At 30.9% G+C, this 55,753-nt stretch carries 69 protein-coding genes and 1 tRNA gene (2 of these 70 cut by a window edge); 38 read left to right on the plus strand and 32 right to left on the minus strand.

Annotation, left to right across the window (positions count from 1 at the left end; all coding sequences use genetic code 11):
- Both EV01_RS00320 and EV01_RS00315 read right to left on the minus strand, forming a co-directional pair.
- Window positions 1–84: the 5' end (the start) of a type III pantothenate kinase gene (locus tag EV01_RS00320; RefSeq protein ID WP_032516832.1), read on the minus strand. 612 nt of this gene lie to the left of the window's left edge; only the first 84 of its 696 coding nucleotides appear in the window; the start codon lies at window positions 82–84; the stop codon falls past the left edge of the window.
- Window positions 85–99: 15 nt separating this feature from the next.
- Window positions 100–822: a phosphoadenylyl-sulfate reductase gene (locus tag EV01_RS00315; protein ID WP_032516831.1), complete on the minus strand. Its 723-nt coding sequence runs from the start codon at window positions 820–822 to the stop codon at window positions 100–102.
- Between the two features lie 95 nt (window positions 823–917).
- Here EV01_RS00315 and EV01_RS00310 point away from each other — a divergent pair, with 95 nt between their 5' ends.
- Genes EV01_RS00310 through EV01_RS00295 form a run of 4 tightly spaced genes read left to right on the plus strand, consistent with a single transcriptional unit; the run spans window position 918 to window position 6,101 of the window.
- Entirely contained in the window at window positions 918–2,111 is a 1,194-nt protein-coding gene (locus EV01_RS00310; protein WP_032518526.1) for an NAD(P)/FAD-dependent oxidoreductase, read from the plus strand.
- Window positions 2,112–2,160: 49 nt separating this feature from the next.
- A complete protein-coding gene (locus EV01_RS00305) occupies window positions 2,161–3,969 on the plus strand; it encodes an SLC13 family permease (protein WP_032516829.1) in 1,809 nt (602 codons plus the stop codon).
- A gap of 5 nt (window positions 3,970–3,974) precedes the next feature.
- Complete coding sequence (locus EV01_RS00300) at window positions 3,975–5,378, plus strand: potassium transporter TrkG (RefSeq protein WP_032516828.1); 1,404 nt, start codon at window positions 3,975–3,977, stop codon at window positions 5,376–5,378.
- 18 nt (window positions 5,379–5,396) lie between these two features.
- Window positions 5,397–6,101, plus strand: coding sequence for a potassium channel family protein (locus EV01_RS00295; protein WP_032516827.1), 705 nt, complete (start codon window positions 5,397–5,399; stop codon window positions 6,099–6,101).
- 6 nt (window positions 6,102–6,107) lie between these two features.
- On the opposite strand, the gene EV01_RS0109235 is transcribed toward EV01_RS00295, so the two are convergent.
- Entirely contained in the window at window positions 6,108–6,410 is a 303-nt protein-coding gene (locus tag EV01_RS0109235) for a ribbon-helix-helix domain-containing protein (RefSeq protein ID WP_032516826.1), read from the minus strand.
- Between the two features lie 118 nt (window positions 6,411–6,528).
- On the opposite strand from EV01_RS0109235, the gene EV01_RS00290 reads away from it, so the two are divergent.
- Both EV01_RS00290 and EV01_RS00285 read left to right on the plus strand, forming a co-directional pair.
- Window positions 6,529–6,867, plus strand: coding sequence for a hypothetical protein (locus EV01_RS00290; RefSeq protein WP_032516824.1), 339 nt, complete (start codon window positions 6,529–6,531; stop codon window positions 6,865–6,867).
- Window positions 6,868–6,902: 35 nt separating this feature from the next.
- Window positions 6,903–7,133, plus strand: coding sequence for a hypothetical protein (locus EV01_RS00285; RefSeq protein ID WP_032518527.1), 231 nt, complete (start codon window positions 6,903–6,905; stop codon window positions 7,131–7,133).
- On the opposite strand, the gene EV01_RS09940 is transcribed toward EV01_RS00285, so the two are convergent.
- Entirely contained in the window at window positions 7,111–7,287 is a 177-nt protein-coding gene (locus EV01_RS09940) for a hypothetical protein (protein WP_193741392.1), read from the minus strand. The two genes, EV01_RS00285 and EV01_RS09940, sit on opposite strands and share 23 nt — an antisense overlap.
- Window positions 7,288–7,359: 72 nt before the next feature.
- Here EV01_RS09940 and EV01_RS00280 point away from each other — a divergent pair, with 72 nt between their 5' ends.
- Window positions 7,360–8,973, plus strand: coding sequence for an ABC-F family ATP-binding cassette domain-containing protein (locus EV01_RS00280; RefSeq protein WP_032516822.1), 1,614 nt, complete (start codon window positions 7,360–7,362; stop codon window positions 8,971–8,973).
- 154 nt (window positions 8,974–9,127) lie between these two features.
- Window positions 9,128–9,271, plus strand: a complete 144-nt coding sequence (locus EV01_RS09945) for a hypothetical protein (RefSeq protein ID WP_193741393.1) — start codon at window positions 9,128–9,130, stop codon at window positions 9,269–9,271.
- An 8-nt stretch (window positions 9,272–9,279) separates the two neighbouring features.
- Here EV01_RS09945 and EV01_RS00275 read toward each other — a convergent pair whose 3' ends face one another.
- Window positions 9,280–10,395 carry a trypsin-like peptidase domain-containing protein gene (locus EV01_RS00275; protein WP_032516821.1) on the minus strand — a complete coding sequence of 372 codons (1,116 nt, stop codon included), beginning with the start codon at window positions 10,393–10,395 and terminating at the stop codon, window positions 9,280–9,282.
- Between the two features lie 172 nt (window positions 10,396–10,567).
- Here EV01_RS00275 and EV01_RS00270 point away from each other — a divergent pair, with 172 nt between their 5' ends.
- From EV01_RS00270 to EV01_RS00260, 3 genes are all read left to right on the plus strand, one after another.
- Window positions 10,568–10,831, plus strand: a complete 264-nt coding sequence (locus EV01_RS00270) for a DUF2973 domain-containing protein (RefSeq protein WP_032516820.1) — start codon at window positions 10,568–10,570, stop codon at window positions 10,829–10,831.
- A gap of 22 nt (window positions 10,832–10,853) precedes the next feature.
- Window positions 10,854–11,237 carry a hypothetical protein gene (locus EV01_RS00265; protein ID WP_032516819.1) on the plus strand — a complete coding sequence of 128 codons (384 nt, stop codon included), beginning with the start codon at window positions 10,854–10,856 and terminating at the stop codon, window positions 11,235–11,237.
- Between the two features lie 68 nt (window positions 11,238–11,305).
- Complete coding sequence (locus EV01_RS00260; RefSeq protein ID WP_012006908.1) at window positions 11,306–11,452, plus strand: high light inducible protein; 147 nt, start codon at window positions 11,306–11,308, stop codon at window positions 11,450–11,452.
- A 3-nt stretch (window positions 11,453–11,455) separates the two neighbouring features.
- On the opposite strand, the gene EV01_RS00255 is transcribed toward EV01_RS00260, so the two are convergent.
- The 5 genes from EV01_RS00255 to EV01_RS00235 all read right to left on the minus strand — a co-directional run bounded on the left by EV01_RS00255 (window position 11,456) and on the right by EV01_RS00235 (window position 16,445).
- On the minus strand, window positions 11,456–11,797 hold the full coding sequence (locus EV01_RS00255) for a hypothetical protein (protein ID WP_032516818.1): 342 nt from the start codon (window positions 11,795–11,797) through the stop codon (window positions 11,456–11,458).
- A 1-nt stretch (window position 11,798) separates the two neighbouring features.
- Window positions 11,799–12,719, minus strand: a complete 921-nt coding sequence (locus tag EV01_RS00250) for a YihY/virulence factor BrkB family protein (protein WP_032516817.1) — start codon at window positions 12,717–12,719, stop codon at window positions 11,799–11,801.
- Between the two features lie 90 nt (window positions 12,720–12,809).
- On the minus strand, window positions 12,810–13,610 hold the full coding sequence (locus EV01_RS00245) for an inositol monophosphatase family protein (RefSeq protein WP_032516816.1): 801 nt from the start codon (window positions 13,608–13,610) through the stop codon (window positions 12,810–12,812).
- Window positions 13,611–13,612: 2 nt separating this feature from the next.
- Entirely contained in the window at window positions 13,613–15,040 is a 1,428-nt protein-coding gene (locus tag EV01_RS00240; RefSeq protein ID WP_032516815.1) for a TolC family protein, read from the minus strand.
- Window positions 15,041–15,065: 25 nt separating this feature from the next.
- Window positions 15,066–16,445: a TIGR03279 family radical SAM protein gene (locus EV01_RS00235; protein ID WP_032516814.1), complete on the minus strand. Its 1,380-nt coding sequence runs from the start codon at window positions 16,443–16,445 to the stop codon at window positions 15,066–15,068.
- A gap of 178 nt (window positions 16,446–16,623) precedes the next feature.
- On the opposite strand from EV01_RS00235, the gene EV01_RS00230 reads away from it, so the two are divergent.
- Together EV01_RS00230 and nadB are read left to right on the plus strand one after the other, a co-directional pair.
- Entirely contained in the window at window positions 16,624–17,391 is a 768-nt protein-coding gene (locus EV01_RS00230) for a DUF3120 domain-containing protein (protein WP_032516812.1), read from the plus strand.
- On the plus strand, window positions 17,391–19,058 hold the full coding sequence (gene nadB / locus EV01_RS00225) for an L-aspartate oxidase (RefSeq protein WP_032516811.1): 1,668 nt from the start codon (window positions 17,391–17,393) through the stop codon (window positions 19,056–19,058). The genes EV01_RS00230 and nadB overlap by 1 nt, the downstream gene beginning before the upstream one ends.
- Here nadB and EV01_RS00220 read toward each other — a convergent pair.
- Window positions 19,048–19,983, minus strand: a complete 936-nt coding sequence (locus EV01_RS00220; protein WP_032516809.1) for a vitamin K epoxide reductase family protein — start codon at window positions 19,981–19,983, stop codon at window positions 19,048–19,050. The two genes, nadB and EV01_RS00220, sit on opposite strands and share 11 nt — an antisense overlap.
- Before the next feature lie 105 nt (window positions 19,984–20,088).
- On the opposite strand from EV01_RS00220, the gene rimO reads away from it, so the two are divergent.
- The gene (gene rimO / locus EV01_RS00215) at window positions 20,089–21,453 is read left to right on the plus strand and encodes a 30S ribosomal protein S12 methylthiotransferase RimO (protein ID WP_032516808.1); all 1,365 of its coding nucleotides are present in this window, start codon (window positions 20,089–20,091) and stop codon (window positions 21,451–21,453) included.
- A 5-nt stretch (window positions 21,454–21,458) separates the two neighbouring features.
- Here rimO and petL read toward each other — a convergent pair whose 3' ends face one another.
- The 5 genes from petL to EV01_RS00195 form a co-directional block, all read right to left on the minus strand.
- A complete protein-coding gene (gene petL, locus EV01_RS09445) occupies window positions 21,459–21,551 on the minus strand; it encodes a cytochrome b6-f complex subunit PetL (RefSeq protein ID WP_072013454.1) in 93 nt (30 codons plus the stop codon).
- Window positions 21,552–21,615: 64 nt separating this feature from the next.
- Window positions 21,616–22,002 carry a DUF4346 domain-containing protein gene (locus EV01_RS00210; RefSeq protein ID WP_032516807.1) on the minus strand — a complete coding sequence of 129 codons (387 nt, stop codon included), beginning with the start codon at window positions 22,000–22,002 and terminating at the stop codon, window positions 21,616–21,618.
- Between the two features lie 60 nt (window positions 22,003–22,062).
- Window positions 22,063–23,217, minus strand: coding sequence for a peptidogalycan biosysnthesis protein (locus EV01_RS00205; RefSeq protein WP_032516806.1), 1,155 nt, complete (start codon window positions 23,215–23,217; stop codon window positions 22,063–22,065).
- A gap of 17 nt (window positions 23,218–23,234) precedes the next feature.
- Complete coding sequence (locus EV01_RS00200) at window positions 23,235–23,885, minus strand: dihydrofolate reductase family protein (RefSeq protein ID WP_032516805.1); 651 nt, start codon at window positions 23,883–23,885, stop codon at window positions 23,235–23,237.
- Window positions 23,882–24,808, minus strand: a complete 927-nt coding sequence (locus tag EV01_RS00195) for a 6-pyruvoyl trahydropterin synthase family protein (protein WP_032516804.1) — start codon at window positions 24,806–24,808, stop codon at window positions 23,882–23,884. Before EV01_RS00195 ends, EV01_RS00200 begins: the two co-directional genes overlap by 4 nt.
- A gap of 50 nt (window positions 24,809–24,858) precedes the next feature.
- Here EV01_RS00195 and EV01_RS00190 point away from each other — a divergent pair, with 50 nt between their 5' ends.
- Complete coding sequence (locus tag EV01_RS00190) at window positions 24,859–25,416, plus strand: shikimate kinase (RefSeq protein ID WP_032516803.1); 558 nt, start codon at window positions 24,859–24,861, stop codon at window positions 25,414–25,416.
- On the opposite strand, the gene EV01_RS00185 is transcribed toward EV01_RS00190, so the two are convergent.
- On the minus strand, window positions 25,413–25,670 hold the full coding sequence (locus EV01_RS00185) for a chlororespiratory reduction protein 7 (protein ID WP_032516802.1): 258 nt from the start codon (window positions 25,668–25,670) through the stop codon (window positions 25,413–25,415). The genes EV01_RS00190 and EV01_RS00185 overlap by 4 nt on opposite strands.
- Before the next feature lies 1 nt (window position 25,671).
- On the opposite strand from EV01_RS00185, the gene EV01_RS00180 reads away from it, so the two are divergent.
- Entirely contained in the window at window positions 25,672–26,379 is a 708-nt protein-coding gene (locus tag EV01_RS00180) for a DUF6816 family protein (RefSeq protein WP_080725737.1), read from the plus strand.
- Here the strand turns inward: EV01_RS00180 and EV01_RS00175 are convergent.
- Window positions 26,366–27,091, minus strand: coding sequence for a glutathione S-transferase family protein (locus tag EV01_RS00175; RefSeq protein WP_032516800.1), 726 nt, complete (start codon window positions 27,089–27,091; stop codon window positions 26,366–26,368). The two genes, EV01_RS00180 and EV01_RS00175, sit on opposite strands and share 14 nt — an antisense overlap.
- Before the next feature lie 54 nt (window positions 27,092–27,145).
- Here EV01_RS00175 and EV01_RS09450 point away from each other — a divergent pair, with 54 nt between their 5' ends.
- Genes EV01_RS09450 through EV01_RS00165 form a run of 3 tightly spaced genes read left to right on the plus strand, consistent with a single transcriptional unit; the run spans window position 27,146 to window position 28,531 of the window.
- Window positions 27,146–27,355 carry a DUF751 family protein gene (locus EV01_RS09450; RefSeq protein WP_032516799.1) on the plus strand — a complete coding sequence of 70 codons (210 nt, stop codon included), beginning with the start codon at window positions 27,146–27,148 and terminating at the stop codon, window positions 27,353–27,355.
- On the plus strand, window positions 27,355–27,747 hold the full coding sequence (gene rbfA, locus EV01_RS00170) for a 30S ribosome-binding factor RbfA (RefSeq protein WP_032516798.1): 393 nt from the start codon (window positions 27,355–27,357) through the stop codon (window positions 27,745–27,747). The genes EV01_RS09450 and rbfA overlap by 1 nt, the downstream gene beginning before the upstream one ends.
- A complete protein-coding gene (locus EV01_RS00165) occupies window positions 27,734–28,531 on the plus strand; it encodes a uroporphyrinogen-III synthase (RefSeq protein ID WP_032516796.1) in 798 nt (265 codons plus the stop codon). The genes rbfA and EV01_RS00165 overlap by 14 nt, the downstream gene beginning before the upstream one ends.
- Here the strand turns inward: EV01_RS00165 and EV01_RS00160 are convergent.
- Both EV01_RS00160 and zds read right to left on the minus strand, forming a co-directional pair.
- Window positions 28,524–28,994 (minus strand): SRPBCC family protein, encoded by a 471-nt coding sequence (locus tag EV01_RS00160; protein ID WP_032516795.1) that lies wholly within the window; start codon window positions 28,992–28,994, stop codon window positions 28,524–28,526. The two genes, EV01_RS00165 and EV01_RS00160, sit on opposite strands and share 8 nt — an antisense overlap.
- A gap of 3 nt (window positions 28,995–28,997) precedes the next feature.
- Window positions 28,998–30,452, minus strand: coding sequence for a 9,9'-di-cis-zeta-carotene desaturase (gene zds, locus EV01_RS00155; RefSeq protein WP_032516794.1), 1,455 nt, complete (start codon window positions 30,450–30,452; stop codon window positions 28,998–29,000).
- Between the two features lie 99 nt (window positions 30,453–30,551).
- On the opposite strand from zds, the gene EV01_RS00150 reads away from it, so the two are divergent.
- The 4 genes from EV01_RS00150 to EV01_RS0109245 are packed head-to-tail and all read left to right on the plus strand — an operon-like array spanning window position 30,552 to window position 32,845.
- Entirely contained in the window at window positions 30,552–30,944 is a 393-nt protein-coding gene (locus EV01_RS00150) for a HesB/IscA family protein (protein ID WP_032516793.1), read from the plus strand.
- A gap of 6 nt (window positions 30,945–30,950) precedes the next feature.
- Entirely contained in the window at window positions 30,951–31,379 is a 429-nt protein-coding gene (locus EV01_RS00145; protein ID WP_032516792.1) for a tetratricopeptide repeat protein, read from the plus strand.
- Window position 31,380: 1 nt separating this feature from the next.
- A complete protein-coding gene (locus tag EV01_RS00140) occupies window positions 31,381–32,583 on the plus strand; it encodes a lipid-A-disaccharide synthase-related protein (RefSeq protein ID WP_032518528.1) in 1,203 nt (400 codons plus the stop codon).
- On the plus strand, window positions 32,576–32,845 hold the full coding sequence (locus EV01_RS0109245; protein WP_032516790.1) for a hypothetical protein: 270 nt from the start codon (window positions 32,576–32,578) through the stop codon (window positions 32,843–32,845). Before EV01_RS00140 ends, EV01_RS0109245 begins: the two co-directional genes overlap by 8 nt.
- Here the strand turns inward: EV01_RS0109245 and EV01_RS0109250 are convergent.
- Window positions 32,796–33,722, minus strand: a complete 927-nt coding sequence (locus EV01_RS0109250) for a TIGR01777 family oxidoreductase (protein WP_032516789.1) — start codon at window positions 33,720–33,722, stop codon at window positions 32,796–32,798. The genes EV01_RS0109245 and EV01_RS0109250 overlap by 50 nt on opposite strands.
- A 137-nt stretch (window positions 33,723–33,859) precedes the next feature.
- Between EV01_RS0109250 and EV01_RS00135 the strand changes: the two genes are divergently transcribed.
- Entirely contained in the window at window positions 33,860–34,096 is a 237-nt protein-coding gene (locus EV01_RS00135) for an NAD(P)H-quinone oxidoreductase subunit O (RefSeq protein WP_032516787.1), read from the plus strand.
- A 10-nt stretch (window positions 34,097–34,106) separates the two neighbouring features.
- Here EV01_RS00135 and EV01_RS00130 read toward each other — a convergent pair whose 3' ends face one another.
- Window positions 34,107–34,784 (minus strand): J domain-containing protein, encoded by a 678-nt coding sequence (locus EV01_RS00130; protein ID WP_032516786.1) that lies wholly within the window; start codon window positions 34,782–34,784, stop codon window positions 34,107–34,109.
- A 16-nt stretch (window positions 34,785–34,800) separates the two neighbouring features.
- A complete protein-coding gene (gene cysK / locus EV01_RS00125) occupies window positions 34,801–35,769 on the minus strand; it encodes a cysteine synthase A (RefSeq protein ID WP_032516785.1) in 969 nt (322 codons plus the stop codon).
- A gap of 153 nt (window positions 35,770–35,922) precedes the next feature.
- Here cysK and EV01_RS0109255 point away from each other — a divergent pair, with 153 nt between their 5' ends.
- The 3 genes from EV01_RS0109255 to EV01_RS00115 all read left to right on the plus strand — a co-directional run bounded on the left by EV01_RS0109255 (window position 35,923) and on the right by EV01_RS00115 (window position 36,998).
- Complete coding sequence (locus tag EV01_RS0109255) at window positions 35,923–36,189, plus strand: hypothetical protein (RefSeq protein ID WP_032516784.1); 267 nt, start codon at window positions 35,923–35,925, stop codon at window positions 36,187–36,189.
- Window positions 36,190–36,202: 13 nt separating this feature from the next.
- The gene (locus tag EV01_RS00120; protein ID WP_032516783.1) at window positions 36,203–36,877 is read left to right on the plus strand and encodes an ABC transporter ATP-binding protein; all 675 of its coding nucleotides are present in this window, start codon (window positions 36,203–36,205) and stop codon (window positions 36,875–36,877) included.
- 49 nt (window positions 36,878–36,926) lie between these two features.
- Window positions 36,927–36,998 (plus strand) — tRNA-Asn (locus EV01_RS00115).
- Window positions 36,999–38,022: 1,024 nt separating this feature from the next.
- Here the strand turns inward: EV01_RS00115 and EV01_RS00110 are convergent.
- On the minus strand, window positions 38,023–38,382 hold the full coding sequence (locus EV01_RS00110; protein WP_032516782.1) for a DUF7326 family protein: 360 nt from the start codon (window positions 38,380–38,382) through the stop codon (window positions 38,023–38,025).
- A 392-nt stretch (window positions 38,383–38,774) separates the two neighbouring features.
- On the opposite strand from EV01_RS00110, the gene EV01_RS00105 reads away from it, so the two are divergent.
- Window positions 38,775–39,557: a response regulator transcription factor gene (locus tag EV01_RS00105; RefSeq protein WP_032516781.1), complete on the plus strand. Its 783-nt coding sequence runs from the start codon at window positions 38,775–38,777 to the stop codon at window positions 39,555–39,557.
- A gap of 3 nt (window positions 39,558–39,560) precedes the next feature.
- On the opposite strand, the gene EV01_RS00100 is transcribed toward EV01_RS00105, so the two are convergent.
- From EV01_RS00100 to EV01_RS00090, 3 genes are read right to left on the minus strand one after another with little or no spacing between them, the layout of a single operon-like run.
- Window positions 39,561–40,523: a DNA polymerase III subunit delta' gene (locus EV01_RS00100; protein WP_032516780.1), complete on the minus strand. Its 963-nt coding sequence runs from the start codon at window positions 40,521–40,523 to the stop codon at window positions 39,561–39,563.
- Entirely contained in the window at window positions 40,520–41,158 is a 639-nt protein-coding gene (gene tmk, locus EV01_RS00095; RefSeq protein ID WP_032516779.1) for a dTMP kinase, read from the minus strand. Before tmk ends, EV01_RS00100 begins: the two co-directional genes overlap by 4 nt.
- Window positions 41,159–43,453: a heavy metal translocating P-type ATPase gene (locus EV01_RS00090; protein WP_032516778.1), complete on the minus strand. Its 2,295-nt coding sequence runs from the start codon at window positions 43,451–43,453 to the stop codon at window positions 41,159–41,161.
- A 120-nt stretch (window positions 43,454–43,573) separates the two neighbouring features.
- On the opposite strand from EV01_RS00090, the gene EV01_RS00085 reads away from it, so the two are divergent.
- Entirely contained in the window at window positions 43,574–44,095 is a 522-nt protein-coding gene (locus EV01_RS00085) for a photosystem I assembly protein Ycf3 (protein ID WP_002805833.1), read from the plus strand.
- 4 nt (window positions 44,096–44,099) lie between these two features.
- On the opposite strand, the gene radA is transcribed toward EV01_RS00085, so the two are convergent.
- Complete coding sequence (radA, locus tag EV01_RS00080) at window positions 44,100–45,461, minus strand: DNA repair protein RadA (protein WP_032516777.1); 1,362 nt, start codon at window positions 45,459–45,461, stop codon at window positions 44,100–44,102.
- A gap of 107 nt (window positions 45,462–45,568) precedes the next feature.
- Here radA and rpaB point away from each other — a divergent pair, with 107 nt between their 5' ends.
- Genes rpaB through EV01_RS00055 form a run of 5 tightly spaced genes read left to right on the plus strand, consistent with a single transcriptional unit; the run spans window position 45,569 to window position 50,333 of the window.
- Window positions 45,569–46,315 (plus strand): response regulator transcription factor RpaB, encoded by a 747-nt coding sequence (gene rpaB / locus EV01_RS00075; protein ID WP_032516776.1) that lies wholly within the window; start codon window positions 45,569–45,571, stop codon window positions 46,313–46,315.
- Complete coding sequence (gene plsX / locus EV01_RS00070; RefSeq protein ID WP_032516775.1) at window positions 46,316–47,734, plus strand: phosphate acyltransferase PlsX; 1,419 nt, start codon at window positions 46,316–46,318, stop codon at window positions 47,732–47,734. It begins immediately after the preceding gene.
- 53 nt (window positions 47,735–47,787) lie between these two features.
- Window positions 47,788–48,795, plus strand: coding sequence for a beta-ketoacyl-ACP synthase III (locus tag EV01_RS00065; RefSeq protein ID WP_032516774.1), 1,008 nt, complete (start codon window positions 47,788–47,790; stop codon window positions 48,793–48,795).
- 15 nt (window positions 48,796–48,810) lie between these two features.
- Window positions 48,811–49,707 carry an ACP S-malonyltransferase gene (fabD, locus tag EV01_RS00060; RefSeq protein WP_032518529.1) on the plus strand — a complete coding sequence of 299 codons (897 nt, stop codon included), beginning with the start codon at window positions 48,811–48,813 and terminating at the stop codon, window positions 49,705–49,707.
- A 5-nt stretch (window positions 49,708–49,712) separates the two neighbouring features.
- Window positions 49,713–50,333 carry a lysophospholipid acyltransferase family protein gene (locus EV01_RS00055; protein ID WP_032517242.1) on the plus strand — a complete coding sequence of 207 codons (621 nt, stop codon included), beginning with the start codon at window positions 49,713–49,715 and terminating at the stop codon, window positions 50,331–50,333.
- Between the two features lie 4 nt (window positions 50,334–50,337).
- Here EV01_RS00055 and EV01_RS00050 read toward each other — a convergent pair whose 3' ends face one another.
- Window positions 50,338–50,991, minus strand: a complete 654-nt coding sequence (locus EV01_RS00050) for a molecular chaperone (RefSeq protein WP_032517244.1) — start codon at window positions 50,989–50,991, stop codon at window positions 50,338–50,340.
- A gap of 8 nt (window positions 50,992–50,999) precedes the next feature.
- Window positions 51,000–51,248, minus strand: coding sequence for a Ycf34 family protein (locus tag EV01_RS00045; RefSeq protein ID WP_032517245.1), 249 nt, complete (start codon window positions 51,246–51,248; stop codon window positions 51,000–51,002).
- Window positions 51,249–51,262: 14 nt separating this feature from the next.
- Between EV01_RS00045 and EV01_RS00040 the strand changes: the two genes are divergently transcribed.
- Together EV01_RS00040 and EV01_RS00035 are read left to right on the plus strand one after the other, a co-directional pair.
- On the plus strand, window positions 51,263–52,480 hold the full coding sequence (locus EV01_RS00040) for a CCA tRNA nucleotidyltransferase (RefSeq protein ID WP_193741394.1): 1,218 nt from the start codon (window positions 51,263–51,265) through the stop codon (window positions 52,478–52,480).
- A 58-nt stretch (window positions 52,481–52,538) separates the two neighbouring features.
- Entirely contained in the window at window positions 52,539–52,955 is a 417-nt protein-coding gene (locus EV01_RS00035) for an RNA recognition motif domain-containing protein (protein WP_032517246.1), read from the plus strand.
- On the opposite strand, the gene EV01_RS00030 is transcribed toward EV01_RS00035, so the two are convergent.
- Window positions 52,956–53,864, minus strand: coding sequence for a phytoene synthase (locus tag EV01_RS00030; protein WP_032517247.1), 909 nt, complete (start codon window positions 53,862–53,864; stop codon window positions 52,956–52,958). It abuts the gene before it with no gap.
- A gap of 38 nt (window positions 53,865–53,902) precedes the next feature.
- Window positions 53,903–55,300, minus strand: coding sequence for a 15-cis-phytoene desaturase (gene pds, locus EV01_RS00025; RefSeq protein WP_032517248.1), 1,398 nt, complete (start codon window positions 55,298–55,300; stop codon window positions 53,903–53,905).
- Window positions 55,301–55,390: 90 nt separating this feature from the next.
- Between pds and ndhM the strand changes: the two genes are divergently transcribed.
- Complete coding sequence (gene ndhM / locus EV01_RS00020; protein WP_032517249.1) at window positions 55,391–55,738, plus strand: NAD(P)H-quinone oxidoreductase subunit M; 348 nt, start codon at window positions 55,391–55,393, stop codon at window positions 55,736–55,738.
- Window positions 55,735–55,753: the 5' portion of a DUF3172 domain-containing protein gene (locus EV01_RS00015; RefSeq protein WP_032517250.1), read on the plus strand. Its footprint extends 608 nt past the window's final position; the window shows 19 of its 627 coding nt (coding positions 1–19); its start codon is at window positions 55,735–55,737; the stop codon falls past the right edge of the window. The genes ndhM and EV01_RS00015 overlap by 4 nt, the downstream gene beginning before the upstream one ends.

The raw sequence follows: 55,753 nt of genomic DNA on the forward strand, positions 1-55,753 counted from the left end.
GAAGAATTTAGATTGATATTTAGAATATTTAGCCCAATGAAGCCTACTATTGCCTACTAATAGAAAATTTATATCTGAGACCATTATTCTATGATCAATTTAATTATTAGTATGTATTCCACATTCTTGTTTAATCCCCCCAAATCTTGTATCTCTGCCTTTTGTTTCAGTACCATCGGGACTGCTTGAATGCCAATCTCCTACGGAAGAATAACCTTTGATAAAAAGTGGATGGGCAGGTAAATTATTCTCTTCCATATAATAAAAAATATCTTTATTTGTCCAATTTAATAAAGGTCTTAAAGATAGTCTTTGACGAATTAGGTCTATGAATTTCATTTTGTTTCTATTTTCTGTTTGACTAGATCTAACACCGCTTGCCCAGCAGAAAATATCATATTTTTCTAGACCATTTTCTAAAGGTTTTATCTTTCTCAATTCATGATACTTATCTAAATCACTCTCTTTTTTTGTTTCCCATAGTTTTCCGTATTTGGCCTCCATTCTTGCTGGAGATAATTCACTTTGCAGAACTTCAACTTCTAAAGATAAATTATCGATAAGCTTTTCAGCGTAATGGTATGTTTCTGGAGGAAGGTAACCTGTATCTATCCAAAATATTTTGATTTTTTTTTGTAGAGATAATTTACTGACCATATCTAAGAGGACTGATGACTGTATGCCAAAACTTGTTGTAATAGCAAATTGATTATCAAACTTTTCATAACCCCAAGTAAGCATCCCTTGAGGTTTCATATCTACAAGCTCTTGATTATATTTCTTCAAGTTAGTTTGAATATCTTTGTGGATCTTTTCAATCATTCTTCAGTTTATTTAGGAGTTTAATTTTATTTCGCTCAATTTAAAAATTATTCGTATAGTTTAATAATACATTTACGCATAACAATATCTCTCTAATGAAATCGATACAAAAACCAATAGTAATAGTTGGAGCAGGTTTTGCAGGTATGACATTTGCTTTGAATTTAAAGGATCTTAATCCTTCTTTACCCATTCTTGTGGTTGATTCTGAAACTAACTTTATTTTTAAACCTTTAATGTACGAAGTTTTAAGTAAAGAAATAAGAAGTTGGGAAGCCGCCCCAAAATTTGCAAATATTTTTTCTGATGCCGGTATAACTTTTTTAAGAAATTGTTTAACCAAGATTTCCTTTAAAGAAAATATTCTTGAATTTAGTGACGAATTAAAATTAAGCTATCAGTATCTCGTTCTTTGTACAGGATCTATTCCAAATAGTTTTTTTATAAAAGGTGTACATGAAAATTGTTATTTTTTTAATGATTTGAATGATTTAAATAAATTAAATTCTTTTTTAAAAAAATCACAAGATACTGCGTTGCATAAAAAGTTATTCATAGTTGGAGGTGGTCCCTCTGGCATCGAGTTAGCATGCAAAATTAAAGATATATTTACAGACCAATTTGAAATTAATGTAATAGAAAAATCAAACGAAATCTTAAATAAAAACAAAATTTTCAATAGAGAACAAGCAGAGAAGGCGTTAGAAAAAAGAAAAATCAACGTTCTTTTGAATTCCACAGTTAAAGAAGTCTCAGAAACTAAGATTAGTATTTCTAGCGAGGTTGGAATAACTTCCTTGGATAAGGATATTGTTATTTGGACAGCAGGTGTTAAACCTAATTTGTCCTATTTGGAAACTGATGAAATAACAAAAAAATTTGGAAGAATTTTAGTTGATAATAATTTTCAAATAGAAAACTATAAAAACTGTTTTGCTATTGGCGATATTTCACTTATTGAAGGAATGGAAGATTTACCTATAACAGCTCAAGTTGCTATGCAGGAAGGGAATCATCTGGCTAAAAATCTAGAACTATTAATTCAAGGAAAGGATCCTTTACCTTTTGAATTCCAAGACAATGGTGAAATGATTAGCTTAGGAATAGGCGAAGCTTCAATTTCTGGGCTTGGTATTACGTTATGTGGAAAATTAGCTTTTGAGACAAGAAGACTTATATATAATTCCAAGTTGCCTGATATTTCAGAACGCTTAAAATCTGCATCTTCATGGATATTCCAAAAAAAATCTATTTTTAAAAGGTTTCTTAAAAAAGATAATTCAATTTAAACTTTTTTGAGATATTGTTTTTGGGTATATTGAGCTAAATAAGTTTCATATGAATTTAATTGCATTAGTTAGTAATAATTTTGATGCGTTTATAACGGTAGTTGTTTTAATAATGTCAATAATTTTGTTTATCAAAAATACTATTGCTCCAGAATTGACTGGCTTGTTATGTGTTGGAATATTTATAGCCACAGGGGTTCTTTCTCCTGAAAAAGCTTTAGCCGGATTTGGTAGCCCATCTTTAATTACCCTTATGGGTTTATTTGCAGTTTCTTCTGCATTATTTAAAAGTGGTGCGTTAGATAGAGTAAGAGAATTGATTTCTTCTGAAAGTATTAGAACGCCAAGGAAATTAATTTCTTTAATAGCTTTTTTGATTGCTCCAATATCTGGAATTGTTCCTAATACTCCTGTAGTGGCATCTTTGTTACCTTTGATTGAAGGTTGGTGCGAGCGTAGAAATATATCACCATCGAAAGTTTTATTACCTCTTTCTTTTGCTACTTTACTAGGTGGAACTCTGACATTATTAGGCAGCTCAGTAAATCTTCTTGTAAGTGATATTAGTCAACAGTTAGGTTATGGAGCTTTGGAATTATTTAGTTTAACTTCAATTGGAATTCCTGTATGGCTTATAGGTACAACTTACATGATTCTAGTTTCTGATATGCTTTTGCCAGATAGAGGGCGAGATAAAGAGTTTATTAAAAATGGGGATATGAATATATACTTTACTGAAGTTACTATTCCCTCTACTTCAGAATTAGTTGGGCAATCTGTCAGAAACAGTAGATTACAAAGACGATTTGACGTTGATGTTTTGGAATTGCAACGAAATGGAAAAGTTATTCTTCCTCCTTTGGCAGATAGAAAGATTGAACCAGACGATAGATTAATAATACGCGTTACAAGGGCAGACTTATTTAGGTTACAGCAGGAACATACCATTCTTTTAGGAGAAAATAAAACATCTTTCGACGGAGCTAATGTGTTCTCAGATGATGAAGGTACCAAAACCTTTGAAGCTTTGTTACCAGCAGGCTCAACTTTAGCTGGTGCAAGTTTGAGAGAATTAAGATTCAGGCAACGTCATAATGCAACAGTTTTAGCACTGAGAAGAGGTCAACAAACTGTTCAGGAGAGATTAGGCCAAGCTGTTTTAAGAGCAGGCGATGTCTTATTATTGCAAGCGCCTTTGGATTCAATAAGAGGTTTACAGGCTAGTAACGATTTGCTTATTTTAGATCAATTTGAAGATGATTTACCTGTCTTGATAAAAAAACCAATCTCGATTGCAATTGCAATAGGAATGGTGGTTTTGCCTTCGGTTACTAATATTCCACTTGTAGGGTCAGTTCTTTTGGCAGTGATTGCAATGGTTGCGTTTGGATGTTTAAGACCCGCAGAAATACAAAAATCTATCAGGTTAGACGTTATTTTATTGCTGGGATCTTTATCGTGTTTTAGTGTTGCTATGCAGGCAACAGGATTAGCAGATTTAATTGCAGTTAATCTTAATTTTGCTCTTGATGGGCTGCCTTTGTATTTTTCATTAGTCGTAATTTTTGTATCGACCGTTATTCTTACACAATTTATTAGTAATGCTGCTTCAGTTGCTTTAATATTACCCGTCGCTATTGAATTTTCAAATGTTTTAGGGATTTCACCAAATGCTTTAATAATGCTTGTTTTATTTGGAGCAAGTCAATCTTTCCTTACTCCAATGGGTTATCAAACAAATTTAATGGTCTACGGGCCTGGTAGATATAGATTTTTTGATATCGCAAAATACGGAGCCGGATTAACACTTATAATGTCACTAATAGTTCCAGCATTGATAATTTTAGATTTCAAATAAATAAAGTGAAATTCACAAGTAATGTTTACAGGTTAAAAGATTCTTACAGAAAACTATCTGTACCTCAATTTACTATTGTTACAGGATTGGTTATTATTTTTTTTGGAACTTTAATTTTAAGTTCTCCTTTATGTTCATCTTCAAAGGTTGGATTGTGGGAAGCATTTTTTACATCTGCCTCTGCTATAACGGTAACTGGCTTGACCATAATAGATATTGGTGTTGATTTGACTTTTTTTGGCCAAGTTTTCTTGGCTTTAATGCTTTTATCAGGTGGTCTTGGATTAATGGCCATTACCACATTTCTTCAGGGTTTCGTTGTGAAGGGGACAAAGCTAAGAACTAGATTAGATAAAGGAAAAACTCTTGATGAATTCGGAGTTGGAGGAATTGGCCGAACTTTTCAAAGCATTGCTATTACTGCAACTTGTATCATATCTTTAGGTGCAATTGTTTTGTATTCTTTTGGATTTGTAGATATTCAAAATAATTGGGAAAGACTTTGGTCCTCAATTTTTCACAGCATATCTGCATATAACAACGCAGGTTTCTCTTTATGGACCAATAGTCTTCAAGACTATAGAACAAATTCTTTGGTTAATATTGTATTTGTTTTTCTCATTGTCATGGGTGGACTGGGATGGCGGGTGATTGATGATATTTGGAGTCATAAAAAAAATCTTTCATACAGAAAATTGAGTCTTCACTCCAGACTAGTTATTAGGACAAGTTTGTCTCTAATATTATTCGGATCATTAGGATTCTTTATTACTGAATCATTGCTAAATAGTCAATTTTTTAATGATTTGAATTTGTTTGAAAGGCTATTATCTTCAATCTTTGAAACAGTTAGTGCAAGAACTGCAGGCTTTACAAATTTTCCGATTTCTTTGAACTCAATTTCAGATACCGGTCTCTTGTTATTGATGACACTGATGTTTATTGGAGCAAGTACTGGAGGAACTGGGGGAGGTATAAAAACAACTACATTTATTGCTTTGATGGCTGCTACAAGATCAACTTTAAGAGGTCAGAAAGATGTAATTATTAGTAATAGATTAATTTCCGATAAAGTTATTCTAAAGGCAGTGGGAATCACAGTAGGATCTTTGCTTTTCGTAATTTTAATGGCAATGTTGCTAAGTACAACTAATAGCTTTATTGAAAAAGAATCTTTCACCTTCTTAGAAATTCTCTTCACTTGTATATCTGCATTTGCAACAGTTGGTTTTGATATTGGTTTAACTGCAAAATTAAATCATTTTGGCCAATTTATTCTTATTTTAGGTATGTTTGTGGGGAGACTTGGTATCCTTTTACTATTAAGTGCACTTTGGCAGGCTCTTTATAAGAGTAGAATTGATAGACAAAAGAGAATTGGCTACCCTAGGGCTGATCTTTATGTTTAGGATTCACTTATTTTTATTATGGCTGATTGGTGGCAGTGGTCTCAAAAAAGAGAAAAAGAAGTCCTCTCTTTTGCAGTTGTTGGCGTTGGAAGATTTGGAACCGCTGTTTGTAGAGAGCTTATAAGTAATGGGGCAGATGTTTTAGCTGCAGATTATTCAGAAAAAGCTATTGATGATTTAAGACAATTGGAACCCTCTATAGAAGCTAGAGTTGTAGATTGTACTGATGAAGAGTCTATGAAGGAATCTGGAATTCTTGAAATGAATACTGTTGTTGTAGGTATAAGCGAACCCATCGAAGCTAGTATAACTACAACTCTTATCGCTAAGGACAGTGATGGTAGCAAAGTGAAAAGAGTTATAGCGAGAGCTACAAGCGATTTACACGAAAAAATGTTAAAGAGGGTAGGTGCAGATAAAGTTGTCTTCCCCTCCAGAATGCAAGGAGAAAGATTAGGGCTAGAACTGGTTAGACCAAATCTAATTGAAAGATTGGAATTAGATAATCAAACTGGTATAGATGAAATAACTGTTCCAGAGGAATTTATAGGAAGATCGTTAAGAGATTTAAATCTGAGGAAAAATTATTTAGTAAATGTTCTTGCAGCAGGACCTGCAGAAGAGTTAACAGTTAATCCTCCAGCAAAATATATCTTGGAAAGAGGAAATATTTTGGTAGTTATGGGAAAAACTGTAGATTTACAGAAATTGCCCCAGGATTAATTATTTCTAATCAGATTTTTTATAGTATTTAATCCTTTGATGAGCTCTATTTAATCTTCTGACGCTTTGTTTTTCTAGGTTGTCTCTAAATTTATCGGTAATTAAATTATTTTCTGAGACGAGTGATGTTGCCTCTTTCTCGAAGTATTTTTTTATACCTTCTTGTATTAATACCTTTGCCATATTACTAACTGTTCGTGATTCATTACTGGCTAAAATTGTCAGTTGCTCACATATAAATTCTGGAAGGACTACTTGAATCCTAGGGGATTTAGGCTTCCCATTTGTTGAGTTTTGGCGGGTAGCCATGAGTCAAAGTTGATAACTGTTACTTATTAGTATACACAGTTAGTCAAGGATACTATCTTTGTGTATATTATTAGTAAGGAAATATATGTCCGCATCAATTCATTGTTTTTATAAAGCTATGAAAAATTCAAGAAAAATTGATTCACCTAAAAGGTCGATGATTGATAAAAAGAAAAAAAGATTAGTTAAATCTGATTCCTATGATCATGAAAATAGTGATGTTTTGGTCTCAGCTGTAATTAGTCCATATTTGTTAACTCATCTCCACCATATTCTTCAACAGTCTGAGTATTATGCTCAAAAAGATGGCAGAAAATCTCATGCAGCTAACTTTGCGAAACTAAGGAAGGTTTTATGTTTAGACGCAAGAAGTATGGCAGATGCATCAGCAAAAGAAATAAAAGAAACTGATAATGATTTATCTATTAATAAATATAATGAACAAAATGTAGCTTGAAGTAATAATCTATTAAATAATAGATTTTTAAAAAAATGTCCAGTAATGCAGAAAAGCTCTATCAGTTAATAGCAGGCGATTCAAAAAAGAAACAAAGTTTGTTTATGATAGCTTTGACTAATCCCAAAAAAGCATTAGATAAAATATGTGATATTGGCAATGAGTTAAATATTTCAGTGACTAAAGAAGAGGTTATTGAATATTTGAGTACTATTGACGATGAGGCAACTAAAATGTGGTTAGTTAAGGCTCGAGGCGGTCTTTAGAAATGGGTTTCGAATAATTATTGTTTTGATTTATTTTGGGTTTTATTCTTTTGTTGTAGCCTCCTCCACCAGCTAAAGTCCAAAAAAACCAATAACTTGGAATCGCAAGAGCTGCAGCTATGAAAATCACTACAATTTGTTCTATTCTTTTCATAATTCAATTTTATTCCACAAAATATTTTTTAGTAAATAAGCCTCAGATTTTGTAAATTCAATTTTTAAAACAGTGATTAGATTTGAAGGTGTCAGCAAAATTTATTCTACAGATGTTGTTTTAAAAAATATTAATTGGGAAATTAAGAAAGGAGAAAAAGTTGGCTTAGTTGGTTCTAATGGTGCAGGTAAATCAACTCAATTCAAGATTTTAATTGGAGAGGAAGATCAAACAAGTGGAACAATTATCAAAGAAGGTAATCCTAAAATTGTCCATTTAAGACAGGAGTTAGATTGCAACTTGAATTGTTCAGTGAGAGATGAATTAGAGAGTTCTTTCAGAGATATACAAATTGTTGCGAATAAACTCTTGTTAATTGAGAGTAAAATGAAATCGTTGGATATAAAAAAACATTCCGATGAACTTGAAAATTTAGTAAATCAACTCGCAAAATACCAAGCAAGATTTGAAGCCTTAGGGGGCTATAAAATGCAATCAGACGTAGAAAAAATATTACCAAAACTTGGTTTTTCTACAGAAGATGCTGATAAACTAGTCGGCAATTTTTCAGGTGGTTGGCAGATGAAAATCGCTCTGGGAAAAATAATCCTACAAAACCCTGATTTACTGCTACTTGATGAACCAACTAATCATTTAGATTTAGATACAATTTTCTGGCTGGAAGAATATCTATCCTCACTAAAGATTGCAATTATTATAATTAGTCATGATAGGTATTTTTTAGATAAATTATGCAAAAAAATAATTTATATAGATAGGGGAATATCTGAAATATATAATGGGAATTATTCTTTTTTTGTTGAACAGAAATCTTTAAATGAAGAATCACAAAATAAAGCATATCAATTACAACAAAAAGAAATTGAGATACAAAAGAAGTATATAGATAGATTTAGAGCTAGTGCCACTAGAAGTTCTCAAGCTAAGAGTAGAGAAAAACAACTCAAAAAAATTTCTAAAGTTGAGGCAATAAGAGCAAAATCAAAAAGTCCTGTTTTTAATTTTCCAGAGTGTCCTCGATCAGGAAAATTAGTTTTAAATATCAAAAATTTGTCTCACAGTTATGGGGATAAAATTCTTTTTTTAGATGTTAATTTAAAGATTTCTGCGGGGGAGAAAATAGCAATACTTGGACCTAATGGCTGTGGTAAATCTACATTGCTTAAAATTATTATGAAAAAAATATCTCCTGAAATTGGAGAAATTAATCTTGGTAAACATAATATAATTACAAGCTATTATGAACAGAATCAGGCTGAAGCACTTTCACTTGAGGAAAGAGTTATTGATTTAATATGTAATAAATCTCCAGAATGGTCTCAAAAAAAAGTAAGAACATTTTTAGGAGGTTTTGGTTTTACTAATGAAACTGTTTTTAAATATATTAAACAACTCAGCGGTGGAGAAAAAGCAAGATTAGCATTGGCGCTAATGATTATTAATCCTAGTAATTTTTTATTATTGGATGAACCAACTAATCATTTGGATTTGGAATCTAAAGAAAACTTAGAATTAGCAATTAAAAATTATAAAGGTTCATTATTAATTATTTCTCATGATCGATATTTTATTTCAAAGGTTGCAAATAAAATTGTCGAAATTAAAGATTCAAAGTTATTTTCATACGATGGAAATTATGAATATTTTTTAGAAAAAAATAAATAGCAGAATTAAATTTTTAAATAATAAGCTTTTTGCAAAAAATGTTGATTACTTTTAAAAAAGTTTACATTTAGCTAGGCAATAGCACTCATTTATCTTTACACACTTTACCTCCTTTGTTTAATCTTAAAAATGCAAAGATAAGTTAATAAACTATATGAAAAATTATGATTTCCAAGAATCAAAGTTTCAAATTTCTGATCCTATTGAAAGTTATTTTGAATGTATTTCATCCTGTGATTTGAAGGATGGTAATTGTATCTCTAGATGTGTGGAAATACTAAAACAGAATGAAGGTTGAAAAATTTATTAGTTTTGTAAATTTGTAATATCAGTAGGTTTTACTTTTAACCTAATAATTTTATTTCTTCGCTTCAATATTATATTTATTTCTTTATTAATACCATTTTTACTTATCTGGCTTATAACGTCTGAAGCTGTTTTAATTTCCTTTCCCCCTACTTTTATGATTCTGTCATTTACTATTATTCCACTCTTTGCAGCTGGACTATTAGGTACTACATAGCCAACTTTTACTGCATTGTTATTTGTTTTAGCATTAATTTCATCTATGAGACTTATCCCAATCATTGGATGTATTACTTTTCCATTATTAATTAGTTGATAAGCAATTTCTTTAGCTTTATTAATTGGGATTGCGAAACTTAAACCTGCTCCTGGACCAGATCTGATCAAAGTATTAATACCAATTACTTGTCCGTAGCTATTCAATAATGGACCTCCAGAATTTCCAGGATTAATAGCAGCGTCTGTTTGTATGAGTTCAAGTTTTTTATCATATATTCCTAATTGAGTGACGTTTCTATTTAGATTACTAATAATACCAAGGGTAACTGTGTTCTCCAGTCCGAATGGATTGCCAACTGCAATTGCCCAATCACCAACCTTAATTTTTGTTGAATCACCCAATTCTGCTATTGGCCAAGGTCCTTTACCCTCAATCTTAAGCACAGCTAAATCAGTAAAAAAGTCTTGTCCTATAAGTTTTGCGTTTAATTTTTGGCCATTTGTTAAACCAACAATTAACTTATCCGATCCATTTACGACATGAGAATTAGTCATGACAAGTCCATCTGCGAATATAAATCCACTGCCTTGGCTTTGCTCTATCCTTGGTTGATTGTCGCCAGGTAAATCTAAACCAAAAAATCTTTCAAAATACGGGTCTAAGAATATTTGAGAATTTCTTGATAAATTTTTTTTTCTTACATATCTTTGAGAATCAATTGTCACAACAGAAGAACCTGTTTTTTCTACAGCTTTAGTTATGAAAGATTTGTTTGAATTTATATTTACTTCATTAATTTTTGGTTTAATTAATGGTTGGGATATTACATTTGCGGGAAATAAAAAACCCAATGTAATTACTGAAGATAATATTTGCTTGTGTTTGCCGAGTTTCAATTGATTTTCTTATTTTTTTCTGAAAAGATTAGATCCAATTTTATGAATGTAATTTAAATATAACTATAAAAAAATTAATTTACTTGGAGAATAATTTATTAACTTAAAGTAGCTAATTTTCTTTTTTTCGGGCTATGATAATAATCATAAATCCTAATACACTATAAGTTTGATGGCTATTTTATTCCCAATAATCTATTCAGCAGCCTTAACCTATCTTGTCTGGAAGGCTTTTAAAGTAATGGCCAATGGTTGGAGTATATCGGGCGCTGAAAGAAAATCTTTTACTACGTCTAATTTAAAACAAAAGAGGTACACAATACATCCAGAACTTTTAGATAAATCAGGAAATATAACAGAAGAGGAGTTATTAACTGTAAGATTTTCAAATGATAATGACTCTTCCTTAGAAGAGAAGGGTTCAACAACTGATTAATTAAATTTTAAGGAAAAAAAAATTGGAATTAAGAACAAAAATTGTCTCAGCGGTTATAAGATCTCTAAAGTTACCACCAAGGTTTCGTTTAAAAATGGTTAAAGAAGATCCAGTAAGGCTTGAATTAAGTCTTACCCCTTCTTATGGTAAAAATCCAGTAATAGTTGGTTTAGTAGAATCTTTAGACTTAGTCGCTCGAAGAGATAGAGAAGGTAGACTACCAAGAGATCTACAAGGAACTTGGGATTGGACAGTAAGACATGGAAAAGTAAGTACTGGAGGCTGGAACCCTATGCTAAAAGAAGCCTTGCAAACAATGTTTGATACTGGATTACCAGCTATCGTGTATGAAGAATTAACTGGAGATGAGTATAGACCTGTTGATGGCATTAGACATGTTAAATAAATTATTTTTAATTTTCATAAATTCTTACTTGAAACGTTAAAATAATAAGATTAATCATCGAGTAAATTATGAATAATGACAATCAACCAAGATTTGGCTTTGTAAACTTTGCAGAAACCTGGAATGGACGAATGGCAATGATGGGCATCTTGATTGGTCTCGGTACTGAACTAATTACTGGACAAAGTATTCTTAGACAAATTGGAATAGGTTAAAAATTATTTTATTTCTTCTGCTTTTACTTCAATAGTGCTTTCACTAGGTTTTTTTTCTAACTGATTGTTTTTATTAATATTTTCTAAATCTACACCACAATTCATGCAGGTTTTACTTAAACCTAATGATATTGACCCACAATTATTACATGTATTAATTTTTAATTTATAAAAGTTTAAGCCAATAAAGACTAAAAGTAATAGAAAGATTGGAATTAGAAATAAAAGGATTAAGATATTACTAATAAAGCTTAGGAAAAATTTTAGTCCAAAAATAGGAATAACTATTAAAATCAACAAAGAGTAAAAAAGAAAATTTTTATTAGCTTTAAGAAAATAAATCATACTATTTACTATATTTTTTTCTTCTTTTATTAACTAAGGTCATACTAGCAATAACAACACTCCAGCACTGTCCAAAATACAAAATTACACCTAAAAGCCAGACCCACAAAGTAAGTACAAGAAAACCTCCAATAAAACCATATGCTTGGAATCTTACGCCAAGTGAAAGAATACTTTTACTTACTGCTAGATTCAACGTAGTTAGGCCAATGCCAATAAGAATAGATCCTGGCAAAAGAGGTTTTAGAGGAACTTTTCTGCTAGGCAAAAGGGCTTGTAATAATAGAGCCATCATAGTAAAGCCAATTAGAGGAATTGCAAATTGACCAACTTGTAAAAGGGGTAACTTTAATAATAAATCTGAAATTAGGTTATTAGATTTTGAGAGATTTTCTAGAACGTTACTTGGTATCATCCTGAGATTTGCGCTAATCTGATCTAATACCATTAGGAAACCAATAAAGAATACAATTAAAAAAGCTTCAATTCTATTACGGAGGAACCTAGAAGCTTGCTCTCTCCAAGCAGCATTTGCCTTTTTAGAAGGAAGTTCGTCCTCCCAAAGCCTATCTGCACCTCTTTGAAGTGATAAATATGCATTTCCTGCTGTAAATAGCAAAAACATGGCCCCTAGGATACCTGCTCCAAAGCCTTGATCAATCAAATTAAATAATGTTGTTTCTACTAACTCAACTACTGAAGGAGGTAAAAGCTGAGCAGCAATAGAAATTATTTGTTGATCTAATCCCTCTTGTTTTCCAAGGAACCATGACGCTATTGATAAAGAAATTAGAAGAATAGGAAAAAATGATTGTAGCGTGTAGTAAGCGAATGCTGCACTTAGATCAATACAATCAGATTTGCTCCATCTTTCGCATGCTCCCCATAAACTTTTCAGTATCCATGTTGAACTTCTCTGCATATTAATTTTCTTCAAATATTTATTTATTTACTTAATTTTTATTGTATCTGATAAAGAAATTTTTCAAACAATTTTTTATTTATGATGCAACTATTTTTCTAATAATAAGTTACCCCATGGCTTTAAAATTTCAAATTTTTCTATAGATCTACAAGCAATTAATGGAAAATTAACACCGCTTAAGTCTTCTCCTGAAACTAAATTTAAAGGATCTTTTTCTAGCCACTCTATAGAACAATTGAGTTCTTCTAATAGTAGCCAGGCTGCTGCAATATCCCATATCTTAGGGGTTGATTCTATTGCGCCGAAAGTTTGTCCCATCGCTACACTCGTAAGATTTAAACTCGATACACCTAAGAGTCTAATTTTGCCAGGAAAAACTGAGTTTGGTTTTTTTTGTAAAATTTTTATTGATCTACTACATAAAGAAATGCATTCACTTTGACGATTATTTTGGCTAGGATCTATTTTTTTGTTATTTAACCAAACCCCTTTACCTTTAATGGATACAAACTTTTTTTTCAATGTAGGAATTATTAAAAAAGAAGATTGTGGTTTACCATCAACGAACCTTGCTACAGATATAGACCAGTAAGGAATACCTGCAGCAAAATTTGTTGTACCATCGAGTGGATCAACCACCCAGTAAGCTTTTGAATTTGGAATTAACTTTTGCCCTTCTTCACTAAGGACACCTTCACCTGGGGCTATTGAAGCTAAGCCATCTACAATTGTTTTGTCACTCCATAAATCACAACTTGTTAATAATGATCCATCTGCTTTATTACTGGCGCTAATATTTCCAAAATCTTTTGTTTGCCTTTGACTAACCAATTCAAATAAAGAATCTAATTCAAGTAGTTGTTTATTAGTTAAATCTGGTCGATTCATCTTTATATATTGCAAATAGATTCTGTATCTTCAATTTTAGTATTATTAATACCCAAACAATTTTTACTGATATCAAGGAAAGTTAGTCTTTCTAATTCATCTATATTCAAATTGTAATTATATATTGCATTAATATTTTTTGATTTCGCATTACTTAATTCACTTTGCCGAACAAGAACATCTTTTAGAGTTGATATTCCGACATCATATCTAAGTCTGGCAAGCCTTACAGACTCTTTGCTAGATTCAATTTCTTTAATAGAAGAGATTATTTTTTCTTCATTTAATTTAAGATTTAAATAGGCTTTGCTAATACTTGTGGTTAAAACATTTTTTAGATTTTCATAAGCATATTTTTCGGCTTCTGCATCTGCTATTTTTGATTTATAGGAGTTATTATTTTGTCCGCCATCAAAAATACTCCATGCAAAATTTAGACTTATGGTATTTGTATAATTAGATCCAGATTTTTCAGAGTCGATATTAGTTGCTAGGGAGTCACCTTTTGAAAAGGTACTAGATAATGAATTACTGATATAGATATTTGGCTTATTTTGAGCTAAAAAGCTCTCAGCTTGGCTTTTTTTGACTGATTTTTGAAGAATAAGGTTTTTTAAGGAAAGATTTTTATCCAAACCTTGATTAATATTTTTATTCAATTTATGGTTCCAAAACCCTACAAGAATTTGCTTTTTATTAGTTTCTATATCTCCCTCAACATTAAGAATCTCTTTAAGAGAAATTTTATTAATTTCATGTTCTATTTTTTTTTCATTAAGTGTTTGTTGATCTCGAGATAATTGAGCTTCTGCTTCAAGAACTTCAAATTTTGTACCAATTCCAGCATCGAGCTTAGCTTTAGCATTTTCTAAACTTGTGATTGATAAATCAAGTATGAATTTTTTATTTTGAATATCTTGATATGACTTTTTGTATTTGTGATATCTGATTCTTGCTTCTTGAATTAAATCTTTTTTCTTAATCTCATAGTTATTTTCTGCAATTTTGTAATTTGTTTTGGCAATTTTAATTTCAGACCCTCTAAGTGGGGCAATTACATCCCATTTAATATTCAGGGAGGGATTAGCTGTAAATTGTGATGTTTTTAAAGTAGGTAAATTGCTATTGTACTTTTTACCTGCAACATATTTTGGTAACCCATTTGCTTGTAAATCTAAGGATGGGTATCTTTTGGCAATTTGACTGGAAATATTAAAGCTTGCAGAGGCTACTAAGTTTTGTAGTGATTTTAATTCTTGATTATTTAATACAAGTATTTCTATTTCTTGATAATCAACAAAAGTAATATTTGATTTTTCTTCTAAAACATTATCAATGTAATTTTTTGTTTCGCTCGATAGAACATTAAGGGTATTCATACTTAGGGTAAGCGGCAATAATAAGAAAGGATTTATTACTCTTCTAAGCATGTTTTATAGTTTTGAAAATCTTCGATTAACCAATCAAAGTATTAATAATATCATTTGAATCATCAAGAACGTGAATTTTAGTATTTATTTGATTCTCAACTTCTTGAATATTTTTATCATCTAAAAATAAATCAGTATTAATTTTTAACATAATAGATGGTATGTAAACAGCTTCTCCTAAATCCTTATTTTTCAGTCCGAAAATTAAATCTTCTCCAGTAAGAAGACCTGTAACTACTTGATCCTGACCCCAATAAATACTTGGCAAACCATATAAATTAATTGTTAATCCATTAATTAAGTTTAATTTATTCACTGTAGGAATTAGGGCTTCATAAACTAATTTGCCAACAATCCAACTAACTTTTTTGGGCTTTTTTACTTTTTGGGGTAGATTTTTAGTCCTCTCTCTTAATACTTCTAGAAAGTTTCTAATAGTCCCAACTCCATTAGATTCTTGCGGCATATTTTCGTAGGTTTTGTAACTAGGCAAATTTGTACCAGCAATTAAGTACCATTCGTCTGCTAGCCAACAAAAACGAGTCCCAAGAGTAATTTGTAGATAGGCTTGAATTCTTTCTACTTGTTTAATAGTTTTTTTTGCGTATTCTGGGCTTATTGATTTCAACCCATCATTTTCAGGCCTAAATTTTGTAAGTCCCACTGGAACTATTGCGACTGAAAGTACTGTCTGAGAGGTTTTTTTGTAGAATTCTGCAAGGTCTAAAATAGATTTCTCAAGAATATCCCCATCATTTATATCTGGACAAACAACAATTTGAGCATGTATTTGAATAGAGTTTTTTTCAAACCACGAAATTTGATCAAGTATCACTCCTGCTTTTTTATTTTTTAATAATTTTGCTCTTGTGGTAGGATCAGTAGCATGAACTGAAATAAAAAGTGGGGATAGTTTTTGCATAGAAATTCTTTCCCAGTCTTCTTTTTTTAAATTGGTAAGAGTTAGATAAGAGCCATATAAGAAACTTAATCTATAATCATCATCTTTTATATAAAGGCTTTTTCTTTTACCACTTGGCTGTTGATCAATAAAACAAAATGGACATCTATTATTGCATTGCTTGATTGAATCAAATAATGCATCTTTAAAATTTATACCTAAATTAACGTCTTGATCTTTTTCAATATTTACATTGTGAATCTCATGATTTTTATCTAAAACTGATATGTCTAAAAATTCTTCACTAATTAGAATCTGATAATCAATTAAATCTCTTGGTTTTTTCCCATTAATACTAATAATTGAATCACCCGATTCAAATCCTATTTCTTCAGCAATGGAATTAGCTTCAATACTTTCAATTTCAGCAGGGTTTATTTTATAAGTAATATCAGGAACCAAAAGATTATTGGGCTCTTCCTTGTAATTAATTTCTTGCCACACAATTTAAGGTAAAATTATCTTATTTATACTTATTCTAGACTTATATATGACTCTAAGTGTATTAAATACTTTTAAAAAACCAAATATAGGTGTGAAATTATGGCCCTTTTATTTATTAAAATATGGCATTCGCAGTTTTCTAAAACACGATTTAGATTAGTTAAAATAAAATTTGTCATTGAAAGAATTAATTACAAAAAATTTAGAAGTAAAAGATAAATTCAACTATGAATCTCATAATAAAGTTGATTCTTACGAAAATAGTTTTTTATCAAATCCTATATCCTTAAGATTGTGGTCTTCTTTTTTTGTTATTTTACCTATTTTTGTTCAAGCCCCTTGGGTTAGATTAGAACCAATAAGTGCTCTTTGTTTTACTTTTGTTATTGTCTTAGTGGCATTTGTTTTGAATCAGAAAGGATCAAATAAGTGGTTTATTGTCAGTTCATTATTACTTGGAGTATCAGGTAGTTGGCTTGGTGGATGTTTGTTCTGGGGATGGTTAAGTCCATTTCCTATCCTACACATACCTGTTGAAGCGGTAGTTTTCCCATTAGCATTAATTGGATTTGGTACTAATTGGAAAATAGGTTCAAGTTTTTATATCTCTTCTTTATTTGGAACCGCAGTTACCGACATTACAATATTTTTAATCGGAATCATGGATCAATGGAGGCAGGTAATTACAGCAGATGCTGAAAATGCACCTATGATTCTTCAAAAAACCTCTGAGAGTCTTATTCAAATAAAATCACTATCTATTATCGCATTTGTTGCTCTTATACTTTGGTTTATTTCAAAAGAAATTTTAGATTCTGCCACAATTAATACTACTAGTGGTAAAGCACTCTTAGTTTCTGGTTATGTCATTCAAACAACATTAATTGTTGATGGTATTTTTATTGTTTTAGCAATCCTGCAACCAACTTTTAGTGGATTGGTTTAATGTTAAGGCCTCCATTTTCGCAAGAACCGATACCAATAAATAATTGGGATGTAATCGTTATAGGCGCTGGAGCTGCTGGCCTTATGACTTGTCTTGAATTACCCTCAAATTTAAAAGTGCTTCTTTTAAATAGAAATACAAGTAAGACATCTTCTAGTAGATGGGCTCAAGGAGGAATCGCATCTGTTGTTAGACAAGATGATTCATTTGATCTTCATGCTGATGATACTTTAAAAGCAGGAGATGGACTATGTGATTATCAAGCTGTAGAAATGCTTGTTAAAGAAGCTCCAGGTTGTGTAGAAAGATTGCAGAATTTAGGGATGATTTTTGATCAAAGTTCTGATCAACTATCTACTACCTTGGAAGCAGCCCATTCACGAAGAAGAGTCTTACATGTTAAAGATCGTACTGGACGAGCATTAGTTGAAGTTCTAGAAGATCATATTGAGAATCAAAAAAATATTCTTCACTGCAGGGGTGTAAGAGTAACTGAACTTCTCATTGAAAATAAAGAATGTAGAGGAGTCCAGGTTCTTGATGGAGCAAATTTATATTGGATTAAATCTAGAGCTGTTGTTTTGGCTACAGGTGGGGGTGGGCACTTATTTACAAATACAACTAATCCTGCTCAATCCTCTGGGGAAGGGATTGCACTTGCATGGAAAGCAGGAGCTGCTATCGAAGATTTAGAGTTCGTGCAATTTCATCCAACGGCTTTAAAATTTTATGGTGCACCTTGTTTTTTAATATCTGAGGCACTTAGAGGGGAAGGAGCAATTTTAGTTGATAAAAATGGTGAAAGTCCAGTTAAAAATCTTGAAAATGGTGATTTAGCTACTAGAGATCAGGTAAGTAGAGCAATTATGAAAAATATGTATGATAATAATGTAGATCATGTTGGCTTAGATCTTCGGTATATTGACCCAGAAAAAATTGTAGAGCGCTTCCCTACGATCTTAAGTCGATGTCAGGATTATGGCGTTAACCCTTTAAATGAGGTTATTCCCGTAGCTCCTGCAGCTCATTATTGGATGGGAGGTGTTAAAACTGATCTAAATGCATCTTCAACAAGAAAAGGATTGTATGCCGTTGGAGAAGTTGCTTCTACAGGTGTCCATGGTGCTAATAGACTGGCAAGTAATTCACTAATGGAGTGTCTTGTTTTTGCAAGAAAAATGTCTTCAATTGTTTTGAATGACCTTTCTAAATTTGAAAAATTTGATAGATCATTTCGAGAGTTTGATATTGAAGATCCTAAAGAAGATCAAATTTCTATAATCGCTGAAAAAATTGATGAATTAAGAAAACTATGCTGGTTAAATTTAGGTGTATCTCGAAATAAGGTAAATATGATTAAATTTTTAAATTACCTTCAAAATGATATAGATAATTTATATAAAAATGATTTACTAAATAGTCTTGAAAAAATAAAATTTGATCAAAAAATAAAACTTAGTGAACGCAATAGGAGAGCATTAAATCTTTTACTTGATTTAAAGAATAGACAAACAACTACGATAACTTTATTAAAAGCTTGTCTATTTAGGGAAGAAAGTAGAGGAGGTCATTATAGAGATGATTTCCCTGATAAAGATAAAAATTGGGAATGCCATACTAGACAACAGCTAAATCAAAAAATTCAAAAAAGATTTATTAAAAATTAAGATCTCCCTGATAGTCGGTTTTTGTCGCTAATTCAGTTAAGTCACGAGTACCACTAATAATTTCTCCATCTATTTCCCATGACGGAAATCCACTGATTCCTTTCGTTTGGCATAGCTCATACTCATTATCTTTGCCATCTTTAGCACATTCAACTACTTTTAATTCTTTAACTGCTTCTTTACCAAATAATTGTTTCTGATCGTGGCAATGCGGGCACCAGTATGCACTATACATAACAATATTCTTTTCACTTAAAAATTTTGCAAACTTTACCTTCTGGGGAGAGCTTGAGGTGGTAATTATTGGCGATACATTTTCCGTGGGGTTTGCAACATCAATAGCATTAGAGGGGTCAACGTTTGTTGACCAAATTAGACCTCCCAGGAGGACACTTATGGCTACAACGAAACCTCTAAAAATCATAGGTTCTCTACTTTCAAACTTTGCTCCAATCATAGAAATTATAAAGATAGAAAGCGATAAAATTGCTGAAAGTATACAAAAAAAGCAATATGCTTGAATCTTAAAAAACATAATATTTATCAATAAAAAGCTAAATGTTGATGACGCACAAGAGATTAGAAATACTAACCACCATAAAAACTTATTTAGTTTTTCTTTTGGGGAAATTAAATTAAGCGAGAGTATTATTGTGATAACTAATATTGATAAATATGTTATAAATCCAGCTAATGAGAGAGGTATATTAACTTGATTATTTTCAAATAAAGTACCCCAAGGACTATTTAAAACTGTTTCACAACCATTTTGTATCCCTGGGCATGAAAGCGAAGTAAATAAGCCCCAGTTTTTTAAAGTAATCGAACCTGTGTCAACTATGCCTATAGTGCTGAGAATTGCGATTATAATTTTTGGCCACTTTAAGTCTTTTTTATTTCTTCTGTTTAATGTCTTAAGAGCCATGAAAAATGAAAGTTTGATATTTACATTATCTATCTTAATATTATCTTGGCATGAGAGTTTTATACGAAATGCTGTTTAAATCTTTTAATTCTTATTTTTCAAGTTGTGAAACAAAATAGTCTCAATGTAAAAGAAAAAAGACTATCTAAGATTGCTTTCAGTCATGTTGGTTGTGAGAAAAATCTTGTTGATACTGAACATATGCAAGGCTTATTAGATAAAGAGGGTTATGAAGTAGACAGCAATATCAATGAAGCAAATGTTGTTGTTGTAAATACTTGCAGTTTTATTGAAACAGCTAGAGAAGAATCTATTAGAAAAATTCTAGAATATACAAATCAAGGAAAGGAAGTAATAGTTGCAGGCTGTATGGCTCAGCATTTTAAAGATGAGCTTATAAAAGAAATCCCTGAAATAAAAGGTTTGATTGGAACAGGAGATTATCAAAAGATAGCCAATGTTTTAGACAGAGTGGAAAAAGGGGAAATCGTTAATGAAGTTTCAAAAATACCGGAATTTATTGCAGATGAGGAAATACCTCGTTTTGTAGATAAAAACAAATTTGTTGCTTATATTCGTATTGCTGAAGGCTGTAACTATAATTGCGCTTTTTGTATTATCCCTAAGTTGAGAGGTCCTCAAAGAAGTAGAACAATAGAATCTATAGTTTCAGAAGCCAAAAGTCTTGCTAAGCAGGGTATTCAGGAAATCATATTAATTAGTCAAATAACAACTAATTATGGACAAGATATTTATGGAAAACCATCATTAGCCAAACTTTTGAATGAGCTTTCTAAAGTTCCAATTCCTTGGATAAGGATACATTATGCTTATCCAACGGGTTTAACTGATGAAGTTATTAGAGCTTTCAAAGGTTCAAAGAATATAGTACCTTACTTTGATTTGCCACTTCAGCATAGTCATTCAGATATTTTGAAGAATATGAATAGACCTTGGCAGGCTTCTTTGAATGAATCAATTTTGGCGAAAATCAGAGAAGAAATTCCATCTGCTGTATTAAGAACTAGCCTCATTGTTGGTTTCCCAGGAGAAAAAAAAGAACATTTTGAACATCTTCTCGAATTTTTGGGTAGGCACAAATTTGATCATGTGGGAGTGTTTATTTTTTCTCCTGAGGAAGGGACTGCAGCTTTTGATTTACCAAATAAAGTATCCCCAGAGGTCGCAGAGGCAAGAAAAGATAACGTTATTTCAGTTCAACAAAATATCTCTAAAGATAAAAATCAGTCATATATTGGTTCAAAAATGAAGATTTTGGTAGAAAAAATATCAGACAATAACGAATTAATAGGTCGGTCTTACAATTTCGCGCCTGAAATTGATGGAAATGTGATTTTGTCTATTAATTTAAATAATGATTTGAAAAATTATATTGGTAAATTTGTTGAAGCAAATATTTATTATGCTGATGCATATGATTTGTATGGAGAGACTATTAAAATTTTGTAGTTTTTTTAAATTAATTTAACTGCACGTAAGAGCTTATCTAGTGCAAAAGCAGCTGCAAAACCAAAACCAATAAATGCAAAATAGAAAACGATGTTCATTAATTTTTTATTTTTATATAATCTAACATCAGATGAAAAGATTAGATTTTCTTAGTTGAATTTCTTAATCTTGGATATATGGTAATTTTTTGTACAAACATTCTTCTGCTTTTTGTAGTTCTCGGCCTAAATATAGAGCATGATCGAATCTGGTTATTAAGTCATTTCTTTCTTCAGTGATCAATATCCCCAGTTGTTTAGCACTCATACCTTCAAAAACTTCATTACTAACTCTTTTATTTTGAGAGTTGCATTTAAGTGGTTCATTTGTTTCTGGGTCAAGTGCATATCCCTCCTCATCGATGTTATTTAAAAAGTGCTCTAAAATTATTTTATTTTCTTCCAAATCTACTTTTATAATAAAATAACCGTTTGGATCTAAGTCTATATGTCGGCTGGATAGATTATTATCAATCTTTATTTTTTCATCGAAACTTTTACTAGAATCCATTCTTAGAAGCTAATTAAAACTATATTACTAATATAAACTTCGGTAAAGCCAAATAATTTTTTATTTAAAGGGTATAGATTGATTTTCAAAATCAATTTCCATCTCGTTTTGTTTGTTAATTTCATTAAGCCAAGGATTAATTATATTTTCCATATTTTTGTCAAACCACTTATGCATGCTAACGGTGCTTTTTGCAAAAAACCCCCTCCGCCTTTTATGTTTACCACCCGCTCCAGGATCAAACAAATCTATACTATTTTTTATTGCCCATTCAATTGGCTGGTAGTAGCATAATTCAAAATGTAGATTAGATATTTCTTCTTGACTACCCCAATATCTACCCCATAAATTGTTTTTATTTTTAACGCACATCGACATTGCAAAAATATCATTTGAATAATTTTTTGATGCGCTAAAAAGTAAAAGATTTTTTTTATTTTCAACAATTTTTTCGAAAAATGAAGATGTTAGATATTTACTTCCCCAAACTCCCCATCTCGAACAATGTCGTTCATAAAAATAATGCATTTTTTTGAGGATTTCTTGGTTGATATCATCTTCATTAAAAATTTCTACTTTAATATCTTGTTTAATAATTGATTTTCTCTCTTTTTTTATATTTTTTCTCTGATTAGAGTTAAATCTAGAAAGAAAGTCATCAAACGTTTTTTCTCCATTACTCCTCCATTCACTGCTGGAATTTATCCATTCATGGTATCCCAAGGATTTAAGATGCTTGCTCCAGCTTTCATCAATATATAAAAAATTACAACTTAAAATTTTGTTTGTAATCGCAAAGCTCTCGATATGGCTTATAAGTAAATTTGTAATTTCTTTCTTATCTTTATTTTTTTTATAAAGAAATTGATATCCATTTACAGGACTATAAGGACTCATTCCAATTAATTTAGGGTAATAATTTAAATTCAATTCTTGAGCCAATCTTGCAAATGATTGATCAAAAACGAATTCTCCATAGCTATGATTTTTTAAAAAAAGTGGAGCAATGCCTAATATTTCTTCATTTTTATAAGCAATAAAATATAGAGGCTGCCAACCAGTATCTCTTGAAACACTTTTTGATGTTTCAAGGTTTTTAAGCCAGGTCCATTCATAAAATGGATTATTGATTTCATTTACCAATTCATTCCATATCTTTTTAGATATTTCTTGAATTGACAATTTGACTTCAACTTTATGTTTTTTTTGGTTCATTTAATAATGAATTTATTTTAAATTTTTTTGTAATGAATGTGGATTTCATTATTCAATAAATTATTAATTGATTTTATTTCCCATAGTCTTTTGAGATTAAAAATTTCATTTGTTTGTTCTGGAGGGATCCACGTATATCTACCTCCAATAATTCGTGGAATTATTGTAATTTTTATATCTGTTATAAGATCCTCTTTGATAAATGAATTTATAAGTTTTGCACCTCCTAAAAGAGCTAGATCATTTATCCCTTGTTTTTTGAGTAAATTTAATGTCTTTCTCCATGAATCATCGAAAAAAAGTTGTTTCTCAAAGTGATTATTAGACGAATCACAAACTTTACTTGAGCTTATTAGCCATCTTCTAATTGGTTGACGAAAGTATTTCCAATTTCTGTTAAATTTTTTGCTATTTGAAGCAACTATAGAAATTGGTTGGCTTTTGGATATCTTTACTTGATCATTATCATTGAGATTTTTTATTAGGTAAGTTGATTGATGAGCTATTAAAGTACCTAAACCAAAAATGGTCGCATCAACTTTTGATAAGTTTTGATTTAACGTTTTTTTATCTTCTTCGCTTCCAAGATGCGATTCTCCACCTCCAGGAAATGCAATTCTCCCATCAAGACTAGATGCTATAACAATTAATACTCTTGGGATACTCAAGTTTGTGTGACTAAACTATTTTCAAATTTTAATTTCAATGAATTGGTTAACTTCTGATCAACATAAATTTCTGCAGCATTATTTGGACTCTCTTGAAGTCTTATTTTGTGTAAACTTGCACCAAGTTCATTTATCGGTTTTTTAAGAATATCAGAAATATATAAAGCTATATTTTCAGCAGTTGGAACACAATTATGGAAAAATTCAATGTCTTTATTTAGAAAAGTATGATCTAGTTGCTCAACAACCAAATCATTGATTATCTCTTGGAGTGCAGATAAGTCGCAAACCATCCCTGTTCTTTTATCAATGTCTCCTTTTACAGTTATGTCTACAAGATAGTTATGACCATGTCCATTAACTCTGGCACATTTCCCATAGATTTTTTTATTTTCATCAAAGGATATCTCTTCTTTTGCAAGTCTATGAGCGGCTGCAAAATGAGTTTGTACTGTTAAAAATGCTTCCATGTTTTTTCCAAAATAATCTGCCCATAAATTTGGGTTTTCATAAAGCCTTAGACCTGTAAGAGGTAAATCATCTTTTAGACGACTCCAAATGACCTTTACTAATGCTTCAGTTGTGGGAAGTATACCCTCTTGATTATTAACATCAAATTCTGGCCAGACATCATTTAAAAAACGAAAATCTAATTGTCCAGTAACCTTATTTTTAATAGAGTGTTTTACATCAGAGAGATTAAGTACCATTCCATCAGAGTCTAGTTCTCCACCCATTGAAACAATCAGTTCATAATTATGACCATGTCCTGGTGCAATACTGCACTTTCCAAAAAGAGATAAATTTTCTTCTGGGCTTTTTTCAGGAAGCCAATAACGGTGACTAGAACTAAAGCAAGCACGTCGAGTTATGACGCATTCACGTCCTTTTCCATGTAATGGTTTGGATTGTGTAGAAGTCATAGCTGTCTGCGATAATACTATCTTAAGGTTTTAAATACGCTTTTGTCTTTATGGAACAATCCATTATTGAAAAAACAGTTCATACTATCAGGGGCAGAAGCATATTTTTAATAGGAATGATGGGTTCTGGCAAGTCACAAACTGGTTTGAAGCTAGCTGAATTATTGAAGTACAAATACATTGATTTAGATCCATTAATAGAGAAGTTAGCAAAAAAATCTATCAATCAAATTTTTAATGATGAAGGAGAAGAGAATTTCCGTGAATTAGAAGCAAACTGCCTTAAAGAAACTATCAAAATTCCTTCATTAGTAATCTCAACTGGGGGAGGAATAGTTACCAAATCAGAAAACTGGGGAATCTTAAGACAGGGAATAGTTGTTTGGATAGATCTCGACAAAGATATAGCAATTAAAAGATTGAAAAATGAAATTGAAAATAGGCCACTTCTTCAGGGAAAGAATCTCAATGATTTATATATGAGCATTTTTCAATCTAGAGAAAATTTGTATTCTCAAGCAGATTTAAGAATTCAGGTAAAAAGGGAAAATATTGAAGAAGTCGCCATGAAAATAATTAATGCAATTCATAAAGAAATAATTAGTTAATCTGGTTCAATTCTTACTGCAAACCATTTGATAACGTATCCTAATTTAATTTCTAATTCATAAGTGCTCTCCAATAATTCTTCAAAAAATTCCTGATCAAGAACTTCTATATTTTGATATATTGTTTGTGTTTCTGTTTTACTAAGCCAATTTTTCAACCATAAAATTGCTTCTTGCTTTGATACAATTTTTTCTTTTGAATCTGGCTCTAATAATACATAATGATCTGATGCTCTTATTAGTGGATTTGACATAATGAAGATTATTCTTGGATTAATTCTTTGCTTGATTTTTCAAGTAATTTTTTTAGAAAATTCTTTTGCTTTAGTAGATTCTAACGTACGAGAGTTTTTGGAAAATCGTGAAAATCAATGGCCGGAATTATATTTGCCAAATTTTAAATTATCTGATATTTCTAAAGATTTAATTTATCCTAAATGGTTCGAGGGGAATTGGCTTGTTACTTCTCAAGATATAGTTAATGATTCAGAAGAGCCAGTTATTTATAAAGTAAATTTCTTTAAGAATGATTCAGATTTAATTGTTGGGAATCGTGCAAAAAATTCTGAATCTATTGGAAAAGCAATATTTGGTGACACATTAATCAAAGTTGTAAATGATCCTCAATCTATTAATAATCAAATTACTTATTTAAAAGATGATTTTTACATCGATTCAAGAATTACAGGGAGAAATCAGATACAAGATGATGATATTTTTTTCGCAGATGAGCTAGTTATACAAACAGCTCATAAGCCAGGTGCTTCAAGGATTAATCAGGTAGAAACCATTAGTAAATTTCAAAAATGTTCCGAAGAAATATTGGAAGTTGATAATTCAATCAAACCATCAATTTGTGGAGTGCAATATGTTGCTTCTTATGGTTCAAAAGTTGGTGATCCTTCCATTCATGCTATAAAAACAAATAAATATAAATTGACGTTTGAATTTATTGAGAGTTAGCACTAAAAAGATATTCTTCTAAATTGTTCCTCCACATAAAAAGATTTTCTAAATAAGGGTTATTTATGTATTCTTGGCTCCCCTCTCCTGAAAGAATTGGTCCTGCAGACTTTGGAAATTTAAGAAGAGATAATTGAGCAGCAATTGAAATATCTGCAATTGATAAACTATCTCCTACTAAATATTTTTTGTTAATTAAGGATTTTGATAAAGCTTCCAGTAATTTTTGGAGTTCTAAATTATCTTTAGAAGACAAAACTACATTAGAAATTTTACTAAGATTTTCAAAAGGTAATTTATCAACAATACTTTTAAATGAAGAAGGTATTTCATCAGGAAGTAGTGCAGTTCTTAGCTGTGGATTTTCTATTGCAGATTTTATTAATGTTTTTCTACAAGTTGTAGCCATTGTTGTATCAGCCCAGTCTTCAATTAGTTTGCATTGTGCAAATAATATTGGGTCCTCTGGAAAAAGTGGATTGTTATCATTTTTTTTATCAATGTATTCGCAAATAGTTGATGAGTCATGAATAATTTGATCATTACTATCAACTATCACAGGGACTTGTTTTTGACCTGATAATTTAAAGATTTCAAATTGACCTATTCCTGGTGTTACTTCTTCAACTCGATATTGTAGTTTTTTTGCATGAAGAGCCATTCTTGTTTTTAAACAAAAAGCACTATGCCTAAATTGATATAATGTAATCATGCTGTTTAATGTTTGTTAAAACCTAGCTAAAAAAGTAATCTATTTGTGGAGCTGATGGGCGAATTTTTCTCTAATGTTGCAAGATATCCCAAGTATTTAATATCTATCATTGTTGGGGGACTTGTTGCATTGCTTGAACCTCTATTTAAGAATAGATCAAATCCACTCACAATAGTAGGTTTAATATCTTCTGTCTTAAGTGCCCTCATAACCGTTTATTTTGTCTTGCAAGCAATGACAAACCCAATTAATTTACAATCATAATGCCAAAAAATTACCGTCTTGCAAAAGTTTCTTCTCTTTTGAAGAAAGAAATAACCCTTATTTTGCAGAATGATTTGGAAAATGATCTTATTAGAGATCATTTCGTCAATATTTCTAAGATTGATTTATCAGGAGATTTGCAACACTGTAAAATTTATATAACTTCAACTGCTCAAGATAAATTGAAGAAAGAGATTGTGGAAAATTTGAATACTGCTAAAAGTTTTATAAGACATAGTTTAGGTAAAAGAATAGAGATGAGAAGAGTTCCAGAGATAATTTTTAAAGACGATGTTATTCTTGATAAAGGATTATCCGTATTGAAACTTCTCGATGAATTAAAAAATAAAACTCAAGACAATAATAATGAGGACAAGGATGCCAATAGTTGATCTTCCCCTTGATCAAAGAAATATAATTATCACTCGATCAAAAGAAGGGATATTGGATATAAAAAAGATATTTACAAGCAAGGGTGCTAATGTATTTGATTTGCCTGCAATAAGTATTGGTGAACCTGATGATTTGAATCCTCTTGATGAAGCATTAAATCAAATAAATGATTTTCATTGGATTATTTTTTCCAGTAGTAATGGGATTAAATTTGTGGATAAAAGACTTAAATATTTTAATAGTTCATTAAAGGAGTGTTCTAAAACAACAAAAATCGCTGTAGTCGGAGAAAAAACCTCAAAAACTCTTGATGATTTTGGTATTAAGGCTGATTTCATACCTCCGGAATTTGTTGCTGAAAGTTTAATTGATAATTTCCCAGTATCTGGTTATGGACTTCGAGTCTTTTTACCAAGAGTTCAAACAGGTGGTAGAGATCTAATTGCAGATCAATTTAGAAAGGCTGGTTCACGTGTATATGAGGTTCCTGCATATGAAACAAGGTGTCCTGACTCAATTCCGGGAGAAACAATTGATATTATTTCTAGGCGAGAAGTTGATGCAATTATTTTCTCGAGCGGTAAAACCGTATCAAATTCTGCTTTTTTACTAGAAAAAAAACTTGGTAAACAATGGTTAGAGTATTTTGATCAAATTAAGTTATTAACTATTGGACCTCAGACAACAAAAATATGTAAAAAGATTTTTGGAAGAGTTGATAGTCAGGCACAAAAATATACTTTTGAAGGGCTACTTGATGAAGCAATTAATATTTTTAGTTAGAAAAATTTTTTGTATAGTTTTTTTCAACTAAATCTTTGAACCTATCGATATTGGCCTGTAATTCGTTTGTAACCATTTTGCCTAAAATATTTTCTTCCATAAATCGTGCAATCATTTTAGGTAGCTCATAAGTTATGGCTAAATTTACCGTTGTGATTTGATTACTTTTACTTTCGAAAACTACTGACCCCTCAGTTGGTAAACCTCCTATAGATTTCCATTTAAGTTTGCTTTTTTCGACCCTTTCTGTAATTTGAGCTTTCCATTTAAACCTAAAGCCATTAGCAGCTAAAGTCCATTCTGTTAGATCTGGTAGCTTATTAGTTTCTTCATCAACTGTTTTTACAGATTCAATCCAGCTCATCCAAAGGGACATTGAGTCTAAATCGCTCCATGTATCCCAAACATTTTCAAGAGGTGCATTAACAACTGTTATTACGTCATGTTTTAGCCAAGTACCCATCAATCAACTTACTGCAAGATTTTTTGCTAATTCCGCTTTCTTCTCTAAAATTGCAGCAGCGGCTAAATGACCACTCATTGTAGCTCCCTCCATAGAGTCTATGTAATCTTGTTTTGTGTAACTACCAGCCATGAAGAAATTAGGTATAGATGTTTTTTGATCGGGTCTGAAAGGTTCCATACCGGGAGATTCTCTATAAAGTGATTGTGGAATTTGTACTACGTTACTCCAAAGCAATTTAAGGTTTTTTGAGGATGGGAATAGACGACGAACCTCTTTATCTATTTCTTTTGTAATTCTTTCTGTAGATCTTCCCATCCATCTATCCCCAGGAGTTAAAACACATTGGAGGAGTGATCCCATATCTTTTTTTCTGTAGTCTGCTGGACTTGCAAGTGCTAAATCCGCAAAACAACTGAAAGAGGCATCAGCAGAATAAAGAAGATTATCTAGTCCAGTTGGTGTGTTTCCAGTATTATCTTTTTGTAATTCGGTAACCCAACCGTCGTATCTCAATTGGATTGTGGCGACAGCAACTGCTCTAAGTTTTTTTAAACCTTCAAATTCTTTAAATTGATACCATTCTTTTGGAATTATTTTTTTTATTCCAGGAACATCACATGCAGCAAGAAATTTATCAGCAAACACTGCCTTAATTCCCTCTGGAGAAGATATTTTTAACTGATTAACTGAATAAGAAGTAGATTCCTTTTCATGAATTATTTCTTCTACCTTGTGGTTAAGATATATTTTTGCCCCTTTGTTTGTTATGTAGTCCACAATAGGTTGAGTTAACCACTTATGTGGAGAACCTTTTAAAAGATTTAGTTTTGAGGCTTCTGTTTTTGAAGCAAACATCATGAAGATAGTTAGCATGCATCGTGCTGATATATCTTTGCAATTAATAAAACCTAAAGCATATGCAATAGGATCCCACATTCTTTCTAAACTTTTTTCACTTCCGCCATGATTTAAAAACCATTCTTTAAAACTAATTCTATCTAAATCTCTTATTATTTTCATTGCTCCTTCATAGTCTATCAACCCTCTAACTATTGGGCTTGTTCCTAGTGCTAAGGCATTTCTGAACTTATCTACCCAAGTAAGTTGTTCGGTGGTAAAAAAAGCTTTTAGTCCATTAAATGGAGCACCCAAGGGGAATCTAAAATCTAAAGATTTCAAATTCCCACCATTATTGATAAATAGATGAGTATGATCTTTCGAGAGCAAATTATCTAAAGCTCCCACTTTTTTCATTAATTTGAACAGATTTGCATAATTATAAAAAAATACATGTAAACCCATTTCTATATGGTTGCCATCTTTATCTTCCCAACTGCCTACTTTGCCTCCCCAAAATGACCTGCTCTCATAAATTTCTACTTCATGACCTTCATCAACTAAATTGACTGCAGCTGTAAGACCAGCTAATCCCGAACCGACTATTGCAATTTTCACTTTTTATTAAAATTATAACAAATCAAGTTTGGATAATGTTTGTTCTATGCATCCTATCGATAAAGTTTTTATATTATAAATAGTAGAAATTCTTTGTTTATGGAAAATGTAGAAGTTAAACAGGAAATTAAGAATTCTGATGATGGGAAAGGTATTTTAATTACGAATGATGCCATAGAGCAAATTTCAAATTTATTAAAGGGCCAAAGTGATAAAAAAGCACTCAGGGTAGGAGTCCGATCAGGTGGTTGTAGTGGCATGAGTTATACGATGGATTTTATTGGGAGTAATGAAATAGATCCCGATGATAAAGTTTATGATTATTCATTAAAAGCTGATCAAACATTCCAAGTGGTTTGTGATCCTAAAAGTCTCCTATACATTTATGGAATGCAATTAGATTTTAGTAAAGAACTTATTGGCGGTGGCTTTAATTTTGTAAATCCTAATGCTTCTCAAACTTGCGGGTGTGGAAGCTCCTTTGCTGTTTAATTAATAATGAATAACGAAATTAATCCCATCGAAGAGGATTTTAATGCAGCTCTATCAAGATATAAAGCTGGGCAAGATTTAATTCCAATCGTTCAAGATTTTCAAAAAATTATACAACAAATACCAAATCATTTTGCTGCCTGGACTTGTTTATCATGGCTTCAATTACTTTTGAAAAATAATGAAGAAGCTTTGGCAGCTGCCAGACAAGCTGTTCGATTAAATCAGCAAGACCCACAAGCAAGAATGAATTTGTCTTTAGCTCTTTTAGCCACCAATAATAAAGGTGTTAGGGATCATATTGAGTTAATAAAAAAAATGTCTATGATGATGCCTGATGTGAAAAGTGAGTTAAAAGAATCTGTTGAGGATGGATTTAGTAGATATCCTGATTGGCCTGAATTAACCAAAGTAAAAAAATGGTTGGATTTTTAAATTGTCTAAAATTTTAGTATTAAGTAATGGACATGGAGAAGATTTATCTGGAAGTTTAATAGCTAAGCAATTTCTAAAAAGTGGTTATTCTGTTGATGCTTTGCCAATTGTTGGCAAAGGAAACAATTACGAAAAAGAAAAGATTAAGATTATAGGTAAAACTAAAGAATTTAGTACTGGAGGAATTGGCTATAATTCTCTTAAGGGAAGATTAAGTGAGATTTTTGGAGGAGAAATACTTTATCTTTTAAGAAGATTATATTTAACGTATAAACTAAGAAAAAATTATGACTATTTTTTTGTAGTTGGAGATATTGTACCGGTTTTTTTTGCATGGATTTGCAAGAAAGATTTTTTTACATATTTAGTTGCTTATTCCAGTCATTATGAAGGGAAGTTAAAATTACCATGGCCTTCTAAATTTTTCTTGCTCTCACAGAGGGCAAAAAAAATTTACACAAGAGATTCTCTGACAGCTAATGATTTAACTTTGCAATTAAAAAAGAAAGTATCTTTTTTAGGAAATCCATTTATGGATAAGTTTTTTGCCAGAAATAAAGAATTAAAGAAATCTGAATTTAGTATTGGATTATTTCCAGGAAGTAGATTCCCTGAAATAATAGAAAATTTTGTTTTGATTTTAGAGGTATTAGAGCACCTTTCAGATTTAAGATATTTTCAAAAAATTGAATTTAATTTTGCAATAGTTAATGCTTTATCTGCAGCAAAAATTAAGGAGATATTTAAAAAAAGAAGATGGTTTAAATTAGAAAAAATAACAGAGAAGGATCTCTTGAAATTCCAATATAAAACATTAGAGGTGAATATATATTGGAATAATTTTGAAAAAATATTATTGAAAAGTAGATGCTGTATTAGTATGGCTGGAACTGCAGCAGAGCAAGCGATTGGATTAGGTAAGCCGGTTATTCAAATTGAAGGTAAAGGCCCACAATTTACAAAATCTTTTGCGGAAGCACAAAGACGTTTGCTTGGAAAGTATATTTTTTGTGCCAGTAATTATAAAGATAAGAATGATCAAATAAATCAGACAATTAAATTGATCATAAAAGTAATATATCTAATAAAGCTAAACAAGAAGTTTATGATCTCATGTAATGAAAATGCGAAACAAAGACTAGGTGAAAACAAAGCTTGTCTTAAGATGGTTGATGATATGAATATTGTTATAAATAATGACTAAGGAAGATAATCAAAATAAGTTACAACAAATAATTGATAATTTGTTATTAATAAATTTATTTACAGTAATTTTTTTTGCAATATTTTTTATTTTTGCAATCATCATGCAATTAAATGGGATATTTGTTTTCATTAATTTTATTCAGATAGTTTGGAATCCTCTTATAGTTCCATTAATAACAATTCTTATCATTGGTGCTTTAGTAAACGGTATTAATTCTTGGTGGAGGCGTAGATTGCTTTCTCAAGAAGAGGATATTTAAAATCATAATTTTTAAGTTTACTGCTTATTACTTTTTGCCCCTCTAATACAACTTTTGCTCCATCTCCTAACAATATTTTTAAAACCGCACCTGGCACTGGAAGTAAATTAGGTCTATTCAGACATTTGCCTAAAGTCTGAGAAAATTCTCTCATTAATATTGGATTGGGTGCAACAGCATTAAATACTCCTGAATATTTTTTATCTACTAATGCTTGAGTTATTAATTCACATAAATCACTTCTGTGAATCCAACTCATCCATTGCTTACCATCTCCAATTGGACCACCTAATCCAACTTTAAATATAGGAAGCATTTTCCCTAATGCTCCTCCATCTGACTCTAGAACAATGCCAATTCTAAAAATAACCAACCTTGAGAAAAATGGTTTTTCAGCTGCGACCGCTTCCCATTTTTTGCAAAGATTAGCTAGAAAGTCTTCTCCTCCAATACTATTTTCAGTAAATTCATCAGACAAACTTGTACCGTAATAACCTATTGCCGATCCATTTATAATGATTTTTGGGTTGATTTTGAAATTCTTAAGGGTCTTCATCATAAATTTCGTAGTTTTAATACGACTATTTTCAATTTCTTGTTTTTGTGCAGAAGTCCATTTTTTTTCTGCTATGGGTTCTCCCATTAAGTTAATAATTCCATCTGTCTCTCTTAAGATATTTAGAAGATTTTCATTATTCCAGTTTTTTTCTTTTGATAAATCTATTTGAAAAAATTTAAATTTATTGAAATCTAAATTAAGCTTTAACTTACTTATGGGTTTTCTACTTACAATGTATATTTCATGATTTTTATTTAGTAATGTTGGTACCAATTCTTTTCCAACAAATCCAGTGCAGCCAAGTAGTAAAAGACGCATATTTTTCAAGATGTTTATCATTTAAGGCTATTAAATTTTTTAGACGTTTGTAATTATTATTCCGTTATCAATTTTTTTAAATATTTATTAAACAAGTTTTTGTATAATAAATTTCAAATAACTTTGTTGTTTTTATTATGACAGACTCTATTCCAAAGAAACCTCTCAAGAAAGGAAGCTTAGTTTTTGTCGATAGAGAAAATTATATAAAAAGTATCGAGGCTTTAGCTAGTGATCATGATCTACCTAACTATGTCTTTGAAGGTCCTGGAGAGATTCTTTCAGTCAAAGACGAATATGCTCAGATTCGATGGCGCAGACCTGTCCCAGATGTTTGGTTGAAATTAGATCAACTTAAAGAATATATTCAATAAATTTTTATATCTAAAAGTTTTTATTTTTTTTCTCTTTAGACATCTTAAATTGGATTCTTTTTGCTTCTTTAATCATTTCTCTACCATCAAATAAATAATTATCAACATATCCTTGGGTATATCTATCAAATTCTGAGAGTGCATCTTTAACTTGTGAAAAACAATGATAAAGATCGATTCCTAAAGCTGAAATAGTTTTAGGAACTATTTGCTTGTGATAAATTTTTTCAACTTTTTCTATTTTTTTTTGTGAAATACTTATGTAAATACAAAAATTTTCCATTAGCTGGTCATCATATGGATCTGCAGATAGTTCTTTTATTTCGTTGTTCAAAGGTTTAATTATTTGACTAATTAATCTATTGATCGGAGTATAAATTTCTTTAATCCATGTTTCAACTTCTTTATCTTTAATTGACGAATTATATTTTTTTGAATTAAATTTCTCTTCCCAATTTTCATTTAACGAATCAAATGATGAACTGGAAGCGAAAAGACTTCTATCATATTGTTCTTTTTTGATGGGGTCATTTAGAGTCTCCCAGGCATTTTGTATTGCAAGAAATCGTTCTTTTTTTCCGCCTGTATCAGGATGATGTTGCTTAACTAATGAACGATATGAAGACTTAATTTCGGTTCTGGTTGCATTTTTTTTGAGTCCTAATTCCTCATATAAATTTTTTTCCATATTTATAAATTATGATTTAAAGATAACCATCTGCCCTGGCTTGAATTGAGGTATTCGATTCAAACATTGCTGTTGATAAATATCTTTCACCAAAACTTGGAAGAATAACTATCAATCTTTTATTCATCAGTTCTTTCCTCTCACCGATTTTTATAGTTGCTGCTAAAGCTGCACCGCTGCTGATGCCAGATAAAAGGCCTTCTAATCTAGCTAATAAACGCCCATAATAAAATGCTTCATCATCATCTATTTGTATAATTTCATCAATTAATTTAGTATTCAGTACTTTCGGTACGAAACCTGCTCCTATACCTTGAATTGAATGAGATCCTGCTTTTTCTCCAGAAATCACAGCACTTTTTTTGGGCTCTACAGCATATATTTTGCAATTTGGATTAACTTTCTTCAGAAAACGAGCGCAACCAGTAATTGTTCCTCCCGTGCCTACTCCTGTAACTAGCCCATCTAAATTGTTATTGGATTGGGACCATATTTCTTGAGCCGTTGTTTTTTCATGAATATCTGGATTGGCAAAGTTTTCAAATTGATTAAATTGATAGCTATTAGCAATGCTTGAAGATAACTCATTAGCTAAATCTAAAGCTCCTTTCATTCCTTCTTTCCCTGGTGTTAACTGTAATTCAGCTCCATATGCTCTCAACATTGCTCTCCTCTCAATACTCATTGTATCGGGCATAGTTAATATCAATTTGTAGCCTTTTGCTGCAGCAACCATTGCTAATGCGATGCCAGTATTCCCACTTGTTGCCTCAATCAACGTTGTTTTTTCTGGTGTTATGAATCCTTCTTTCTCAGCTTTACATAACATTGAATAAGCAATGCGATCCTTAACGGACGCTGATGGATTGAAACTTTCAAGTTTGGCTATTATTTCTGGATAACAATTAAAATACTTTCTGATTCGATTTAATTTAACTAAAGGGGTATTTCCAACAAGAGAAGTTATATCATTTGCTATTTCCATGAAACGATTTTTTAAATTGCAAAATAAAATAATCCACTTATATAGTAATTGTATTTAAAGATCTTTTATATAATTTTCTCAAAAGAAATTAATTTAAAATAACTTTCTGCACAGAAATATTTACTATTATAAAAAGTAGTTTTTATAATAGTTATGTATTTGTTGGAACTCAGCCTGAGATATTCACCTTTTCCACTTTCAGTACAGAAGAAAGAATTTGATGACGCTAAACGAATTTATGATCAAATAAAAAATTCTATGAATGAAACTTTAGAATCCTCAAACTTGATTGAATTAAAGTGTGACAAAGTGCAAGATAAATTAATTGCAGTCAGAGCTAAAGAAATCATTTCTGTTCAGATATATGAAAAATCTTCAGTAGCAGGAGGAGCTAAAAGGCCAGGTTTTTTCTCAACATAGATTAATAGAATTCATGCGAGATTCTCTTGAAAATGAAATACCTCAGATTCAATTCAAAGATGTTTTTTTTTCATATCCTGGGAAAAAAGAACATTTAATTTTTAAATGTAATTTTTCAATAAAGAAACCTGGATTTTGGATGATCGTAGGTAAAAACGGTAGCGGAAAAAGTACTCTTTTAAAATTAATAAATGGAATAATCAAACCCCAAAATGGAGTTATTGATTCTAAAGGAAATATTGGTATGGTATTTCAAAATCCTGATCATCAAATATTGATGCCGAATTGCAGAAGTGAACTTCTAATTAATATTAATCATAATTTAAGTCAAAATGAAATCAATAAAAAAATTGAATATGTGCTTGATAAGGTAGGAATGACTGGTTTTGAAAAAAGGCCAATTCATACACTAAGTGGTGGACAAAAACAACGTTTAACTATTGCATGCTCTCTTATTAGTAATAGAAATTTTATTCTTTTGGATGAGCCTACTGCTTTACTTGATCAAACCAGCCAAATAAAAGTTTTAAAAACTATTAAAAATCTTACAAATGACCATAAAAAACCTTTATCTGCTTTGTGGATTACTCATCGTTATGAAGAATTAACTTATGCTGATGCAGTAGCAGAGTTGAAAAATGGATTTTTATCTAGCTGGCAAGATCCATCAAATTTTCAATATAATTAATTCTTGTACTTGTCATAAGGTACTTTAAAGAGCTAAATTCATTGTATATTCCTCGGTAGCTCAGCGGTAGAGCGATCGACTGTTAATCGATTGGTCGCAGGTTCGAATCCCGCCCGGGGAGTTATATATCTTTTAAAGCATAACAAAGATCCCACAAGGGTCTTTTTTAATGTCTGCTACTAGCTTCTCAGGGTATTACGGATATACAACTAATTATAATATAGGACATCTTGACTAGAACATTACTAGTCTTTTACTAGTCTTTTACTAGTCTTTTACTAGTCCATATGGTGATTGAATTTCTGATGCTATTACTAGTTTCTACTAGTCTCGCAAACACGCTTGATGAATATCCTTTAGATGAGAAAAGATGTATGAAACAGGCGACTGTAGAAATGAGAAAAATAGTACCGCCCAGGAATATAGGGTTATGTACTTTGAATGCGGAATATGTGAAATGTATGAATTCAAATCATCACTTTTAAACATTTAACTACTACTCAATGAAATATATTAATTATAGTTATTGCTCATTTCTTAGTTAAAAAATATCCTTATTTTGCTATTGCAATACTTGGTAAATCTCTTTTTTGGAATATTGCTTTTCTTAAATAATTTTTCTATGTAATTATTTGCTAAGAAATAATTCAAATGTTACTTAAATAAAAAAATAAGAAATAGTATAACCTCTAAAATTTTAGAAAAAACTATGTGGTTTATTGTTTACCCAAAAGAATTTTCATTGCTAAATTAAAAATGGGTTTTCCTTTGGGTTTGTTCTATAAATTTTTATGGATTTAGTGCTTCAGTATATGTGATAAATGCTCTTGATAAGTTTCTTATAATCCCGCCTGAGGATTTGATACATTTCAAAAAGTATGAAAATTCCCCTGAAAAGGTTATTTGTTTTATTTATAAACCTCTTTTTTGTCAAAAAAATGTTTTGCCGATGTATAATCTGAAAAAATAATTAACTATTAATAACAGTAAATAGAACACTTAATAAATATATCACAACTTAAATTACTACTAATATACATAAATTTTATATGTTTCAGTAACAGTAATTAGAACATTCACTAAATTCTTCAAATAATAAAAATAAGTTAATTTTTGTACTGTATAAATTACACTTTGCAGAAATTCTAATCATCCCACATATCCGTTTTGTCTTGATCTAAATTATTATTCTTGAGTAATTCTATTCTTTTTTTCTGAGAATCTATCTCTGTTTCAGGAACGTTTTTCTCGTCAATGTATTTTGTTTGTATTTCTAGGATAACTATTTCAAATTGCTCTCCAAAAAAATCTGACATTTCTCTCCATGCTTCTATTTCTTCTTCTTTGTCGATAGTATCGTTTATCTGATGAGAAATAATTTCTAGTACGTATTGTTTAAGCTCTTGATGACTCATTGAGTCTACTTTTTTTTGAATGTAAAATTCTTTAAGTTTTTCTAGTTGCTTTTTTGATAAATCAGAATAGATAAATGATTTCTTTTTCATAAATACTTAAATTTTTTTTAATATAAACAAAATTATTACTTAAAACACTCAGAATAAATCAAAAGCTCAACCCAGTTTAATCTTCTTTGAAAAGCGAGAATCACCATCTTTTTGAGTTGTGAAATAATTTACTATTGCAATAAGGATTAGGTATTATTCATTAATTTTCTTCTAATACCCCTCTAATTATTAAGAAAAAGTAAATAGAATCCAAAGAAAATGTAAAATTTAAAGTTTTTAAAAATTTGTAATTTCTCTTTAATACCTTGCTATTATTGAATAAATCGATAAAACTAATTGATAAAATTGTTTACATTAATTCTGCAATCTTTATAAATTCTTGAGAGAATCGTATTACCAAAAATTTAATTTTAATTTAATAGTATATAAATATGAAAATTTCCATCCTTTTAATTGAAGATGATCGTGATATGCGTGATTTAGTTGCTAGGCATTTAGAACATTCTGGCTTCGATGTTCAAAAAGCTGAAGACGGAATTAAAGGTCAAGCATTAGCTCTTCAATACGCACCAGATTTAATATTGTTAGATTTAATGCTTCCAAGTGTTGATGGATTAACTCTTTGTCAGAGACTTAGAAGAGACGAGAGAACATCTAACATACCAATTTTGATGATAACGGCATTGGGTGGTCTCAAAGACAAAGTTACTGGATTTAATTCCGGGGCTGATGATTACATTACTAAACCATTTGATTTAGAAGAATTACATGTGCGTATAAAAGCTCTACTAAGGAGAACCAACAGAGCTCAGTTGAATTCAAGTAATCAGCAAGAAATATTAAATTATGGACCCTTAACTCTTGTTCCTGAAAGATTTGAAGCTATCTGGTTTGAATCTCCTATTAGATTAACTCACCTTGAATTTGAATTATTGCATTGTCTTTTACAAAGACATGGGCAAACCGTATCACCTGCATTGATTCTTAAAGAAGTTTGGGGATATGAACCTGATGATGATATTGAGACGATAAGAGTCCATATAAGACACTTACGAACCAAGTTAGAACCTGATCCACGTAAACCTACTTATATTAAAACTGTATATGGAGCAGGATATTGTCTCGAGTTACCGATAGGTCCTCAAGTTGAAATTGCTAAGCAAGAATTTATTCAATCAAAAAAACCTAATTTAATAAATTCAGCAATAGATTAAATTTTAGATATCTTTCACTGCAATGTTTAAAAAAGTAGTCTCCCAAGACAATCTTGGTTGAATGTTTTTTTTCAGGTGAAATTTTAATTTTTCAAGTTTTTTCATCAAATCAATATTTCTTGTCTTTCTCCACCAAATAATTTGAATGAAATTTACCAAAAAAATTTGTTGATAAATTTCTAACTGTTCAGTTATAAATTTAGATACCTCTAAAATTTCTAAAGTATTTTTTAATGGAGAATCTAATTTACTAATAACTTCATCAGATAATGTATTTAAAATTTCAATATTCTTCAATAATTGACCAGGGGATCCATTTGCAGATTTTACTAAATCTTTAATTTTGAACTTTCTATCAATAGCAGCTGTAGAAGGATCTAAATAATCTCTTAAAATAGAATTTATATGTTTACTAGAAAAGGACCTAAACCTAATTATTTGACATCTTGAGATAATGGTATCTAAGAGAAAGTTTAATTTGGATGTTAATAAAATGAATATTCCATTATTTGGTTCTTCTAGGATTTTTAGAAGGCAATTTGAAGCTGGTTCATTTAAAAGATGTGCATCAAAAATTAAAACTATTTTTTTTTCTGAGTTTATTGATTTTTGACCTAGAAAAGTTTTGATATTTCGTATTTGAGAAATTTTAATAATCTCAGATCCACTTTTTGTCGTTTTTTCAAGATCGGAATTTTTTAATTTTTTTGTGTCCGAAAGAGAATTAGGTTCGATAATTAGAAAATCAGGATGGTTATTGTTGGTAATTATCTCATCAATATTTCTGCTTTGGGAAGATTGTTGGAAAATATCTTTTATGAATTTAAGAGCGGTTTGTTTTTTTCCTACTCCTTCAGCACCATAAAATATATAACCATTTGCAAATGATTTTTCTTTTACTATGCTCTTAAGATATGCATTGACTTCTTGATTAAAGATTAAATTATTTTTTTTTAACTCAATCATTTGTTATTAGAAAATTTCTCTAATAGAGTCTCTTTGATTTGTTTAGAAATACTTTTAATATTTTGTGAAGCAGAAATTACTTTCCAGTTTTTTTCTTTCGCAATTAATTTAAATCCTTCATTTACTTTTTCTAAAAATCTGATACCTTCTGATTCAATTCTATCTGGAATTTCATTTTTCCTTCGTAAGATACTCTCTTCTGGAGAAATTTCTAAGAAGAAAGTTAGGTCGGGATATGCTCCTTGACACACAATAGATTCAATATTTTTAATTATTTCTAAATTTATGTTTCTTCCATAACCTTGATAAGCCAGGGTGGAATCTGAAAATCTATCACTAATAACCCAATCATTTTTTTTTAAAGCGGGCGAAATGATTTTTGAAACGTGTTCAGCCCTGTCAGCTGAATAAAGCAATAATTCTGCAAGCGATGAAGGCTTGTTATTCTCATTATTATCAAGAATAAGTCCTCTAAGCTTTTTTCCTAAAAGACTGCCTCCCGGTTCTCTAGTTGTGATTAATTTAGACCCTTTTTTTATTAAACCACTATTAGGTAGCCATTTAGATAGTTCATCGATTTGGGTAGTTTTACCACATCCATCGATACCCTCAATAACGATAAATTTTCCTTTCATTTAATCCAAAGATAAAGCATTAATTACAACTGTAATAGAGCTAATAGCCATCAATAATGCTGCTATTGAGGGAGTAAGAAGAATACCGTATTTAGGGAACAAAATACCTGCTGCCAAAGGTATAGCAAGTAAGTTGTAACCAAAAGCCCATGTTAGATTTTGCTTTATTTTTCTTATAGTTTTTTTTGCAAGATTTAAGGCGTAGGGTAATCCATTTAGTTGATCTCCCATCAAAACTACATCAGCATTTGCTTTTGCTATTTGAGTCCCTGATCCCACTGCAATTCCTAAATCTGAGGATGCTAAGGCTGGAACATCATTAATACCATCACCAATCATTGCTACTTTATTATTGATTTTTAAATTTTCTATAGTTTTTAGTTTCATTTCAGGAAGAAGATCCCATTTTACTTCAGTTTCTTGACAACCAATTTTTTTTGCCAAAGCTAAAACAGTTTGTTTTCTATCTCCACTTAAAATATTAATTTTAAATTTGTTTTCTCTCAAATTTTGAACTGTTTTAATTGAATCATCTCTAAGTAAATCTCCTAACAAGATAAAGCCTAATAACTTATCTTTGATACTTACTCCAATGATAGTGTTAGTTTTTGTCTCTTTATTTTCAATTACTTTTTTTGCATCACTTTCAATAATTATTCCTTTGCTTAGAAGCCATTCAATACTTCCAATATTTATAAGCCCTTCAATTGAATCCAGTTCTCCAGAAATACCTCGACCAGAATGGGTGATAATTTTTTTTATTGGAAATAAACTTAAATTTTGTTTTTTTGCCTCTTGAATTAAGGCATCCGCTATTGGATGTCTGCTTTCCCTTTCTAAACTGGCAGCTATTCTTAATAAAAATGAATGATCATTATTATTTTTATAATCAACAATGAAAAGCTTACCTTTTGTTAAAGTACCTGTCTTATCAAAAATGATGTGATTAATTTTTGAAGCCATCTCTATTTTGTCTCCTCCTTTAAATAAAACCCCTCTTTTTGCCGCTTTACCTGATGCGACAGTTATTACAGTTGGGGTAGCTAAACCTAATGCACAAGGACAAGCTATTACTAAAACAGCAATTGTCAATTGAATTGCTAAACTCAGGAAATTCTCAGCATTACTACCAAGAGAACTATGAAGTGTATGGCTTGAGTGAGTGATTAATTGATTATTATGACTTAATAAATCAGGCCAAATCTTACTTGCGCCCTTCCACCAAAAGAAGAAATTTAAAGTAGCAAATATAAGCACAAAATAAGTAAATTTGCCTGCAATTTCATCAGCAATTCTTTGAATTCGAGGTTTTCTAGAGTTTACAGATTCAATGAGATTTACTAGTTTTGCAAGAGAAGAATCCCCTCCAACCTTTTGTACTTTAAGTCTAAGAGTTGAATTAAGATTTAAAGATCCAGTAGATAGATTTTCGCCTTCTTTTACTTCGATAGGTTTGGACTCTCCAGTAATATGAGAAACATCAACATATGAATTACCTCGAGTTACAATGCAGTCAGCAGGTACTCTGTCTCCTGCTAAAACTTGAATCTCTTGATTAGGTCTTAAAGTGTTTACTCTTATTGACTTTATTTGATTATCTTCTGTATATATATTTGCCATTTCAGGTTGAAGGTCTAATAACTCTCCAATGGATGAACCAGTTTGGTATCTTGCTCTTTCTTCTAAGAAACGCCCAATCAGAATAAAACCTAAAAGCATAACTGGTTCATTAAAAAAACAAGGAAAACCAGTTTTAGGAAATATTAAGGATAGAAGACTTGTTGTATATGCGCTAATTACTCCAAGAGCTACTAAAGAATCCATATCCGGACGGTTCTTAATAAATGATTTAAATCCATTAAAAATTATTTCTCTGCCAGGAAATAATAGAGCTAATGTGGCGATTGAAGCATGAAAAAATATATTACCTAATATTGGAAAATTTACATATCTTCCTTCTGCTAGATGACCTAATCCAGAAAATAATAAAAGTAATAGGGCAAAAGTTAGTTTTTTCCATTGATTATTCCATCTCTTTTTTTTTTCTAATTCTGCTTTGTTTATTTTTTTTGAAAAGTCATTTATGTAAATCTTTGATGGGAAACCATTCTCTTTTAGATTTTCGAGGACAGTTTCTATTTCAATATGTTTCTGAGAAATTTCAAAATATGCACTCTCAGTTAGTAAGTTCACAGAAACATTTTCAATACCATCAGAATTATTCAATATTTTTTCAACAGTACTAACACAACCTCCGCACTTCATTCCTGTAATACTTAATTGAATTTTCTCCATATTTTTCACGATAGAAGCAATTTAATGCTTGGCCTCTTTTTTATCTATAATAATAAATGTAATAGATTTTTAAATAGTTATTTTTTAAATTATTATATTATTCTTATTAGTTTTTGAGCAGTGCCTAGTAATCAAAACAGAGACAATTTTATTGATAAAGCTTTTACTGTAATTGCTGAATCAATAGTAAAAATAATGCCTATTGCAGAGAAAGAAAAAAAGGCATATATCTATTATAGAGATGGCTTAGCTGCACAAAATAATGGCGATTATTCGGAAGCATTAGAGTATTACAAAGAGAGTTTACTGCTTGAAGAAAATAAAATTGATAGGGGTGAGACTCTAAAAAATATGGCAATAATATACATGAGCAATGGTGAAGAAGATTTGTCTATTGAAACTTATGAAAAAGCATTAGTAGAAAATCCTAAACAGCCATCATGTCTTAAAAACATAGGTTTAATTTATGAAAAAAGGGGAAGATATGCCGAGCAAAATGGTGATTTAGATCAGAGAGATATTTGGTTTGATAAAGCTGCTGAAGTCTGGTCTAAAGCAGTTAGATTATATCCAGGAGGGTACCTAGATATTGAGAATTGGTTGAAAAACTCAGGAAGAAGTTCAATCGATATGTATCTCTAATATTTTACTCTGATAAAGAATAATCAACTGCTTCTTTAATATTGGAAATCTCTTTGATATTTATTAAATTCTGAAAATTATTATTTAGTTTATCCTCTAATTTTGGAACTACGATATTTTTGATCCCTAGTCTTACAGCTTCTTCTATCTTTGTTCGAAGGTTATTCGATTTCCTAACCTGACCGCTTAGACCCAATTCCCCAATAAATGAGCAACTTGCCAAAGGAGGAATATTTTTCAAACTTGATAAAATTGATATTGCTACGCCTAAGTCAGATGACGGATCATTAATTTCAAAACCTCCTCCAGTAGCTATGTAACAATCAAATTCAGATAATTTAATGCCCACATGTTTTTCAATAACAGCTAAAATTTGATGCAATCTATTTATGTTAATTCCAGTTGTAGTTCGTCTTGGGTTACTGTAGAAAGTCTTATTTACAAGTGCTTGTATATCAACGGCTAATGGACGACTACCTTGATTTGTAATAGTAGTTGTTACACCTGAAATATTTTCTTTATTTGTAAAAATTGAACTTGGGTTTTTTATCTCTAGTAAGCCTTCTTCAAGCATTTCAAAAATTCCAATTTCAAAGGTAGATCCAAATCGATTTTTTATACTTCTTAATAATCTATGTGAGGAAATATTATCTCCTTCAAAGTTTATTACTGTATCAACTAAATGCTCAAGAGTTTTAGGACCAGCTAAAGCACCATCTTTGGTGACATGACCAATAATAAGAAGCGCAATATTATTTTCTTTTGCAAGATTTTGCAATTCAGATGAACATGCTCTAACTTGAGAAACCGATCCTGGCGAACTTTGCATCTCATTATTATGGATGGCCTGAATACTATCAATAATTGCGAAACTTGGATTTACATGTTTGATCTCTTCAATAATCAGGGATAAATTGGTTTCTGCAAAAATTTTTAGATCAATACTGGTTTGATTTAATCTTTCCCATCTTATTTTTACTTGTTCTAAAGATTCTTCTGCAGTTATATATAAAACTTTCTCACTGAGAGATATTTTTCCTGCTGATTGAAGAACTATTGTGCTTTTACCAATACCTGGTTCTCCTCCTAATAAAACAACAGATCCAGGTACTATTCCACCTCCAAGGACTCGATCAAATTCCTTAAAACCAGTTGTAAATCTTGTTATTTTTTTTGATGAAATCTCATTAAAGGGTATGGATTTTTTACTACTTTTTATAACTTTTGTTTCTTGATATTGAGATCTCTTACTTTTTATTTCTTCAACAATGGAATTCCATGAGTTGCAATTAAGGCATCTACCAAAATATTGAGAAGTTTCAGATCCGCAATTCTGACAAATAAAAGTCGATAATTTGCTAGACATTAAGTTTCTGAATAAAATAATGGAACTCGAATGTTTGGGATATTGCCCCTCTACAAGTTAGATTAGGATAATAATAAATTCTCTTACTGATTAGCTAATAGAAACAAATGGCTCAATCTAGTCAAACTAAAGAAACTATACTTGTCGCAGATGACGAGGCGAGTATTAGAAGAATTCTGGAGACACGTCTCTCCATGATTGGCTACAAGGTTGTAACTGCAAGTGATGGTAAAGAAGCACTAAAGTTATTTAGGGATTACGAACCTGATCTAGTAGTACTTGATGTCATGATGCCAAAGTTAGACGGTTATGGAGTTTGCCAAGAACTACGGAAAGATTCTGATGTACCAATTGTTATGTTAACTGCATTAGGAGATGTTGCAGATAGGATAACAGGCCTAGAACTAGGTGCTGATGATTATGTAGTAAAACCATTTAGTCCTAAGGAATTAGAAGCTAGAATTAGGTGCGTTCTAAGAAGAATTGACAAAGAACAAATTCCTGGAATGCCTAATTCAGGATTAATTTTGGTTACTGATATAAAAATTGATACAAACCGTCGACAAGTTTTTAAAAGTGATGAGAGAATTAGATTAACTGGTATGGAATTTAGTCTCTTAGAGCTTTTAGTAAGTAGATCAGGAGAACCATTTAGTAGAGGAGAAATTTTAAAAGAGGTTTGGGGATATACACCCGAGAGACATGTAGATACAAGGGTAGTCGATGTTCACATCTCAAGATTACGATCAAAACTGGAGGCTGATCCTGCAAATCCTGAATTGATATTAACAGCAAGAGGAACAGGATATCTTTTTCAAAGGATCGTCGATATTTCTCCTTTTGATGGTAAATAAATGGCTAAAGAATATGTACCTAAAATTAATAAGCCCAGAGCTATCAGAAGATTAGTTATTTGGTATAAAAGAAACTCTGCTGTAACTTCAATAGTAGATTCTGCTACTAGTTCCGCAGCAACAGCTAGTAATGTGGCTGGTAACGTAGTTTCTGGTGCTGGATCTGTTGTAAGCACAGCTAGCAATGTTGCTAGTAATGTAGCGGGTAATGTAGCAGGAAATGTAGTTTCAAGCGCTGAATCAGTTGTTAATACTGCAAGCAGTGTTGTCTCAAATGCTAGTTCATTGGCTAAAAATACATTACAGCCACTAGTTTTTGACCCATTAAAAAGATTACAAAATAGCGATAACATTTTAAATAAGGAACAAGACTCGAAATCTAATAGAATTTGGATTGCAGTTGACGGTATGGGTGGAGATCATGCTCCTGGGCCAATTCTCGAGGGTTGTCTTGAGGCGATAAGTAGATTTCCAATAAATATAAAATTTGTTGGCAATATTGAAAAAGTTAAAAATGCAGCAGAGCTAATTGGTTTACTAGAATTACTTGAAAAAGAAATAGAAAATAATCGTTTTGAATTAGTTGATAGTGGAAATCCAATTGGGATGAATGAGGAGGCTACTGCAGTTCGAAAAAAGAAAAACGCAAGTATAAATGTTGCAATGGATTTAGTAAGAAATAATAAAGCCCAAGCTGTATACTCAGCAGGTAATTCAGGAGCTATGATGGCTTCTGCGATATTTAGAATCGGCAGATTGAAAGGCATTGATAGACCTGCTATAGGAGCATTATTTCCAACAAGAGATCAAACTCGCCCTGTATTAGTTTTAGATGTTGGTGCAAATACTGATTGTAAACCATCTTATCTACATCAGTTTGCTCTTCTAGGTAATATTTATGCAAAAGATGTTTTACAAGTAAAAGAACCAAGAATTGGCCTTTTAAATATTGGAGAAGAAGAATGCAAAGGTAATGATTTATCACTAAAAACATTTGAATTACTATCTAATGAAAAAAATTTTAATTTTGGAGGTAATTGTGAAGGTCGAGACGTACTTTCAGGCAATTTTGATGTAGTAGTTTGTGATGGGTTTACAGGTAATATATTGTTAAAATTTCTTGAGTCTGTGGGAGGTGTATTATTGGATATTTTGAGAGCTGAGCTGCCAAGAGGTAGGCGGGGGAAAGTGGGTTCAGCTTTTTTAAAAAGTAATTTACTAAGAATTAAAAAAAGGTTAGATCATGCCGAACATGGTGGAGCTTTATTACTTGGCGTCAATGGCATTTGCGTTATCGGTCATGGTAGTAGTAAGTCTTTATCAGTAGTTAGTGCTCTTCGTTTGGCTCACTCGGCAGTGAGTCATGACGTTATGGATAATTTAAATCAACTTCAAAAGCTTCAAGTTTTAAATTCTTAAAACATATTGCGTCTAATTTATGTTTGACTTATATAAGTAACTAAAAAACTCTTTTGGAAGGAATAAAATTTAACCAGATTGGAGTCTCATTTAGAGGAAGTGGTAGTTATGTACCTGAACAAATATTAACCAATCAAAAAATAAGTCAAAAAGTAGATACAAGTGATGAATGGATAAAATCAAGAACCGGCATTTCTGAGAGAAGAATTTCTGGCATAGGGGATGATGTCACAGAGATGGGTTATGAGGCGGCACTTACTGCGATTGAGATGGCTAATTGGGATATTAAAACAATTGATTTGATTGTCTTAGCCACTTCTACTCCCCATGATTTATTTGGTTCAGCCCCTTCTATTCAAGCAAAATTAGGGGCAGCTAATGCTGTAGCTTTCGATTTAACTGCAGCATGTAGTGGTTTTTTATTCGCTTTAATAACAGCCTCACAATTTTTAAAAGGTGGCAGTTTTAAAAGGGCTATTGTTATAGGAGCAGATCAATTATCAAGCTTTGTTGATTGGAATGATAGGAGAAGTTGTATTCTCTTTGGAGATGGTGCGGGTGCATTAGCAATTGAAGCTACAAATGAATTTGATAATTTAATTGGTTTTGATATGAAAACTGATGGGGTAAGGGGCTCATTTCTTAATCTTCCATCAAAAAATAATAAGGATTCAATAATTGAAAATGTTGATTTTTTAAGTGGAGGCTTTTCTTCAATTCAAATGAATGGTCAGGAAGTTTATAAATTTGCAGTTAGAGAAGTTCCAATAATTCTTGATAAGTTATTAAAAAAAACCAATTATAGTTCGAATGAAGTTGATTGGCTTGTATTGCATCAAGCTAATCAAAGAATATTGGATTCTGTAGGAGACAGGTTAAAAATTCAAAAAGAAAAAATTCTTAGTAATTTAGGAAAATATGGCAACACTTCAGCAGCAACAATTCCACTAGTGATGGATGAGGCTATAAGAAATAATAGAATTAAACAAAATGATATTATTGCTACAAGTGGTTTTGGCGCTGGGTTAAGTTGGGGTGCAGCCCTCATTAAATGGGGTTAAAAAAAAAGGAGCATTATGACAGTTGCATGGGTATTTCCTGGACAGGGTTCGCAAAAAATTGGAATGGCAAAACAAATCGAAAATTTGTCTAACGCAAAAGAGAGGTTTGGTTATGCATCTGAGATATTTGAGAGGAATTTATTTGAAATTTGTGAGTTAAATTCTGAACCAACAAATCCTCTTATGGATTTAAACAATACAAGAAACACACAAATTTGTCTGTTTTTAGTTGAATCGATCTTATTAGATGCATTAAAGGATAATGGATTTAAACCAACTTATGTTGCTGGGCATAGTCTAGGAGAAATCACTGCATTGTATTGTGCGGATGTTTTTTCATTCAAAGATTGTGTTTCACTAATAAAAGAAAGGTCTCAATTAATGGTCAATGCCGGGAAAGGATCTATGGCAGCAGTAATTGGTTTTGATAGAAATCAACTGGATTTATTAGTACAAAAAAATAATGATATTGTAATTGCTAATGATAATAGCTCTTCCCAAGTTGTCTTATCAGGATCTACTGAAGGATTAGATAATTTATCGAGAGAAATTTCTTGTAAAAGATTCTTGAAATTAAATGTTTCAGGTGCATTTCATTCACCATTTATGAATGAACCTTCATCAAAATTTTCTGAGTATTTAAAAAAGATTAAATTTAACAATCCCTCTATTCCAGTCATAAGCAATTATGAACCCTCTCTTTGTAGTGATTCAAAGGAGCTTAAAATTAGATTAGAAAAGCAAATGTGTAATGGAGTGAGGTGGCGGGAAACTATGGATATCATGGCAAATGATAGTGATCTGCATATTGTTGAAATTGGCCCTTCTAATGTGCTTAGCGGTTTAGCAAAAAGACATCTAAAAGATGTAAAAATTTCTCAAGTTTCGTCTTCCGATCAAATATCTTATTAATTTGTATGAAAAATGATATTTTACAAAAATTAATCTATGAATTAGTTAGCAATCTTTTTGTATTGCCTATTTATAAGTTTGTATTTAAAGGTCATTTAATAGGTAGAGAAAATATTCCTAAAAAAGATTCTTTTATAATGGTTTCTAATCATGGTTCTTTACTTGACCCTCCATTCTTAGGACATGCTCTTGGACGTAATATATCTTTTATGGCCAAGGCAGAGCTTTTTAAAATTCCTTTTCTTGGTTTTATTATCAAGGCTTGTGGAGGATATCCTGTAAAAAGGGGGATTGCTGATAAAAATGCAATTAAAAATGCATGTAAAAAATTATCAAATGATAATTGTATTGGAATTTTTATAGACGGCACTCGTCAAAAAAATGGTCGAGTTAATAAGCCCAAGCAAGGGGCTGCATTATTAGCCTTTAAAAATCAAAAATTATTATTGCCTGTTGCAATAGTTAATTCACATAGATTAATAAGATTTAAATTCTTTATTCCTTTATTTTCGAAAATAGTTATTAAAGTGGGAAAACCTGTTCAACCTCCACAAAGCTCATCAAGAGAAGATCTATATTCTGTAACATTGCGCCTCCAAGATAAAATTAATAAATTGATAGGATGAATACTTAGTTAATTGGGGATATCGGATAAAGAGGCAAAACTTTTTGCCATGAATCTAAATTTGTTTTAGATAAACTTTTATTTGATAAATCTAAAAGTTCTTTTAAATCTTCTTTATCTTCATAAATAGCCTCAAAAAAAAGTTCTTTATTGTTAATTTCTTCAATAACTTTTGGTAAAACAGTTTCCTGAATGAATATATCATTAGGATTTTTTTTGTCCTGACGAATTTCATATTTACCTGCAATGAAACCCTTTCGTTTTAATTTTTTATAAATCCAGAATGATTTTTTGTTTGTAAAGATATTATTTTTTAATGCAATTCTTTTTGCAATTATTTCAAATGAACTAAAACTATCTAAAGGGCAATTTATTTGTTGTGAGATAGTTCTTGCTAAAACTACAATAAGTCGTGAAGCATTAAAATTCGCTGGCCCTATGCTGACAGATATCTTATTTACTTTTTGTAAATCTTCTTTAGAAATGAATTTGTCAAGATCATTAATTAAGTTGTTGCAAAGGTCATTATTAAAATTTTTGATAAATAATTTATCAGATTCAATTTTATTGTTTTTTCTATACCCAAAGCCAAAAGAATTGTCTGTACTATGAATAACTAATGTAGGGTAATTTTCTCTTTGTCTGGGTTTATTTGTCATCAATTACCCTAAGCAGGTATTTCCATACCTGGATTACACTTAGACCATTTACCAAATTCATTTTCAAAACTTTCACAAGATTGAACATCCCAATCAGTTTTATAATTACCATTATCTTTAACTATATTGACATGAATGTATGGTTTTTTTGCTTTAAAATCAGGTAGATCACAAATATGATTAACACCATGATTACTTTCAACATCATGATACGTGATACATCTATCAACCCATTTACAGTTGATGCAAATGCACATAATTAATAAATAAAATGAAAAATGGTATCCTCACCGATCATACACTAATAATTGATGAATTAGAGACAAGTATAAAATTTCATAATTTGAATCTTATATTAGGTTTTTTACCTAGAGGTTCATACTTGGTTGGAGGTTATATAAGGGATATTATTTTGGGAAGAGAAACTGAAGAGGTAGATTTTGATATTGTAGTCCCTTTAAATGCAATTGAAATTGGAAAAAAAATTGCAGATAATATTGGATCAAAATTTATAATTCTAGATGAGAAAAGAGAAGTGATAAGAATTATTTTTAATGATATTGATATTGATATTGCAACTCAGGTTTCATCCACGATTGAAGGGGATTTGCGTTCTAGAGATTTTTCTATTAACTCGATTGCTTTTTTATTTGATAAGAAGTGTTTGTTTGATCCATTAAATGGCCTTAAAGATCTAGAGCTTTCTATTCTTAGAACTCATTCTGAAATAAATTTACTAAATGATCCTTTACGAATATTAAGATGTTTTCGATTTGTTTCAGAGTTGAATTTTAAAATTGATCTCAATTTAATTACTTTTATAAAAAAAAATAAAGCCAAATTATATCTTGTTGCTAGAGAGAGGATCAATTATGAAATAGAAAAAATAGTACATGGAGCTAATGCTCTTGATGCGGTTCTTATGATAAAAAAAATTAATATATTTGGTATTGATAATTTATCTGGAGATTCTTTTTTTTTGGATTTAGAGAAAATTAATTATGCAGAACTTGATCATCAAGAAAAAGAAAAATTTTTACCATTATTTTTTATTGGGCAAATTTTAGATGTTTTATCTTTAGAGAAACTTAAAATAAGTAAAGCTGAAATTAAAAAAACTAAGTTACTACGAAAATGGTACTTTTTTTTGCAGAACAAAAATATTTCTCAGTTAAATGAATTGGATAGATTTAACTTACATAAGGAATTAGAGATGTTTCTTCCAGCTTTTATAATTTATTTACCTCAAAAATTACACTCTAATTGGCTAAAAAGATGGCGTGACAAGGAAGATAAATTATTTCATCCCTCAAATTTACTTAATGGTAATGTAATAAAAAAAAATCTAAAAATAGAGGATGGACCTACTTTAGGAGAGCTTTTACATTATCTTTCAAAGGAACTTGCTTATAAAAGATTGAATAATTTTGATGAAGCTATTTATAAAGCAAAGCAATGGATTGAACAAAATGCGCCAAAATGTGATTAAATACACATAGCCTAGTTTTGTTTAGAAGTTCAGACTTCAAAATCAATTTTAAAAATTTATGAGTATTCGCATTTACATTGGCAACTTACCACAAGGATTTAATCCAAAAGAGTTTGATAAGGTTTTAAAATCAGTATCTGATTCGATAAGATTTAAAGCAGTTTTAGATAAGGAAACAAAAGAATGTAGGGGCTTTGGATTCGCGACCACAAATAATGAAGAGAATGCTAATTTACTAATTCAGAAATTAAACGGTTTGGAATTTAATGGTTCTAAATTAAGAGTAGAGTTATCAGAAAAAAAAGATTCTGCCTCAAATAAAAAAGGCGCAAACTTTAACAAAAATAAGAAGAAGAAAGATTTCAAGAAAATTGTACACAGTGACGCTCCTAATCTTGAAGCACCAGATCCAAGATGGGCTGGAGAACTATCTAAGTTAAAAGATTTGTTAGCTAATCAGAAGACACCTGCTTAATTATTTAATACGAGAAATTAAAAAGGATATAGGTATTTCAAATGCTTTCACTGAATTTTTTACAAAAGCCCTATTATTAAAAACATCATAGTCTAATCTTTCAATAGAATCTAAAATTCCTCTGTATAGACGTAAAGATGTCCAAACTGGCCATCTCGCGTCAGAAGATAACCACTTAATCCCATCTTCAGATTTTTTGAACCAGTCTCGAGCTCGCTTTAATTGAAAGTCCATCAGCGCTCTCCACTGATTATTTATTTCGCCTTTTAAAAGTTGCTCTTCAGAATAATTAAATTTTTTAATATCTGTTTGTGGGAGATAAATCCTACCTCTTTGCCTATCTTCTCCGACATCTCTAAGTATATTCGTTAATTGATTGGCTATACCTAAAGCTATAGCTGCTTCTGAGGGGTCAGGCATAGCACTCCATGGCGCAGATGTATAAGCACTATCAATTCCCATGACATTCTGAGTCATTAAACCAACAGTCCCTGCGACTCTATAACAGTAAAGTTTTAATTCATCAAAATCTTTGTATCTAAATTTATTAAGATCCATCCTTTGACCATCAATCATATCTAGATAGGGTTGAATACTTTGTGGGTATTGTTCGATAGTGTCAACCATTACGGCATCTAATTCAGATTTAATATTGCCTTTAAATATATTCTTTGTATTTTCTTCCCATTCATCTAAGTTTTCTGAAAGCTCGTCTTGCGATTTAGTTGAAGCTTCTAAGCTATCCATTATTTCATCTGTTCTTCTACACCATACGTAAATAGCCCAAATAGCTTTTCTCTTTTTGAGAGGAAGAAGAAGAGTTCCCAAGTAAAAGGTTTTAGCCCATTTTTGTGTTTCTTTACGGCATACCTCATATGCTTGATCAAGTTGAGAAATTGAATTTTTCAAAAAAGTTTTAGCTCAATTTTTAAATACTTTAAATGTTTTCAAGAAACATTTTGAGGAGTTTTGGAATACTCTTTATTAATTGATTCTGCGCATAATTTACCACTTAAGACGGCTCCTTCCATAGATGCTAAATATTTTTGCATTGTATAGTCGCCAGCCAAGAAGAAATTTTTAATGGGAGATTTTTGGCTTGGTCTGAACTCCTGGCATCCGGGAACAGCTTTGTAGACAGATCTTGGAGTTTTGACTACTTTATATTTTCTTAACTTTGTCTTGTTATCACCCATGAAATGTGTTGGGAATAATTTTTTTAGTTCTTCCATAGTGGCATCAACAATATCTTGATCACTACGATTTATCCAATCTTTTGCAGGTGCAAAAACTAATTCAAGCATTGACCTATTAGGATCTTCATATTCTTTACATGTGATACTCATATCTGCATAAACACTTAGAAGCGGTGATCTGCTGAATAGTAAATGGTCAATATCTGTTAATTTTTTGTCAAACCATAAGTGAATATTAATAACTGGTACACCGTTTAAACCATCTAGTTTAGAAAAGGCGTCTAGGCCTTTCCATTGGTTAGGTATCATTAATTTAAATAGGTCAACTGGCATTGCACTGACATATGCATCGGCAGTGATCTCTTTCTTTTCTTTTTCATTTAATGAAGCAATAGTAAAACTTTTAACAGTGCTGTCTTCATTAAGATTGATTTCTCTTAATGGACTATTCATATGCACTTCTCCTCCTCGAGCAGTAATATAATCCACCATTGGTTGGCAAAGTCTTTCTGGAGGTGCTCCATCAAGGAATGCCATTTTTGATCCATTTTTTTCTTGTAAAAATCTATTTAGTGCTGTTAATAAAACAGTAGATGAAATTTCATCTGGCCCAATGAAATTTAGAGCTTTACTCATTGCTATAAAAACCTCGTCATTAACTCTTTCTGGAATATTGTGCTCTTTGAGCCAATCCGTCCAAGATTTGGTATCACATTTATCTAGGTATTTTTGACCCCTTAACATTGCAGGCACTAAACCCAATCCAAAAAGAATTTTTTCATTCCAAGAAAGCATGTCGTTATTACTAAGTATGGCTGAAACTCCATTTACGGGCGCTGGTATATCGGGAAAGTCAAATCTGCTGTAAGTTCCTGGCTCGGATGGCTGATTAAAAATCATTGAATGGCTTTTCCATTGAAGCCTATCTTCAATATCTAATTCCTTGAAAAGTTGCAACATATTGGGATAAGCCCCAAAAAATATATGTAAACCAGTTTCATACCAGTCTCCATCTTCATCTTTCCAGGCAGCAACTTTGCCTCCTAGAACATCCCTAGCTTCTAAAACGATTGGAATGTGTCCATTATCAGCTAGATATTTAGCACAAGATAAGCCCGCTAAACCAGCACCAGCAATTACAACACGCATTATTAAATCAAGAAATAAATAAACACTTAATAATAAGCTACATTAAAGTTAGAACATTATAGTTTTTTTCGTTGATTATTTCGCAAAATTATGGAAAAAATGCTTTTGAAGTCAACAACTCGACATGTAAGGATTTTTACTGCTGAAGTTGTTGATAAAGAATTGAAATTTCACCCAAACAAACTGACTCTTGATTTAGATCCTGATAATGAGTTTATTTGGAGCGAAGATTCTTTAAATAAAATAAATAAAAAATTTAATGAATTAATTCAAGAAAGAGCAGGTAAGGATTTGGATGATTATGAACTTAGAAAGATTGGCTCAGAAATTGAAGGTTTAATAAAATTTTTGCTCCAAAACGGCAAATTAAGTTATAACCCAGATTGCAGAGTAATGAACTATTCAATGGGTTTACCAAAGACAACTGAAATACTGTGAATAGACCTCCCTCAA

Origin of the sequence: Prochlorococcus marinus str. MIT 9401 (assembly GCF_000760095.1) — a bacterium.
GTDB lineage: Bacteria > Cyanobacteriota > Cyanobacteriia > PCC-6307 > Cyanobiaceae > Prochlorococcus_A > Prochlorococcus_A marinus_I.

Bases quoted from the DNA above. Each gene is read 5' to 3' on its own strand.
- EV01_RS00315 (WP_032516831.1), bottom strand. From the start codon at position 822: ATGATTGAAAAGATCCACAAAGATATTCAAACTAACTTGAAGAAATAT.
- EV01_RS00310 (WP_032518526.1), top strand. From the start codon at position 918: ATGAAATCGATACAAAAACCAATAGTAATAGTTGGAGCAGGTTTTGCA.
- EV01_RS00305 (WP_032516829.1), top strand. From the start codon at position 2,161: ATGAATTTAATTGCATTAGTTAGTAATAATTTTGATGCGTTTATAACG.
- EV01_RS00295 (WP_032516827.1), top strand. From the start codon at position 5,397: ATGGCTGATTGGTGGCAGTGGTCTCAAAAAAGAGAAAAAGAAGTCCTC.
- EV01_RS0109235 (WP_032516826.1), bottom strand. From the start codon at position 6,410: ATGGCTACCCGCCAAAACTCAACAAATGGGAAGCCTAAATCCCCTAGG.
- EV01_RS00290 (WP_032516824.1), top strand. From the start codon at position 6,529: ATGAAAAATTCAAGAAAAATTGATTCACCTAAAAGGTCGATGATTGAT.
- EV01_RS00285 (WP_032518527.1), top strand. From the start codon at position 6,903: ATGTCCAGTAATGCAGAAAAGCTCTATCAGTTAATAGCAGGCGATTCA.
- EV01_RS09940 (WP_193741392.1), bottom strand. From the start codon at position 7,287: ATGAAAAGAATAGAACAAATTGTAGTGATTTTCATAGCTGCAGCTCTT.
- EV01_RS09945 (WP_193741393.1), top strand. From the start codon at position 9,128: ATGAAAAATTATGATTTCCAAGAATCAAAGTTTCAAATTTCTGATCCT.
- EV01_RS00270 (WP_032516820.1), top strand. From the start codon at position 10,568: ATGGCTATTTTATTCCCAATAATCTATTCAGCAGCCTTAACCTATCTT.
- EV01_RS00260 (WP_012006908.1), top strand. From the start codon at position 11,306: ATGAATAATGACAATCAACCAAGATTTGGCTTTGTAAACTTTGCAGAA.
- EV01_RS00255 (WP_032516818.1), bottom strand. From the start codon at position 11,797: ATGATTTATTTTCTTAAAGCTAATAAAAATTTTCTTTTTTACTCTTTG.
- EV01_RS00250 (WP_032516817.1), bottom strand. From the start codon at position 12,719: ATGCAGAGAAGTTCAACATGGATACTGAAAAGTTTATGGGGAGCATGC.
- EV01_RS00245 (WP_032516816.1), bottom strand. From the start codon at position 13,610: ATGAATCGACCAGATTTAACTAATAAACAACTACTTGAATTAGATTCT.
- EV01_RS00240 (WP_032516815.1), bottom strand. From the start codon at position 15,040: ATGCTTAGAAGAGTAATAAATCCTTTCTTATTATTGCCGCTTACCCTA.
- nadB (WP_032516811.1), top strand. From the start codon at position 17,391: ATGTTAAGGCCTCCATTTTCGCAAGAACCGATACCAATAAATAATTGG.
- EV01_RS00220 (WP_032516809.1), bottom strand. From the start codon at position 19,983: ATGGCTCTTAAGACATTAAACAGAAGAAATAAAAAAGACTTAAAGTGG.
- petL (WP_072013454.1), bottom strand. From the start codon at position 21,551: ATGAACATCGTTTTCTATTTTGCATTTATTGGTTTTGGTTTTGCAGCT.
- EV01_RS00210 (WP_032516807.1), bottom strand. From the start codon at position 22,002: ATGGATTCTAGTAAAAGTTTCGATGAAAAAATAAAGATTGATAATAAT.
- EV01_RS00205 (WP_032516806.1), bottom strand. From the start codon at position 23,217: ATGAACCAAAAAAAACATAAAGTTGAAGTCAAATTGTCAATTCAAGAA.
- EV01_RS00195 (WP_032516804.1), bottom strand. From the start codon at position 24,808: ATGACTTCTACACAATCCAAACCATTACATGGAAAAGGACGTGAATGC.
- EV01_RS00190 (WP_032516803.1), top strand. From the start codon at position 24,859: ATGGAACAATCCATTATTGAAAAAACAGTTCATACTATCAGGGGCAGA.
- EV01_RS00185 (WP_032516802.1), bottom strand. From the start codon at position 25,670: ATGTCAAATCCACTAATAAGAGCATCAGATCATTATGTATTATTAGAG.
- EV01_RS00180 (WP_080725737.1), top strand. From the start codon at position 25,672: ATGAAGATTATTCTTGGATTAATTCTTTGCTTGATTTTTCAAGTAATT.
- EV01_RS00175 (WP_032516800.1), bottom strand. From the start codon at position 27,091: ATGATTACATTATATCAATTTAGGCATAGTGCTTTTTGTTTAAAAACA.
- EV01_RS09450 (WP_032516799.1), top strand. From the start codon at position 27,146: ATGGGCGAATTTTTCTCTAATGTTGCAAGATATCCCAAGTATTTAATA.
- rbfA (WP_032516798.1), top strand. From the start codon at position 27,355: ATGCCAAAAAATTACCGTCTTGCAAAAGTTTCTTCTCTTTTGAAGAAA.
- EV01_RS00165 (WP_032516796.1), top strand. From the start codon at position 27,734: ATGCCAATAGTTGATCTTCCCCTTGATCAAAGAAATATAATTATCACT.
- EV01_RS00160 (WP_032516795.1), bottom strand. From the start codon at position 28,994: ATGGGTACTTGGCTAAAACATGACGTAATAACAGTTGTTAATGCACCT.
- EV01_RS00150 (WP_032516793.1), top strand. From the start codon at position 30,552: ATGGAAAATGTAGAAGTTAAACAGGAAATTAAGAATTCTGATGATGGG.
- EV01_RS00145 (WP_032516792.1), top strand. From the start codon at position 30,951: ATGAATAACGAAATTAATCCCATCGAAGAGGATTTTAATGCAGCTCTA.
- EV01_RS0109245 (WP_032516790.1), top strand. From the start codon at position 32,576: ATGACTAAGGAAGATAATCAAAATAAGTTACAACAAATAATTGATAAT.
- EV01_RS0109250 (WP_032516789.1), bottom strand. From the start codon at position 33,722: ATGCGTCTTTTACTACTTGGCTGCACTGGATTTGTTGGAAAAGAATTG.
- EV01_RS00135 (WP_032516787.1), top strand. From the start codon at position 33,860: ATGACAGACTCTATTCCAAAGAAACCTCTCAAGAAAGGAAGCTTAGTT.
- EV01_RS00130 (WP_032516786.1), bottom strand. From the start codon at position 34,784: ATGGAAAAAAATTTATATGAGGAATTAGGACTCAAAAAAAATGCAACC.
- cysK (WP_032516785.1), bottom strand. From the start codon at position 35,769: ATGGAAATAGCAAATGATATAACTTCTCTTGTTGGAAATACCCCTTTA.
- EV01_RS0109255 (WP_032516784.1), top strand. From the start codon at position 35,923: ATGTATTTGTTGGAACTCAGCCTGAGATATTCACCTTTTCCACTTTCA.
- EV01_RS00120 (WP_032516783.1), top strand. From the start codon at position 36,203: ATGCGAGATTCTCTTGAAAATGAAATACCTCAGATTCAATTCAAAGAT.
- EV01_RS00110 (WP_032516782.1), bottom strand. From the start codon at position 38,382: ATGAAAAAGAAATCATTTATCTATTCTGATTTATCAAAAAAGCAACTA.
- EV01_RS00105 (WP_032516781.1), top strand. From the start codon at position 38,775: ATGAAAATTTCCATCCTTTTAATTGAAGATGATCGTGATATGCGTGAT.
- EV01_RS00100 (WP_032516780.1), bottom strand. From the start codon at position 40,523: ATGATTGAGTTAAAAAAAAATAATTTAATCTTTAATCAAGAAGTCAAT.
- tmk (WP_032516779.1), bottom strand. From the start codon at position 41,158: ATGAAAGGAAAATTTATCGTTATTGAGGGTATCGATGGATGTGGTAAA.
- EV01_RS00090 (WP_032516778.1), bottom strand. From the start codon at position 43,453: ATGGAGAAAATTCAATTAAGTATTACAGGAATGAAGTGCGGAGGTTGT.
- radA (WP_032516777.1), bottom strand. From the start codon at position 45,461: ATGTCTAGCAAATTATCGACTTTTATTTGTCAGAATTGCGGATCTGAA.
- rpaB (WP_032516776.1), top strand. From the start codon at position 45,569: ATGGCTCAATCTAGTCAAACTAAAGAAACTATACTTGTCGCAGATGAC.
- plsX (WP_032516775.1), top strand. From the start codon at position 46,316: ATGGCTAAAGAATATGTACCTAAAATTAATAAGCCCAGAGCTATCAGA.
- fabD (WP_032518529.1), top strand. From the start codon at position 48,811: ATGACAGTTGCATGGGTATTTCCTGGACAGGGTTCGCAAAAAATTGGA.
- EV01_RS00055 (WP_032517242.1), top strand. From the start codon at position 49,713: ATGAAAAATGATATTTTACAAAAATTAATCTATGAATTAGTTAGCAAT.
- EV01_RS00050 (WP_032517244.1), bottom strand. From the start codon at position 50,991: ATGACAAATAAACCCAGACAAAGAGAAAATTACCCTACATTAGTTATT.
- EV01_RS00045 (WP_032517245.1), bottom strand. From the start codon at position 51,248: ATGTGCATTTGCATCAACTGTAAATGGGTTGATAGATGTATCACGTAT.
- EV01_RS00040 (WP_193741394.1), top strand. From the start codon at position 51,263: ATGAAAAATGGTATCCTCACCGATCATACACTAATAATTGATGAATTA.
- EV01_RS00035 (WP_032517246.1), top strand. From the start codon at position 52,539: ATGAGTATTCGCATTTACATTGGCAACTTACCACAAGGATTTAATCCA.
- pds (WP_032517248.1), bottom strand. From the start codon at position 55,300: ATGCGTGTTGTAATTGCTGGTGCTGGTTTAGCGGGCTTATCTTGTGCT.
- ndhM (WP_032517249.1), top strand. From the start codon at position 55,391: ATGGAAAAAATGCTTTTGAAGTCAACAACTCGACATGTAAGGATTTTT.